At 48.6% G+C, this 41,557-nt stretch carries 43 protein-coding genes and 2 tRNA genes; 1 reads left to right on the top strand and 44 read right to left on the bottom strand.

The features are described from left to right. Positions 1-352: 352 nt before the first annotated feature. The 35 genes from lysS to metG form a co-directional block, all read right to left on the bottom strand. Positions 353-1,834: a lysine--tRNA ligase gene (gene lysS, locus KNQ11_RS16460; protein ID WP_214772669.1), complete on the bottom strand. Its 1,482-nt coding sequence runs from the start codon at positions 1,832-1,834 to the stop codon at positions 353-355. 162 nt (positions 1,835-1,996) lie between these two features. Continuing rightward, complete coding sequence (dusB, locus tag KNQ11_RS16455) at positions 1,997-2,989, bottom strand: tRNA dihydrouridine synthase DusB (protein WP_214772665.1); 993 nt, start codon at positions 2,987-2,989, stop codon at positions 1,997-1,999. Further along, positions 2,989-3,504, bottom strand: coding sequence for a 2-amino-4-hydroxy-6-hydroxymethyldihydropteridine diphosphokinase (folK, locus tag KNQ11_RS16450; RefSeq protein WP_214772662.1), 516 nt, complete (start codon positions 3,502-3,504; stop codon positions 2,989-2,991). The genes dusB and folK overlap by 1 nt, the downstream gene beginning before the upstream one ends. Next, complete coding sequence (folB, locus tag KNQ11_RS16445; protein ID WP_023466572.1) at positions 3,501-3,872, bottom strand: dihydroneopterin aldolase; 372 nt, start codon at positions 3,870-3,872, stop codon at positions 3,501-3,503. Before folB ends, folK begins: the two co-directional genes overlap by 4 nt. A gap of 2 nt (positions 3,873-3,874) precedes the next feature. Further along, positions 3,875-4,660, bottom strand: coding sequence for a dihydropteroate synthase (gene folP / locus KNQ11_RS16440; protein ID WP_064301055.1), 786 nt, complete (start codon positions 4,658-4,660; stop codon positions 3,875-3,877). Then, positions 4,657-5,496 (bottom strand): aminotransferase class IV, encoded by an 840-nt coding sequence (locus KNQ11_RS16435; protein WP_214772661.1) that lies wholly within the window; start codon positions 5,494-5,496, stop codon positions 4,657-4,659. The genes folP and KNQ11_RS16435 overlap by 4 nt, the downstream gene beginning before the upstream one ends. Continuing rightward, entirely contained in the window at positions 5,480-6,061 is a 582-nt protein-coding gene (locus tag KNQ11_RS16430) for an anthranilate synthase component II (RefSeq protein ID WP_029343065.1), read from the bottom strand. The genes KNQ11_RS16435 and KNQ11_RS16430 overlap by 17 nt, the downstream gene beginning before the upstream one ends. Beyond that, positions 6,058-7,443: an anthranilate synthase component I family protein gene (locus tag KNQ11_RS16425; RefSeq protein WP_214772659.1), complete on the bottom strand. Its 1,386-nt coding sequence runs from the start codon at positions 7,441-7,443 to the stop codon at positions 6,058-6,060. Before KNQ11_RS16425 ends, KNQ11_RS16430 begins: the two co-directional genes overlap by 4 nt. 87 nt (positions 7,444-7,530) lie before the next feature. Next, positions 7,531-8,475, bottom strand: coding sequence for a cysteine synthase A (gene cysK / locus KNQ11_RS16420; protein ID WP_023466565.1), 945 nt, complete (start codon positions 8,473-8,475; stop codon positions 7,531-7,533). 80 nt (positions 8,476-8,555) lie between these two features. Continuing rightward, the gene (locus KNQ11_RS16415) at positions 8,556-8,867 is read right to left on the bottom strand and encodes a SurA N-terminal domain-containing protein (protein WP_023466564.1); all 312 of its coding nucleotides are present in this window, start codon (positions 8,865-8,867) and stop codon (positions 8,556-8,558) included. 12 nt (positions 8,868-8,879) lie between these two features. Next, on the bottom strand, positions 8,880-9,803 hold the full coding sequence (gene hslO / locus KNQ11_RS16410; protein ID WP_023466563.1) for an Hsp33 family molecular chaperone HslO: 924 nt from the start codon (positions 9,801-9,803) through the stop codon (positions 8,880-8,882). 10 nt (positions 9,804-9,813) lie between these two features. Then, on the bottom strand, positions 9,814-10,575 hold the full coding sequence (locus tag KNQ11_RS16405; RefSeq protein WP_214772667.1) for a type III pantothenate kinase: 762 nt from the start codon (positions 10,573-10,575) through the stop codon (positions 9,814-9,816). 178 nt (positions 10,576-10,753) lie between these two features. Beyond that, positions 10,754-12,757: an ATP-dependent zinc metalloprotease FtsH gene (gene ftsH, locus KNQ11_RS16400; protein ID WP_050677371.1), complete on the bottom strand. Its 2,004-nt coding sequence runs from the start codon at positions 12,755-12,757 to the stop codon at positions 10,754-10,756. Positions 12,758-12,877: 120 nt separating this feature from the next. Further along, positions 12,878-13,423 (bottom strand): hypoxanthine phosphoribosyltransferase, encoded by a 546-nt coding sequence (gene hpt / locus KNQ11_RS16395; RefSeq protein WP_023466560.1) that lies wholly within the window; start codon positions 13,421-13,423, stop codon positions 12,878-12,880. Positions 13,424-13,456: 33 nt separating this feature from the next. After that, on the bottom strand, positions 13,457-14,689 hold the full coding sequence (gene tilS, locus KNQ11_RS16390; RefSeq protein ID WP_214772657.1) for a tRNA lysidine(34) synthetase TilS: 1,233 nt from the start codon (positions 14,687-14,689) through the stop codon (positions 13,457-13,459). Between the two features lie 70 nt (positions 14,690-14,759). Further along, positions 14,760-14,831 (bottom strand) — tRNA-Glu (locus KNQ11_RS16385). 8 nt (positions 14,832-14,839) lie between these two features. Continuing rightward, positions 14,840-14,916 (bottom strand) — tRNA-Met (locus tag KNQ11_RS16380). 153 nt (positions 14,917-15,069) lie between these two features. Continuing rightward, positions 15,070-15,585 carry a S1 domain-containing RNA-binding protein gene (locus tag KNQ11_RS16375; protein WP_023466558.1) on the bottom strand — a complete coding sequence of 172 codons (516 nt, stop codon included), beginning with the start codon at positions 15,583-15,585 and terminating at the stop codon, positions 15,070-15,072. Between the two features lie 83 nt (positions 15,586-15,668). Continuing rightward, entirely contained in the window at positions 15,669-16,046 is a 378-nt protein-coding gene (locus tag KNQ11_RS16370; protein WP_023466557.1) for an FtsB family cell division protein, read from the bottom strand. A gap of 66 nt (positions 16,047-16,112) precedes the next feature. After that, the gene (locus tag KNQ11_RS16365) at positions 16,113-16,385 is read right to left on the bottom strand and encodes an RNA-binding S4 domain-containing protein (protein WP_023466556.1); all 273 of its coding nucleotides are present in this window, start codon (positions 16,383-16,385) and stop codon (positions 16,113-16,115) included. After that, the gene (gene yabN / locus KNQ11_RS16360) at positions 16,382-17,812 is read right to left on the bottom strand and encodes a bifunctional methyltransferase/pyrophosphohydrolase YabN (protein ID WP_214772650.1); all 1,431 of its coding nucleotides are present in this window, start codon (positions 17,810-17,812) and stop codon (positions 16,382-16,384) included. The genes KNQ11_RS16365 and yabN overlap by 4 nt, the downstream gene beginning before the upstream one ends. After that, positions 17,809-19,356 (bottom strand): putative polysaccharide biosynthesis protein, encoded by a 1,548-nt coding sequence (locus KNQ11_RS16355; protein WP_214772649.1) that lies wholly within the window; start codon positions 19,354-19,356, stop codon positions 17,809-17,811. The genes yabN and KNQ11_RS16355 overlap by 4 nt, the downstream gene beginning before the upstream one ends. Next, complete coding sequence (gene mfd / locus KNQ11_RS16350; RefSeq protein ID WP_214772648.1) at positions 19,353-22,868, bottom strand: transcription-repair coupling factor; 3,516 nt, start codon at positions 22,866-22,868, stop codon at positions 19,353-19,355. Before mfd ends, KNQ11_RS16355 begins: the two co-directional genes overlap by 4 nt. A gap of 56 nt (positions 22,869-22,924) precedes the next feature. Further along, positions 22,925-23,482, bottom strand: coding sequence for an aminoacyl-tRNA hydrolase (gene pth, locus KNQ11_RS16345; RefSeq protein ID WP_023466549.1), 558 nt, complete (start codon positions 23,480-23,482; stop codon positions 22,925-22,927). 88 nt (positions 23,483-23,570) lie between these two features. Further along, positions 23,571-24,527 (bottom strand): ribose-phosphate diphosphokinase, encoded by a 957-nt coding sequence (locus KNQ11_RS16340; protein WP_012368955.1) that lies wholly within the window; start codon positions 24,525-24,527, stop codon positions 23,571-23,573. A gap of 55 nt (positions 24,528-24,582) precedes the next feature. After that, entirely contained in the window at positions 24,583-25,932 is a 1,350-nt protein-coding gene (gene glmU / locus KNQ11_RS16335) for a bifunctional UDP-N-acetylglucosamine diphosphorylase/glucosamine-1-phosphate N-acetyltransferase GlmU (protein ID WP_214772646.1), read from the bottom strand. Between the two features lie 167 nt (positions 25,933-26,099). After that, a complete protein-coding gene (gene spoVG, locus KNQ11_RS16330) occupies positions 26,100-26,411 on the bottom strand; it encodes a septation regulator SpoVG (protein WP_064301046.1) in 312 nt (103 codons plus the stop codon). A gap of 158 nt (positions 26,412-26,569) precedes the next feature. After that, positions 26,570-27,409 carry a pur operon repressor gene (gene purR, locus KNQ11_RS16325; RefSeq protein WP_023466544.1) on the bottom strand — a complete coding sequence of 280 codons (840 nt, stop codon included), beginning with the start codon at positions 27,407-27,409 and terminating at the stop codon, positions 26,570-26,572. 69 nt (positions 27,410-27,478) lie between these two features. Beyond that, positions 27,479-28,339 carry a 4-(cytidine 5'-diphospho)-2-C-methyl-D-erythritol kinase gene (gene ispE / locus KNQ11_RS16320; RefSeq protein ID WP_023466542.1) on the bottom strand — a complete coding sequence of 287 codons (861 nt, stop codon included), beginning with the start codon at positions 28,337-28,339 and terminating at the stop codon, positions 27,479-27,481. 95 nt (positions 28,340-28,434) lie between these two features. Further along, complete coding sequence (locus KNQ11_RS16315; RefSeq protein ID WP_012368950.1) at positions 28,435-28,674, bottom strand: Veg family protein; 240 nt, start codon at positions 28,672-28,674, stop codon at positions 28,435-28,437. 84 nt (positions 28,675-28,758) lie between these two features. Beyond that, on the bottom strand, positions 28,759-29,637 hold the full coding sequence (gene rsmA, locus KNQ11_RS16310; RefSeq protein ID WP_023466540.1) for a 16S rRNA (adenine(1518)-N(6)/adenine(1519)-N(6))-dimethyltransferase RsmA: 879 nt from the start codon (positions 29,635-29,637) through the stop codon (positions 28,759-28,761). Further along, on the bottom strand, positions 29,634-30,191 hold the full coding sequence (rnmV, locus tag KNQ11_RS16305; RefSeq protein WP_064301045.1) for a ribonuclease M5: 558 nt from the start codon (positions 30,189-30,191) through the stop codon (positions 29,634-29,636). The genes rsmA and rnmV overlap by 4 nt, the downstream gene beginning before the upstream one ends. A gap of 66 nt (positions 30,192-30,257) precedes the next feature. Then, positions 30,258-31,529 (bottom strand): 3D domain-containing protein, encoded by a 1,272-nt coding sequence (locus KNQ11_RS16945; protein ID WP_214772644.1) that lies wholly within the window; start codon positions 31,527-31,529, stop codon positions 30,258-30,260. After that, positions 31,526-32,293: a TatD family hydrolase gene (locus KNQ11_RS16295; RefSeq protein ID WP_023466535.1), complete on the bottom strand. Its 768-nt coding sequence runs from the start codon at positions 32,291-32,293 to the stop codon at positions 31,526-31,528. The genes KNQ11_RS16945 and KNQ11_RS16295 overlap by 4 nt, the downstream gene beginning before the upstream one ends. Positions 32,294-32,352: 59 nt before the next feature. Beyond that, the gene (gene metG, locus KNQ11_RS16290; protein ID WP_214772638.1) at positions 32,353-34,299 is read right to left on the bottom strand and encodes a methionine--tRNA ligase; all 1,947 of its coding nucleotides are present in this window, start codon (positions 34,297-34,299) and stop codon (positions 32,353-32,355) included. Positions 34,300-34,650: 351 nt separating this feature from the next. Here metG and KNQ11_RS16285 point away from each other — a divergent pair, with 351 nt between their 5' ends. After that, positions 34,651-34,947: a transition state genes transcriptional regulator AbrB gene (locus tag KNQ11_RS16285; protein WP_023466531.1), complete on the top strand. Its 297-nt coding sequence runs from the start codon at positions 34,651-34,653 to the stop codon at positions 34,945-34,947. Positions 34,948-34,982: 35 nt separating this feature from the next. On the opposite strand, the gene rsmI is transcribed toward KNQ11_RS16285, so the two are convergent. From rsmI to KNQ11_RS16240, 9 genes are read right to left on the bottom strand one after another with little or no spacing between them, the layout of a single operon-like run. Continuing rightward, entirely contained in the window at positions 34,983-35,840 is an 858-nt protein-coding gene (gene rsmI, locus KNQ11_RS16280) for a 16S rRNA (cytidine(1402)-2'-O)-methyltransferase (RefSeq protein WP_195866262.1), read from the bottom strand. Continuing rightward, the gene (locus KNQ11_RS16275) at positions 35,837-36,091 is read right to left on the bottom strand and encodes a GIY-YIG nuclease family protein (protein WP_023466528.1); all 255 of its coding nucleotides are present in this window, start codon (positions 36,089-36,091) and stop codon (positions 35,837-35,839) included. The genes rsmI and KNQ11_RS16275 overlap by 4 nt, the downstream gene beginning before the upstream one ends. Then, positions 36,084-36,821 carry a tRNA1(Val) (adenine(37)-N6)-methyltransferase gene (locus KNQ11_RS16270; protein ID WP_214725615.1) on the bottom strand — a complete coding sequence of 246 codons (738 nt, stop codon included), beginning with the start codon at positions 36,819-36,821 and terminating at the stop codon, positions 36,084-36,086. Before KNQ11_RS16270 ends, KNQ11_RS16275 begins: the two co-directional genes overlap by 8 nt. A 51-nt stretch (positions 36,822-36,872) precedes the next feature. Next, positions 36,873-37,223: a DNA replication initiation control protein YabA gene (gene yabA, locus KNQ11_RS16265; protein WP_119182633.1), complete on the bottom strand. Its 351-nt coding sequence runs from the start codon at positions 37,221-37,223 to the stop codon at positions 36,873-36,875. 8 nt (positions 37,224-37,231) lie between these two features. Further along, positions 37,232-38,062: a PSP1 domain-containing protein gene (locus KNQ11_RS16260; protein WP_029343044.1), complete on the bottom strand. Its 831-nt coding sequence runs from the start codon at positions 38,060-38,062 to the stop codon at positions 37,232-37,234. Between the two features lie 6 nt (positions 38,063-38,068). Beyond that, on the bottom strand, positions 38,069-39,061 hold the full coding sequence (locus KNQ11_RS16255; protein ID WP_050677360.1) for a DNA polymerase: 993 nt from the start codon (positions 39,059-39,061) through the stop codon (positions 38,069-38,071). Further along, positions 39,061-39,390, bottom strand: a complete 330-nt coding sequence (locus KNQ11_RS16250) for a cyclic-di-AMP receptor (RefSeq protein WP_023466519.1) — start codon at positions 39,388-39,390, stop codon at positions 39,061-39,063. The genes KNQ11_RS16255 and KNQ11_RS16250 overlap by 1 nt, the downstream gene beginning before the upstream one ends. Beyond that, positions 39,387-40,025 carry a dTMP kinase gene (gene tmk, locus KNQ11_RS16245; protein WP_214772636.1) on the bottom strand — a complete coding sequence of 213 codons (639 nt, stop codon included), beginning with the start codon at positions 40,023-40,025 and terminating at the stop codon, positions 39,387-39,389. Before tmk ends, KNQ11_RS16250 begins: the two co-directional genes overlap by 4 nt. Next, a complete protein-coding gene (locus tag KNQ11_RS16240; RefSeq protein ID WP_214772634.1) occupies positions 40,022-41,440 on the bottom strand; it encodes an aminotransferase class I/II-fold pyridoxal phosphate-dependent enzyme in 1,419 nt (472 codons plus the stop codon). The genes tmk and KNQ11_RS16240 overlap by 4 nt, the downstream gene beginning before the upstream one ends. Positions 41,441-41,557: the final 117 nt, after the last annotated feature.

Below are 41,557 nucleotides of genomic sequence, written 5' to 3'. Positions count from 1 at the left end.
AGTCACGATTGACGAAGCTTGCGCTTCATTCGTTTTTGTATTCCGTAGAATACGATTTTTGCCTCATCGTTCAGTTTTCAAAGTTCGTCGTGTCGTTTTCAGCGACTTTAATATCTTAACAAGTTATCAACCCGATTGTCAACAACTTTTTTGATATTTATTTTTGTGTGTCACGACCATTCGCGGCACAAGAAGTAATATACCATGGCTTTTTGAATCCTACAAGCATTTTATTAGAAAAACATTTAAAAACTTTTATTTACCCATTTTTCGACTCGTTTATCCCTGTGTTGACTTCAAAAAGAATGCTCCATTCCTTCTATACAGTATAGAAAGAACGGAGCTCCACTCATTAATTTTGTTGGTGACGCATCGTTGGGAAGAGTAATACATCACGAATCGATGGCGCATTCGTCAACAACATGACGAGACGATCGATCCCGATCCCAAGACCACCCGTTGGCGGCATACCGTACTCGAGTGCTTCAATGAAGTCTGTATCCATTTCATGTGCTTCATCGTTTCCTGCTTCTTTTTCGACGAGTTGCGCTTCGAAGCGTTCACGTTGATCGATTGGATCGTTCAATTCCGTGAAGGCATTCGCATGCTCACGACGAACGATGAATAATTCAAAGCGATCCGTAAAGCGTGGATCCTCTGGATTTTTCTTCGCAAGCGGTGACACTTCAACAGGATGACCATAGACGAATGTTGGTTGAACGAGTGTTTCTTCTACTTTTTGTTCGAAGAACTCATTCAAGATATGTCCCGTCGTCATGTGTGACTGAACTTCAACACCGTGTTCATGTGCTAGTTCGAGGGCACGTTCGTTTGAAATCTGTTCAAAGAAGTCGACACCTGTCGCTTCTTTAACGAGATCGACCATGTGTGCTCGTTTCCAACCGACAGATAGATCGATGACGTCTTCTCCGTAAGTGACTTGTGTCGTACCGAGTACTTCTTGTGCGACGTGAGCGATCAGGTTCTCTGTTAAGTTCATGATGTCTTTATAATCCGCATACGCTTCATAGAGTTCGATCATCGTAAACTCTGGGTTATGGCGTGTTGAGATTCCTTCATTACGGAACACGCGACCAATTTCGTAGACTTTCTCAAGTCCACCGACGATCAAACGTTTCAAATGGAGCTCGATTGCAATCCGCATGTAAAGCGTCATGTCGAGTGCATTATGATGCGTGATGAACGGACGAGCCGATGCTCCACCCGCAATCGTGTGCAACATTGGTGTTTCAACTTCCAAGTATCCGAGGTTATCGAGATATTGACGAATTCCACGAATGACTTTACTCCGCGCGATGAATGTCTCACGTGATTCTTGGTTCGTAATGAGGTCGAGGTAACGCTGACGGTAGCGTTGCTCGATATCTTTTAATCCGTGATATTTATCCGGAAGCGGACGTAATGCTTTCGTTAATAACGTAAATGCTGTGACGTGAACAGAGAGTTCACCAACATTCGTCTTGAACACATATCCTTGAATTCCGACGATGTCGCCTAAGTCACATGTCTTATAGATCTCATACGCCTCTTCGCCGACGTCATCTTTACGGACATACAACTGAATTTGACCTTGTACATCCTGAACATTCGTAAAGCCAACCTTCCCTTTACGACGTGTCGTCATGACACGCCCCGCGATGGCAACTTCCGGTTTCAGTTCAGCCAATTCTTCTTTTGTATGTTCACCAAATGATGCACGAATGCTCTCAGTATCCGTCGAACGTTCAAAACGTGCGCCGAATGGATCGAGACCTTGTTCACGCATGGCGTTCATCTTACCGAGACGCACCTGCATTTGATCGTTCATTTCCATATCCTGACTCACTGTCTTCACTCCTTTTAATAATGGTTCACGACGATTCTCTCGAATAAAAAGCTGTCGGAATGACCGACAGCCCTTTTAGAAAACCGATACGCTCATCTTCAATGCAACTAGCGTACCACAAAACGACTCTGTCCGACTATACTTTACCTGTTAGGCATATGCTACGTTTTCTTCGAGTGTCTGCAAGTACTGCTGTAACAGTTCGACGAGTCCTGCGTGTGTGTCAATATTGAATAACGCATTGCGAACGCGACCGTTCCCCTTCATTCCTTTCAAATACCAGGCGACGTGTGTCCGCATTTCGCGTACGGCGAGTTCTTCTCCCTTTAGCGCGACTAGTCGTGTGGCGTGTAAGAGACAGATATCAATCTTCTCACGCGCCGTCGGTTCTGCCGGAAGCGTTCCTGATTCGAGATACTGGATCGTCTGATACAACATCCACGGGTTCCCGAGAGCTGCCCGTCCGATCATGACACCGTCGACGCCGATCTCATCAATCATCCGTTTTGCATCTTGCGGCGTCTGAACATCTCCATTTCCGATGATCGGAATGTTGACCGCTTTTTTCGCTTCGCCAATGATGTTCCAGTCTGCGACCCCTTCATACTTTTGCGAACGTGTTCGCCCGTGGATGGCAACGGCTTTCGCACCACCCGCTTCTGCCGCTTTGACATTATCAACACAATAGATGTGATGACTGTCCCAGCCGGTCCGCATCTTAACAGTAACGGGTTTATCGATCGCTTGCGTCACCGCATGGACCATCTCATATACCTTATCCGGATCAAGCAACCATTTCGCTCCAGCATCACTTTTCGTGACTTTCGGGACCGGACAGCCCATGTTGATGTCAATGATATCGGCATTCGTGTTCGCTTCGACATATCGTGCCGCTTGAACGAGTGTCTCTTTTGAACCGCCATAGATTTGAAGGCTGAGCGGTTTTTCCCGCTCATCCACGTACAGCATCTGTAGCGTCCGTTCATTCTCGTACAAGATCCCTTTATCGCTGACCATCTCCGCACAGACGAGTCCCGCACCGAATTCCTTTGCAATTAACCGAAACGCCGGATTACAGACGCCTGCCATCGGTGCCAAGATGACTTGATTCTTCAGTTTGACATCACCAATGTTAAATTCCATTATTGTTCCTCCGCTTCTAAAAGCCCACCTAACCGTCGTACACCGTTTCGTTCTGTCTCTGGTAACTGCTGATACAACTGCTCGACGCTTTGTCCAAGACCGGGTATGACGCATGTTGCTGCGAGTTCACGTAATGGTGCGAGGACGAATGCCCGCTCTTGCATCCGCGGATGCGGAACGGTTAATCCTTCGAGATCAATGCGTTCTTCCTCATATAGCAAAATATCTAAGTCAAGCGTTCGTGGTCCATTTTTGAACAGACGCTCGCGTCCTTCTAGCTGTTCAATTTCCTGCAGTCGTCTAAGTAAGACAGATGCCTCATCCGTCGTTTGAATTGCGACGACCATATTATAGAATAAATCCTGCTCGAGATATCCGACAGGTACCGTCTCATAAATGGAAGAGGCCTTCACATCATGAACAGACGGTAACGCTCTCAGGCGAGTAATCGCTTCTCTTAAGTGAGCCGCCTTATCGCCGATGTTCGAGCCGAGTGCAATGTAAGCTTCCTTCATGCATAGTCCTCCCGAAGGCGATTGATCTCGACCGCCACATGTTCATAATGACCGGCAATCGGCGGATCCGGTTTGATGACCTTGATCGACGCTTCTTGAATTCGTTCGTCTAACGCAAATACTGCTTTTGCAATACGGTCCGCCAAGGCTTCGACGAGTTGGAGCGGTTCTCCTTCGACGACACGTTTCGTCGCTTCATACAATTCGGCGTAATTGACACTTTTCGTCAAATCATCCGTCCGACCGGCTTCTGCCAATGCAAGTCCGATCGATAAGTCGACATTGAAGCGTTGACCGAGTTTTGTCTCTTCTGCGAATACACCGTGGTACCCATAAAAACGCATTCCTGTTACATGAATTCGATCCACCGTTATTCCCCCTTCGTCGCAGCCAACATGATGTCCATCATCTGCGCTGCCCGTTTGACTTCTTTGACGTCATGCACACGCATCCAGTCACATCCTTGTTGAATCCCATAGCAAACCGTCGCAATCGTTCCTTCGAGTCGTTCTTCTGTCGGTAATCCAAGCGCGAGACCAATCATCGATTTACGGGATGTCCCGAGTAAAACCGGATACCCGAAGTCCGTTACGATCGATAGATGACGCATCAGGTACAAGTTCTCTTCATGCGTCTTCATGAATCCAATCCCCGGGTCGAGCCAAATGTGCTCTTCCGCCACGCCTGCCTGTTTTGCTAACCGAATTGATTCCTCAAGGTCAGCTCGAACTTCTGCCAGCATATCTGTCCCATGCGCCGTCTCCCGGTTATGCATCAAAATGATGGGTACTTTATACTGCGCAGCAACGTTGACCATCGAACGATCGCCCCACTTCGAGCCCCAAACATCGTTGATGATGTCCGCTCCCGCTTGAATAGCAGCCTCTGCGACGACAGGTTTGTACGTATCGATCGACACCAGTACGTTCAGCTCTCGTTTGATGCGCTTGATGATCGGTAAAACACGGGCGAGTTCTTCTTCGACTGATACGAACGCTGCACCCGGCCGTGTCGACTCTCCACCGACATCGATCGCATCTGCTCCATCCGCGACGAGCTGACGCGCTTGCCGCATCGCTTGCTCGACATCGACATATTGTCCACCGTCCGAAAAGGAGTCCGGTGTCACGTTCAAGATACCCATGATGTAAGTCATCGTTGTTCTCTCCTTGTCGTCACATGTTCGACGGATTGATCGAACAGCGTCATGATTTGTGCATATCCTGTTCCGTTGATTCCAGGGAAAGGGCGTCCGTCAAGTGACGAAATCGCGACCGCTTCCTGAACGGAATTCGTATAGATGATCTCATCTGCTTCTTCGAGCTGCGGTAAATAAGCCAAGCGTTCTTCGACCGGTACATATTGCATGAGAAACTGACGGGTAATCCCGTTCAGTGCACCGGTCTCAAGCGGTGACGTATACCATGTACTTCCGTAACGCCAAAAGATGTTTGACGTAATGCCCTCACAGACATGACCTTCCTTCGTTAAAAACAGCCCTTCTGCTTCCGGATTGAACAATTGTCGTTTCGCCACTAGATTGTTCATGTAATGATGTGACTTCAAGCGGTAAGTCGTCTCCGGCGTACTGCGCGGTAAACGAATCGTCTCGAGTGCACGTTCCGCCCGTTTTCGCGGAGCGATTGGTTTCGCATAGATCAACACGGTCGGCGTGTCGTAAGGATCGATTGATAAACCGATCTCGCGTGGACCGGCAGAGACGTTCAACCGAATGTATAAATCGTTCGCCCCATATGCTGCATATAAATCTTGGATCGCTTGCCGCAAGGCTTCCCGGTCATATGCTAGCTGGATTCCGAGTGCGACACAACTCATCCGTAAGCGTTCAATATGATCATCGAACAAAAACGGATGTCCGTTATAGGTCCGAAACGTCTCGAATACACCCATCCCGTAGACGAATCCGTGATCGAGCGGGGAGATGCGTACTTCTTCTTCTCGTTTAATGGTTCCGTCATGCCAGAGATACATAATGCGTCAACTCCAAGAAATTTTTTAACATCTGCTTCCCGTCTCGCGTCAAAATCGCTTCCGGATGGAACTGGACACCGAGAATCGGCAACGTCCGGTGACGGAGTGCCATGATCTCTCCACCGGCTTCCGCCGTCACTTCGAGCACTTCCGGGAATGTCTCGCGTTCAACGACGAGCGAGTGGTAACGTGTCACCGGTGTCGCTTGTGGGATCCGTTCAAAGATACCTTGTCCGTCATGCGTCAGTGGCGAGACTTTTCCGTGCATCAATTCCTTCGCGCGGACGACTTTACCACCGAATACTTGCCCAATCGCTTGATGACCTAAGCAGACCCCTAGTATCGGCACCTTCCCAGCAAAATAAGCAATCGCTTCTAAACTGATCCCCGCTTCATTCGGCGTACAAGGACCCGGCGAGATGACCAGATGATCCGGTTGCAATGCTTCGATTTCCGCAAGGGTGATCGCGTCGTTGCGAAATACCCGGATGTCTTGCCCAAGTTCGCCGAAATACTGGACTAAGTTGTACGTAAAGGAATCATAGTTATCAATCAATACAATCATTGCGTTCCCTCCGCTGTTTCTTTGGTCACCCATAACGCTTTGGCTTTACTAAGTGACTCTTCGTATTCACGTGCTGCGTCCGAGTCCGTGACGACTCCAGCACCTGCTTGGACATATGCCATCCCGTCTTTTGCGACGAGTGTCCGGATCAAGATGTTGAAGATGACATCATCCGCCCAACTGATGAAGCCAAGCGATCCGGTGTAGATTCCGCGCCGGACCGGTTCCAGTTCTTCAATGATTTCCATCGTCCGGATTTTTGGTGCTCCAGTGATCGTACCACCTGGGAACATCGCAGCGAGCACCTGACTCCCCGAGTGTTCCGGAGCTACTTCCCCTCTGACGTTTGAGACGATGTGTTGTACGTGCGAGTATTTCTCGATCACCATCAGCTCATCGACATGAACCGTACCATAACGACTGACGCGCCCTAAATCATTTCGCTCTAAATCAACGAGCATCACATGCTCTGCCCGTTCTTTTTCATTATCGAGTAAGGTTTTCGCAAGTCGTAAATCCTCCGCTTCATCCTTCCCGCGCGGTCGTGTTCCGGCAATCGGACGTGTCGCTAACGCATCACCGATTTTTTCGACGAGCAACTCGGGTGAGGCGGACACGAGTGTTAAATCTTCATCCGCAAAGTAACCCATGTATGGAGAAGGATTGACTTGTCGTAATACATCATACAAATGTTCCGCTGTCGTCCCAAGCGGTTCTTGTTGGCGGACGGACAAATTAACTTGGAAAACGTCACCGTCCTCAATATAGGATTTAATTCGGTGTGCCGCTGTCATGAACGCTTCCTGCCCGAAAGCCCGTTCTCGCTCACCTGATGAACCAGTCGCTGTAAATTGAGGTGCATCCGTCTCGATGCACCAACGCGCGACTTCCGTTTCAAGAACTCGCTCTGCTTCTTCTGCCGTGTCTCGTGTCACGGCAATGAACAACTGCTTCGTTTCCTCATCAAACACGGCGACTTCATCGTACCAGTAAAATGACAGCTCGGGTGTTTGCAGATCATCCGTCGCTCGCTCCGGTAGTTTTTCTAAATAACGGACGGCATCATAACTGACGTATCCGGCAAACCCACCAAAGAATGGTGGCATTCCATCCGGTCGGATCGATTCACGGTCGACGCGGAGCTGTTCGAGTACATCAAACGGATTCGCCGTCGATGTCTCGACTTTTCCATCTGTCTCAATCGTCGTCGTTCCGTCTTTTGTCCGGACGTATCCGACAGGACGAGTCGCCGCCATCGTATACCGGCCGATTCGACCGCTTTCGAGCCAGACGTGTCCCGTTGTGCCATTCGTCTGTTCAACATATCGATTGTAGAATTGTTCTTTCGTCCATGGTACTGCTTTGTATTTCGTCTGTCGCATACGCGTCCCTCACTTCACACTATTCTGCTCTCATTATACGCAAAAAAGTACACGGAAGCCGAATGACTTCCGTGTACGTCCAGTTGATTACTTCGATTGGTCTGCTTCTTCCTCGATTTGATACAGCGGTGTACTTAAGTACCGCTCTCCATTCGAAGGAATGATCGCGAGAACGTTTTTCCCTTTACCGAGACGTTTCGCTGTCTTGAGCGCCGCTGCAATCGCAGCACCTGACGAGATACCACCTAAGACACCATTCGTCTTCGCTGCTCGGCGTGCGTGATCGAATGCTTCTTCCGTCGTGATTTGCTCAACACCATCATAAATCTCTGTATCGAGAATCGACGGCACGAACCCAGCACCGATTCCTTGCAGTTTGTGTGGTCCCGGTTTACCACCTGATAAGACCGGTGAATCCGTTGGTTCGACGGCAATGATTTCAATACCTTGGAAAGCATCGCGTAACACTTTACCAGCACCGGTGATCGTTCCACCCGTTCCAATTCCCGCGATGAACGCATCGAGTTGCATGCCTTCGAACGCTTCGACGATTTCAGGACCTGTCGTTTTTTCATGGACGACTGGATTAGCACCGTTATTGAATTGTTGCGGCATGAAGTAACCGTGTTCTTCCGCTTCCGCTGTCGCGCGAGCGATCGCACCCTTCATCCCTTCAGGACCCGGAGTCAGAATCAATTCTGCACCATAGGCGCGGAGCAACGTCCGGCGCTCCATGCTCATCGTTTCCGGCATGACGAGGATGGCGCGGTACCCTTTCGCCGAAGCGACCATCGCTAGTCCGATACCTGTGTTCCCACTTGTCGGCTCGATGATCGTGTCTCCTTCTTTAAGTTGACCCGCTTCTTCCGCTGCCTCAATCATGGATAACGCGATCCGGTCTTTTACGCTTGATCCAGGGTTCATGTACTCCAATTTCAGATACACATCTGCATCCTCAGGACCCGTTAGATGATGTAACTTGACGATCGGGGTCCGACCGACTAAATCTAATACTGAATTCGCAATACGCATGACCATTCCTCCTCATTAGTGAACCGCTTGAATTCCAAGTAATCCGATAGACTAATTATCAGCGGACTGGATGAAATCTGTCAATCAAAGCGTTTGACTTCCGGCTTTTTTCCATCCTTCGTCTGGCGTTCGACCGCTTCTTGAATCAAACGATCAATCGTCTGCTTTTCCTGTTCCGTTCGCATCGTCTGATAGACCATCGCGCGCGTGATTTTCTCATCACCGACTTCGGCGACGACATCCTCGAGCGGACCACCGATGCTGTCTTGAACGATTTTAGGAGAATCGACCTTTGGGAGCTCACCCATGAAGGCGTAAGCACCGGTCATGAAATTCGTCAACATTAAGATGAAGATCAACATCCACAAGTACTTAGGTTGTACATTCCCCATATTAGATCCCTCTTATGCTCTTTCGAGTGATTTTTCGCGAAGTTCCTCTAATTCTGGAACATCATAGTGATAATGCTCTGAACAGAAGTGACAAACGGCTTCCGCACCGCCATCTTCATCAATCATCGCTTGAATCTCATCTGGTCCAAGGGCAATGATCGCTGTCGCTAATTTGTCACGATCACACGTACATTCAAATGATACCGGAATCGTATCAAGATGTTCGTAGTCACCGAGAACGAGTTCTAACATTTCTTCTGGTGTTTTTTCCTCACCGACAAGAATCGAGATCGGTTTTAGAGCTCCAACACGTTTTTCGAGTGCTGCAATCGTCTCTTCCGATGCACCTGGCATCAATTGAACGATCAATCCACCTGCCGCAATGACCGATTCGTCTTCTGGATAGACGAGAACGCCAGCTCCAACGACCGATGGGCTTTGTTCCGATACAGCGAAGTAATACGTGAAGTCTTCGCTGATCTCACCTGTTTGAATCGGCGATTGACCACCGACGAAGTCACGCAACCCGAGGTCTTTGATGACAGAGATGTTTCCGCGACCGACCGCTTCACCGACTTTTAGTTTCGTCAGACCATCTGCATTGACATACGTATCCATCTCGACGCGGGGACGACTCACATATCCACGTACGACACCTTTTGCGTCGGCATCGACGATAATTTTCCCAATCGGTCCATCGCCTTCGACTTTTAATGTGACACGTGTATCGCCTTTTTGCATCGTACCCATCATTGCACCGATCGTCAGTGTCCGACCGAGCGCTGCTGTGACGACAGGTGTCGTCTGGTGGCGCAGTTGTGCTTCATAGACCGTCTTCGTCGAACGGATTGCAAACGCACGGACTTCTCCATTGAAGCCTAACGCCCGTACTAAATAGTCATCTTTTAATTGTGCTAATAATTCTTCACGTTTCATCTTGATTCCCTCACTTATTTCGTTCGTAGATAATCCGTAATCCATCTAACGTCAAGAATGGATCGACGACCTCAATCATCGTGGATTCCTCGCTGATTAATCGGGCTAAGCCGCCGGTCGCAATGACCTTCGCTTCTCCCATTTCTTCTTTCATCCGGTGAACGAGTCCGTCCACCTGTGCCACATATCCGAAATAGGTCCCCGACTGCATCGCATGGATCGTATTCCGTCCGATGGCTGACTGCGGTTTCGCGATTTCGATTCGCGGCAATTTTGCTGCCTTATTATAGAGTGCCTCGGTTGCAACCATCACACCTGGTGAGATGATGCCGCCGTAATACCGTTTTTGTGCATCGATGTAACAATACGTCGTCGCTGTTCCGAAATCGACGATGATCATCGGCCCCTCGTATTTCACCGTCGCCGCTACTGCGTTGACGATTCGATCGGCTCCCACTTCACGTGGATTATCGACTTTTAAATCCAGTCCTGTCTTGATTCCTGGTCCAATCAAGAACGGACGGCGTTTAAAGTAACGCACACACATATTTTCTAGTGGAAACACGACGGGGGGTACGACAGATGATAACACGATTCCCTCGATTTCTTCCACGTTTAGCTCTGCGTCACGGAACAACGCTTTGACGAGCATACCGTATTCGTCCGTCGTCCGTGTCCGGTCTGTCGCAATCCGCCAATGCTCAATCAACTCTTGTCCCTGATAGACACCTAAGACGATATTCGTATTTCCGACATCGATGACTAAAATCATTTGCTTATTTCCCCGCTTCTTCTCGATTTTCATGCTTCTATATTCCGTTGTTTCACGATCGGAATAATATACGTTGTGATTATACCATGCTCATATGGTCACACCTACCGATGTGTATTCGCTCGGTCTGCCACAAAAAAGAACGGATTCGATGCGAGATCGAATCCGTTCCATCCGTTTACACTTGATCGTCGCGACGCGGCGTGTCTGGTGTATCCGTATCTACATTTTTCCCTTCGTCAACGACTGAACCCATTTGCGTTGGAGACTGCGTCGGTTGATCAACAGTTGCATCTGTCGATTCCGGTGCTTTCTCTTCTGCTTTTGGAGTCGTTGCTTCTGGTTCATGTTTTTTGTATTCGCCCGTCTCTAGGAGATGGTGAATTTGTTTTTGATCAAGTGTTTCGACTTCAAGCAACGTCGTTGCAATCAAGTCGAGCTGATCGCGCTTCTCAGTCAGGATATCTTTCGCTTTTTGGTAACAGCGGTTGATGATCGCTTGGATTTCCGTATCGATCTCGTGTGCGATTGCATCCGAGTAGTTCTGTTCGTTTTGGAAATCACGTCCGAGGAAGACGTTGCCACTTTGACCTGATCCGAATTGAAGTGGTCCGAGTTTTTCACTCATCCCGAACTCCATGACCATTTTCCGTGCAAGACCTGTCGCACGCTGGAAGTCATTGCTTGCCCCAGTCGAGACTTCTCCGAAGACGATATCCTCTGCGACACGACCACCGAGCAATCCAGTAATCTTATCTTCGAGTTCCGGCTTCGTCATGAAGTAACGATCTTCTTTTGGCAACATGACGACATATCCACCCGCGTTACCGCGAGGAACAATCGTTACTTTGTGTACTTCATCCGCATCGTCGAGCGTGACACCAATGATCGTATGTCCTGCTTCGTGCCATGCGACAATCTTTTTCTCTTTCGGCGAGATGATCCGGCTCTTCTTCGCTGGTCCTGCGATGACACGGTCAATCGCTTCTTCGAGATCAACGATCGAGACTTTATCACGGTCTGAACGTGCTGCAACAAGTGCTGCTTCATTCAGAAGGTTCTCAAGATCCGCACCTGAGAATCCAGGTGTCCGCTGTGCGATAGCTTTCAAATCAACCGTCGAATCGAGCGGTTTGTTCCGTGCGTGAACTTTCAAGACTGCTTCACGACCGACGACATCTGGACGATCAACCGTGATTTGACGGTCAAAACGACCTGGACGGAGTAAGGCTGGGTCAAGAATATCAGCACGGTTCGTTGCTGCGATCATGATGATACCTTCGTTTTCACTGAATCCATCCATCTCGACGAGAAGTTGGTTCAATGTCTGCTCACGCTCATCATGTCCACCACCGAGACCTGCGCCCCGTTGACGACCGACAGCATCGATTTCATCGATGAAGATGATACATGGTGCGTTTTTCTTCGCGTTTTCGAACAAGTCACGGACACGTGATGCCCCGACACCGACGAACATCTCAACGAAGTCAGAACCTGAAATCGAGAAGAATGGTACGCCAGCTTCACCAGCTGCAGCACGTGCGAGCAACGTCTTACCTGTACCTGGAGGACCTACGAGGAGGACCCCTTTCGGAATACGGGCACCGAGTTTCGCGAATTTACGCGGATCTTTCAAGAATTCAACGACTTCGACGAGTTCTTGTTTCTCTTCGTCTGCGCCGGCTACATCATCAAACGTGATCTTTTTCTTCTCTGTATCATAGAGGCGTGCCTTCGATTTCCCGAAGTTCATGACGCGACCGCCACCACCGCCACCTTGTGCTTGATTAATCAAGAAGAAGAAGAGGATGAAGATGATGATGAATGGAACGATCGTCGTCAGTAACGCGATCCAACCACCATTCGTTTCTGCTGCCTTGAAGTCCAATTTGACTCCTTGGCTTCTGAGTTGCGTATAGAGATCCGTTAGTTCCGTATCAACAGCCGGTACGACCGTCTCATACGTCGAATCTTTTTCACGCAAATCTCCTGTCACATTATACGTCTGCCCTTCATATTGGAAGGTAGCCGTCTTGATTTCACCTTTTTCAACAGACTCGACAAACTGTGTGTAATTGATTTCTTTGCTTTTGTTCACTGGACTCTGCAAGTATTGCAGAAACAAGATCAAAGCTAGAAAAATGACCCCAAACACGAGGGTATTCTTCACTGCTCGGTTCATCTTATGCCTCCTCTCCGCATCCATCTCGTTTTTCTAGTGGATGAATACGAATCCTGGCGCGACAGGGCGCGCTTTGTAATTGGTTTCATCTTATCATGGGACAGACGAGATTAAAAATAATTAGCCGCCGTAGACTGCAGGTTTCAAGACACCTACATACGGAAGGTTACGGTATTTCTCTTCGTAATCCAGACCATAACCGACGACGAATTCGTGTGGAATGACGAAGCCACTGTAATCTGCGTGCAAGTCATTCTTCCGTCCTGTTGGTTTGTCGAGCAACGTCACGATCTTAACGGACTTCGCTTTCCGGTACTTGAAGAGGTCGACGAGGTAGCCAAGCGTCAATCCGCTGTCGATGATATCTTCGACAATCAAGATGTCGCGTCCTTCTACCGATGTGTTCAAATCTTTTTCAATCTTGACTTCACCTGTTGATGTTGTCCCACCGTGATACGTTGAAACGTCCATGAAGTCCATTTCAAGGTGCATATCCATCTTTTTCACAAGATCAGACATGAAAGGCATTGCGCCTTTTAAGACACACACAAGCAACGGAAAACGATCGTGATAATCCGCTGTCAATTCGCCGGCGAGTTCGCCCACTTTATTTTGGATCTCTTCTTCTGAAATCAGTACTTTTTCCATATCGTTCATCAAGGTCATGCTAGGTATTCCTCCTCCATAATAAACACTACATTACCATTCTATCATTAAATAAGATTTTGCGAGGAGTTCAAATGACCCGAATATTGCAATTCGATGTCCAATGACGGCTAAAATCACTCCATTTGCATCGACGACGACCGGAACCTGTTCTCGGAGATAACGCGGAACCTTAGCATCAATCAGAATTCGACTGACTTTTTTCGAACCCACAGCAAGCTGAATCCGATCTCCTGGACGTGGCGGACGCACCGTCAACGGGAACGTAATCGCGTCCAGCGGGATACCTTGGTTTCCGATTGAGAAGCGAACCATTTGTTCACCATAATGATACGTTCCCAAATTCTCCCCTACTTGAAACGGTAAATCGTCATTCATTGACCGTATCACACGATCCTGCATCAAAAAGCCATATGCACGTCGCATCCTCCAGTTTCCATAATACACTTCGTCCGAGCCCTTATCCACCCGAAGCCACATGATGAAGTGACGAATCGTTTCTGAAGAAAACGTTTCTTTCGTTAGTGTCGGCAAGACAAGCCGCTGTAAATCCGTCGGTAATTCTAAAATACGTGCTATCGGAATTCCGTTTGCTTCCTTGCACCGGTCGAGATAGGTCGCGACGAATGTCGCCTGCTCACGCATGATTTGCTGTCGCGCATGTGCTGCCGCTGCTGTTGCTTGTTCAAACTCTGGCCGAATTTCTCGAAGTGGCGGCACAATCGTGTGCCGGATTTGATTACGCAAATAAGTAGTTTCTGCATTTGACGCATCTTCTCGCCACGGGACTTCATGTTGCAGCGCATACTCGAGTAATGTTTGCTTCGATTCATGTAGCAACGGGCGATGCAACCAACCGTTACCAAATGGACGAACGACGGGAATACCATCAACCTGCGCTTCTCCACGAATGAGCTGAATGAGTAGCGTCTCAATTTGATCGTCTTGATGATGAGCGAGAATCAGACGCGAACGCCCGGTCTCTTCCATGATTCGTTCAAAAAACGCATATCTCTCTTCGCGACAAGCTGCTTGAGAGCTCGTACGTCCGGTCCATTCTAAACGTGTCATGAAAAAGGATATCTTTCGGGCCGTTGCCCACTCTTTAATAAAGCGCGCTTCTTCGTCGGACGCTTCTCGTAATCCATGATGCACATGCGCAATCGCGATATCGTAGCCTTCTTTGTACAAGCGATCAACGAGGACCATCGAATCACAACCTCCCGACACACCTACTAAAAGTGGTTCGAACGGCACACCTTCCATAACGACTTCACCCCTTTCCATCAAAACCTAAAAAAAGCTATCTCTATATAATAGAGATAGCTTTTGAGAATGACCCGTACGGGATTCGAACCCGTGTTACCGCCGTGAAAGGGCGGTGTCTTAACCGCTTGACCAACGGGCCAAAAAATATGGTAGCGGCGGAGGGAGTCGAACCCACGACCTCACGGGTATGAACCGTACGCTCTAGCCAGCTGAGCTACACCGCCATATTTTTAACTCGTGCGTCTTAAGCACATTTTCTATAATACGGGCAGGTCAAATGAAAGTCAACGCTTTTTCTAAAAATAATTTCAAAAAAATAAAAGATGGAATGAACGGCGTCATTCCATCTCTATTCTTATAAAGAACAGGTCAGCAAGTTATTGACGTTTTGCGCCGCGTCCGCCACGTTTTGAATCCGTTTGACGTTTCAATGTAGCAAGACGATCTTCACTATCTTTCAGGAAACTAGACATCAGCGTATCGAACGATTGTTCTTTGCGCGGTGGTGGTGTACCACGGCCGCCTTTGTTGAAGCCTCCACGGTTACCGCCTCCACGTGGTCCTTTGTTATCGAACGAACGTGGTCCACGATCTTGTCCTGCTGGACGTGGTCCACGGTCGAACTGACGTGCAGGACGAGGACGTTCGCCTTCTGGACGATCGACGGCTTTTTTGATGGAAAGACCGATCTTACCATCGTTTTCAACACTTAAGACTTTGACGGTGATTTCTTGACCAACCGTCAACACATCATTGATGTCTTTAACGTAAGAATCTGCCACTTCACTGATGTGAACAAGACCAGTTTTCCCTGTTGGTAACTCAACGAACGCTCCGAAATTCGTGATGCCTGTTACTTTCCCTTGCACTTTGCTGCCTACTTCAATCGACATAAATTGTATTGCTCCTTTTTAGTTGATTCGTTTCTTATTATACGAGTGATTCATTCTTTTTTCAATCAATCGGCAACCTTCAATTAGTCTTCCGGTGAAAAGTAGAAGATCGTTTCCCCTTTTTTCGAATAGAGCAACTCGCTCCGAGCTAAGTTCGCTACATACTCTTTATCATTGAGACGATTGATTTCTTCCTTCAGACGGGCGGTCTCTTTTTTCGCTTTCGTCTGCTCTTGTTCAGCGACTTGAAACGACTGCTTTTGTTCAGCGATCAATTGCCGTTTTTCCATGTATGACCACCCCATGAGGGAAAAGATGAGCAAAAAGACGGTCAGACACAGGAAAAAGCGATTTTTGAGGCGTCGACGGTTTTCGATGGCATTCTGACTCAACTGCTTCTTACGGTCATTGAGCGGCTTGATCTTTGGCGCTGGACGCCCTGATTCGAGCGGTGTTGGCATATCATCCCTCCTCTTTCTGAGTGGTCATCCCTGACACTCTTTAGTATACTTCCTTTTTCAGGTAAATTACATCGATTCTTCGGAATTCACCTTTTCTTCACGGATGATCTCATACATATCAGACGCTTCTTCTTTTTTGGCATGTTCTTTAATGCTCGAAATCGCAACTGTGACGATCTTGTTTCCGAACCGGATCGTCATCTCATCACCTGCTGCTACCGTGCTACTTGCTTTCGCCACATTACCATTGATCGTGATGCGACCTTGATCGGCTACTTCTTTGGCAAGCGTCCGTCGTTTGATCAGACGCGATACTTTTAAAAATTTATCAAGTCTCATGACTGTTCCTCCTGCTTCGCTTGATGCCAGAGTGAATCTTGCTCTTCAAGCGTCATCTCAACGAGCGGTCGGTCCGCTAGTTGTTCCATTCGCGTAAAGCGACGGATGAATTTATCATTCGTCTGTTGTAGCCCCTCTTCTGCCGAGAGACCAAGGTATTTCCCGACGAGTGTCATCGAAAACAGAACGTCTCCGAATTCACCTAGTCGTTCTTCTGGTGTGGCTTCCTTCAATTCACGTAACTCTTCGATTACTTTTTCAAGTGCACCCTCGACGTCACTCCATTCAAAACCGACTTTCGCCACTTTCTTTTGAATGTCTTCTGCGCGCATCAAGGCAGGTGCTCCTTTCGTCACGCCATCGAGCAAGGAAGTCCGCTCCGGTTTTTCTTGTGCTTTGATGTCTTGCCAGTTCGAAACGACGTCTGCTGAAGAATCGACAGTCGCTTCCCCGAAGACATGTGGATGGCGACGAATCATCTTATCACTGACACTTCCGATGACGTCTCGAATATCAAAATACCCTTCATCTAGACCAATTTGTGCGTGGAGCATGACCTGTAAGAGGACGTCTCCTAGCTCTTCTATCATTAAGTTATCGTCCTGAAGGTCGATTGCTTCCAGTAATTCGTAAGATTCTTCGATTAAATGACGTTTTAAGGACTCATGCGTCTGCTCTTGATCCCACGGACAACCACCTTCACCGCGTAATCGCGCGATGATTTCTTTTAATGTCGCGAAATCACGGTTCAACGTCTGCTCATCCGTGACAGGCGGAACATAAACTGTCGTCAAGTTACTAAGCGTCGTCACATGATCGAGTTCGTATAACGGTACGCTTTGGACGGTTTGTTTGCTTGTCCCCGCTGCCGTGACAAGAGTGACCAAATGTTCGTCCGGATAACGTTCCATCAGCTGAACCTTTAAATCACCGGCGACGAGCGCATCATAGACTTGTCCAATCAGCAGATGTTGACGGATCTGTGCTTCATCGACGGCAAACGCCGTCGCATCAAGCAACTGGAATCCTTCAATTGGATCCACGCCAAGCGCCGCGAACATCGGATCAAGAAAACTTTGTCCGCCTACAACGTCGATCGCGTCTGTCCGCTCTAATAACTGTTGGACGGTGCTCTCAGCGACCAGCGGATGACCTGGGACGGCATAGATGATGTCCGTCGTCTTTGAGAGACGAAGCAATTCCTCAACGATTTCTGTGTATACGTCTTCAAACCGACTATGTCGTTCGTAAACCGAGTCAAATGATGTAAAGTTCATTCCCTCTGCTGCGAGTTCTGAAACGACTGGATGATCCATTGTCCGTAAATAGATGGGTTGTGTCGTGTTTTTTAATAATCGATAGATGCCAAACGGCAATTGTTCGAGTTCGCCGACGCCAAGGCCGACGATCGTAATTCGGTGTGTCATATGCTCCTCCTACGTTGGTACATCTGATATAACTTATCTCCTAAAGGCAATAGCGCCCACTCTTGTTCTGTTAATGCACGGACGCGTAATGCCATACTGCCATAAATGATGGCACCACCGACGACAAGGACGCCGACTTCGAGTGCCGCACCGATTCGTGTCTCAAGCTCAAACAGCTGGAAGAACGTTTCGATCAGATACAGAAACACACCCATGGCGAGCACAGGTAAGACCAGTCGTCGGTAGAACGTGTTTCCTGCCGATACGCGACCGAACTTTCGGTTTAATAAAGTCCATTGTGCTGCCGCCATGACGGCAAAGCCGCCAAATGTCGCCATACCCGCCCCGATCATACCATATCGGGGAATGAAATAGAGATTCAGAGCGAGCTTCGCCCCTAATCCGACAAGAACACCAACGAGCGCATATTTTTCAGCATCGACCGACTGGAGACAAGAGATGATCATCATCGCAATCGAAGCAGCAAATGCCGTCGCCGCGAGCCAAATCAACCCTGCTGTTCCCTGGTCATCTTGATATAACGCAATATTGAGCGGACGCATCACACCCATTAGTCCGATCGTCGCTGCAGCGGCAATCAACAGACCGGAACGGAGTAATGTCTCGAGTTGTTGACGCATCAACTGTGGATCGTGTTTACGGTATGCGGTCGATAAGGACGGAACGCTCGCAAGACTCATCGATGTCGCAAACAGAATCGCGAATTGGAGTAACGGATACCCACGGTCGAGCACCCCTTTTTCAATTTTTGTCTCCGTCGTATTGCCAAGTAGGTTAACGAACGTCAATCCATCGATCAATTGCATCAGCAATAAAGCAAGTGAGGCGATACTGACCGCCACCCCGCTTGTCACGAGCACTTTCCCGACTCGTCGTACGTGAATACTTGAAAACACAGGGCGACCGATCTTTCCTTTCGCAAAACGTAACAGGACGAATAACGAAACGATGCTGCCACCGATTGCTGTCAGATGGGCACTTGCACCAATCCAGTAGGGGTCAGCCTGCATCGAGACGCCGATATACGTCACGAGCAACAAAAGTCCGACACGGACGGCATTTTCAGAGACTTGGGATACAGCTGTTGGTCGCATCTCAAGATCCGCTTGAAACATGCCTCGCAGAACAGCAATCACGGGTAGTAAATAAAACGTACACGTCACCGCACGCAGGGGCACGACCAGTTTTGCATCGCCGAACCACCCCGCCAGTGTCGGAGCAATCCACCATCCGAGCAGACCAAAGAAAACCGTCATCGCAAGCAAGACATAAAAAATCGACCACAAAACTTCCCGTTTTTCATCTGGATGATGTAGCGTCAACTTCGCCACGATGACGGGCAGCGCATAAATCCCAAGCGCTGCCGCTATCGCGAATAAGGGATAGACCGTCTGATAGACATACAATCCGAAATCACCAGCAAGGTTCTGATACGGAATCCGGTAAAAGAAGCTGAGCAGTTTCGAGATATAACTAGAGATCGCAAGCAGTGCTGCGCCTTGCGCAATCGTTCGTCTATTCATCGTGCGACGAGCCGACGATCAAGCTCTGCTAGCAACTGTTCTGCCTGCATCGTCATCTGTTGCGTCGACTGCTTGTTGCGGTTCAGGGTCAAGACGAGTTTCTGTTCTTGTTGTCCCATCCCTAGACCACGCCCAAGCGGAACGGTCCATTTAACGAAGTCCGCCACGTCAAGCTGCTGTGTTGCTTGAAGCGACAAGACGATCTCGATTTTCGGATCGGTTTGTTTGACGCGTTCGACACGCGCCCGCTCGGCAAAAATCCGCATCCGTGTCAATTGGATCAAACGCGCAACCTCATCAGGGAACTCACCGAATCGTTCAAGCATCTCTGTTTCAAGTTGTTCGAGACTATCGACGGTATCGACATATTTCAAGCGTTTATAGAACTCGATTTTCAGCTCGGAGTCCGTCATGTAGTGTGATGGAATATACGCATCAAGACTGAACGTGAACTCGGGTACGAATTTCTGGACGCGTTTTTTACCTTTCATCCGTTCTTTGCGTTCTTCAACCGCTTCTGCGAGCATCTGCGAATAAAGATCGAAACCAACGGAGTCGATGAAGCCCGATTGTTGGGAACCGAGTAAGTTCCCGGCACCACGAATCGATAAGTCGCGCATCGCGATCTTAAAGCCGCTACCGAGCTCCGTGAATTCCTTGATCGCCTGTAGACGACTTTCTGCTACTTCCGTCAATCGTTTTTGCGGACGGTACGTAAAGTACGAATAAGCAACGCGACTTGATCGACCAACACGACCGCGCAATTGATACAGCTGCGATAAGCCCATTTGATCCGCGTCATGAACGATCAACGTATTGACGTTCGGAATGTCGATTCCTGTCTCGATGATCGTCGTACTGACAAGAACATCCGCGTCCCCTTCGAAGAACGCGATCAACTGACTCTCGAGTTCGGTTTCCGTCATCCGACCGTGCGCCGTGACAATCCGTGCTTCCGGTACGAGCGCGCGAATCTCTTCTGCCTTTCGCTCGATGCCTTCGACCCGGTTATACAGGAAGAACGCTTGTCCACCCCGGCCAAGTTCTCGTTCAAGTGCTTCTCGCATGACGATTCCGTCGTATTCCATGACATACGTCTGGACCGGATAACGGTTTTCAGGTGGGGTCTCAAGGACCGAGAGATCGCGGATCCCAATCATCGACATGTGCAATGTCCGTGGAATCGGTGTCGCCGTCAACGTCAAGACGTCAACGTTCGTCTTCAACTGTTTCAGACGCTCTTTGTGTTTCACGCCGAATCGTTGCTCTTCATCAATGATCAACAATCCGATATCAGCGAACTGAACGTCTTTCGACAGCACACGGTGTGTCCCGACGACGACATCGATCGTTCCCTCTTTCAATCCTTGTTTCGTCGCCTTTAATTCTGCTGGCGAACGGAACCGGCTCATGACCGACACACGAATCGGCCATTCACTGAATCGCTCAAGCATCGTTTCGTAGTGTTGTTGCGCAAGGACGGTCGTCGGTACGAGTAACGCGACTTGTTTTCCAGACATGACCGCTTTGAACGCCGCTCGAATCGCAACTTCCGTTTTCCCATACCCGACGTCGCCACATAATAGACGATCCATCGGACGCGGACGTTCCATATCCTTCTTGATTTCAGCAATCGATCGCAATTGATCGACCGTTTCCTCATACGGGAACGAAGCCTCGAATGCTTGCATGTTATCGTCGTCCTCTGGGAACGCAAAACCGACGGCAGCTTCACGAGCCGCATAGAGCTTGATCAACTCATCAGCAATATCCTCGACCGATTTCTGGACCTTCGCTTTGACCTTTTTCCATTCCGTTCCACCGAGTTTATAGATCTTCGGCTCTTTTCCTTCAGCGCCGACATACTTTTGAATCAAGTCGATTTGATCGACAGGAACATACAACGAGTCCTCTCCCGCGTAAACGAGATGGAGATAATCCTGATGATTACCGGCTACATCAATCGTCTTGATGCCGTGGTATCGTCCAATCCCATGATGAATATGAACGACGTAATCGCCTGTCTTCAATTCTTGGTAGCTCTTGATCCGTTCAGCGTTCGTCAGCTTCGTCGTTTGCTTCCGGCGACGCGCCGGTTGCTTGAAGACTTCTTCTTCCGTGATGACGACGAGGCGCGCATTCGTCATCTCGAATCCACCATGGATTCCGCCAATCAGAATCGCGGGTTGACCACGAGTGATGCCTTCTTTTGTTACGATCGACGCTTCGACCCCATAGTCGGACAACGTCTGACGCATCCGCTCGGCACGTTCTCGGTTACTCGCTAAGAAGACCATCCACATGTCCGCGCGACGATATCGCTCGACTTCTTGCTTCAGGCGTTCCATCTGACCATGGAACGGTGCAATCGGTTTGATGCTGAAATGGATTGCCGCACTTTCCGGTACTCCACTCCGGCGAGTCGGTAAGAGCGATAGGTACAACAAGGGCTGTCCTTCAAAGACATGTGCCATCGGAACGGACAGGACGTAATCACTGACACTTTGTCCGCGTTCAATGAGAGACGCCATCCATTCTGCTTCCTCTGCATCCTGGACTTCCGCCGCTTCTTCGACCCGTGCGACTTCATCGACGATCAAGACGCTTCCCCTCACGTCTTGACGTAGCGTCGACGTGTAGAGAATCGGTGCATACTTCGCGAACTGTTTCGGACGATCGCCGTTTTCTAACAACTCGACGTCATAGGCGATTCCCTCTTCAAGTGCCGCGAGGACCTCCGTACTTTGGACGCGCTCTTTCGTCGCCTCATAAAGACGACGGACTTTTTCACCCGCGTCCTTCAACTGATCCTTCGTCGCGAAGTGTTCCGCTGCTGGCATCAAACATGCTTCTGCGACGACACCGAGCGAACGTTGGGTCTCCGCATCGAATGTATAGATCGAGTCGACTTCCTCGTCGAATAGATCGAGCCGGTACGGGCGTTCGACCGTGAGCGGATAAATATCGATGATACTTCCGCGAACAGCAAACTCACCGGGCGTCGTCACGGTCGCTGTCCGTTCGTACCCCGCATCGACTAAATCTTGGATAAAGTCCGGAATCGATAAGATGTCGCCCGGCTTCACTTGTTTGACGTGTGACAGGAATGTCTGTGCATCCGGAACATATCGACGTAAACCGACGAGCGGAATGATCAAAATTCCGTCATCCGTCGTCAGTAAACGATGACGGGTCTCGATCCGCGTCGCCCGCAGTTCTGGACTTGCGCCATAAGAAAGTTCTGCTGCTAACGTCTCATCGACCGGATAGAGCATGACGTCTTCTTCCGGTACGAGTTCAATCAAATCATCGTACAGTTTTTGTGCTTGGAACATGTTATGTGTCACGAGTACGAACCGACGTTTCGTCTCCTGATAAATCCCGGCTACGAACAATGCTTTCCCACTGTTCATCAGACCGGTGATCAACTGAGCGTTGACACCGTCCCGGAAACGTTCCCGAACCGTCTTGATTTCAGGAATCGCTAGTAAGAGTTCTTGTAATTGTTTCATCTTCTTCCTCCTAAAACACGACAGCAAAAACGCTTTGGAACCCCAAAGCGTTGCGTTCAGTTATACCGATTCATCAAAGCGAGAAACGGTGTGTCTATGAAGTCCGTCGCTACATCGACAGACGCATTGAGTACGTGTTGCAGACTTCCTTGCTCCGCCTTCGAAAAATTCATCAACACCCAGTCAATGACTTGGATGGGTGCCGGTGGTCGACCGACGCCGAGCTTAAGGCGCTTGATCTCCTGCGTACCGAGGTGCTGGATCAAGGACTTGACGCCGTTATGACCGCCTGCACTACCTTTTGAACGCAACCGTAGTTTCTCAAGCGGCAAGTCCAGATCGTCATAGATGACGAGCACATCTTCGACCGCGATTTTATAGAAATCAAGTAACGGCCGCACCGCTTCACCTGATAAGTTCATATACGTCAATGGCTTGACGAGCACGACACGTTCTCCGTTTATCATTCCCGTTCCGAAGAGGGCTTTAAACTTCGATTCTGAAAGCTTGATCCCGTGCTTCTCCGCTAAGGCATCAATCGCAAGAAAACCGATGTTGTGGCGCGTGTTCGCATACTTCGCTCCAGGATTCCCTAATCCGACGATACATTTCATATCGATTCCTCATTTCTATTTAAAAAAGTAAACGAACAAGGGTCCGATTTCAATAAACCGGACCACGTCGTTCGTATGCATCAAGCAATCAGCTGAAGAGCGGGCTGATTGATTTCTGTTCGTGTACACGGATGATTGCTTCTGCAAGCAAGCGTGCCACAGAGATTTGTTTGATTTTGCTTGCACATTCGCGTTGTGTCAAGTCGATCGTGTTCAAGACGACGAGTTCTTCGATCGCTGAGTTCTCGATTCGCTCCATTGCTGGACCCGAAAGAACAGGGTGTGTACAACATGCATAGACTTGTTTCGCTCCGTTTTCGATCAAAGCGTTCGCTGCAAGTGTGATCGTACCCGCTGTATCGATGATGTCATCGATGATGATGGCAATCTTGCCATCGACTTGACCGACGATGTTCATGACTTCTGCGACGTTCGGTTTCGGACGGCGTTTGTCGATGATCGCGATCGGTGCTTTTAGTTGTTCTGCTAATTTACGTGCCCGTGTGACACCGCCATGGTCTGGAGAAACGATGACGAGTTCGTTTGGATCGATGTTCTTTTTCTCGAAGTATGAAGCGAGAAGCGGTACACCCATCAATTGATCTACTGGAATATCGAAGAACCCTTGGATTTGTGCTGCATGGAGATCCATCGTCACGACGCGTGTCGCCCCTGCTACTTCAAGCAAGTTCGCAACGAGTTTCGCCGTGATTGGCTCACGTGAACGTGCTTTGCGGTCTTGACGCGCATAACCGTAATATGGAATGACGACGTTGATTGTCCGTGCAGACGCCCGTTTCAGTGCATCGATCATGATGAGAAGTTCCATCAGGTTTTCGTTGACTGGTTGGCTTGTCGATTGAATGATGTAAATATCATCCCCTCGGACACTTTCTTCGATGTTCATCGAAATTTCGCCATCACTGAAGTGTTTGACTGAACTTTCGCTCACCGGGATTCCGATGACTTTAGCGATTTCCTCTGCCAGTGGTTTGTTCGAGTTGAGTGCGAAAATACGAATTTCATGTTCTAAGACAGTAGACATGTGTAGGTGGCCTCCATTTGTTTGGGTTTAGACGAGTAGAGCGACAAGTAATGAATTAACGATAATCAGGTTTCGTCGTTTGACGTTCCCGTGCGATCGCGAGACCGTTTTCCGGCACATCATCCGTGACGGTTGATCCGGCAGCAACAAGGGCGTTCTTGCCGACCGTGACCGGTGCAATCAAGTTGACGTTACAGCCGATGAAGGCATCGTCCTCAATGATCGTCTGGAATTTATTTTTTCCATCGTAGTTGACCGTGATTGATCCACAACCGAGATTGACGTTCTCTCCGATCGTCGCATCTCCGACATAGCTCAGGTGTGCTGATTTGCTACCTTCGCCAAATGTTGATTTCTTGATCTCAACAAAGTTTCCGACGCGTGTGTTCGCACCGAGAACCGCTTGCTGACGTAAATGCGCGAATGGACCGACTTGTGCCGCTGGACCAATCTTGCTATCCGTGACGACGGATTGACGAACAATGGCACCATCTGCCACTTCACTATTGCGGATATCCGAGTTCGGACCAATCGTACATTCTGAACCAATGACCGTGTGACCGAGTAATTGCGTTCCCGGATAAAGAACAGTATCTGAACCAATCGTGACGTCCGGTCCGATATACGTCGAAGACGGGTCAACGAATGTGACACCCTGACGCATCCAGTACTCGTTCGTCCGCTTACGCATCGATGTTTCCGCTTGCGCAAGTGCGACGCGATCGTTGACACCGATTGTCTCTTCGAACGTAGGTGCCGCGTACGCTGCGATTGTTTCGCCTGCTGCTTTTGCAATCTCAATCACATCTGGTAAGTAATACTCACCTTGTGCGTTATCGTTCTTGACCTGCTTCAGCGTCGCGAACAACATCTCGTTATCAAATACATACGTACCGGTATTGATTTCCCGAAGTGCAAGCTCTTCTGCATTCGCATCCTTATGCTCAACGATTTTCGAGACGTTTCCATCTTCGCCACGCACGATTCGTCCGTAACCTGTCGGATCGTCAGCGAGCGCCGTCAAGACAGTCACTTTTGCGTTCGTCTCCGTATGATGTTGTAACAACGAAGCTAGTGTGTCGCTCGTCAAGAGTGGTGTATCGCCACAGACGACGAGTGTTGCTCCCTGTTCGTTCCCGAGTACGGGTTCTGCCATTTGAACAGCATGACCTGTGCCAAGCTGCTCACTTTGAAGTGCGTATTCCACCGATGTGCCAAGCACTTCTTTGACGGATTCCGCACCGTGACCGACGATGACGACCTGTCGCTTGACGCCGAGCGTCGCTAATTGATCGACGACGTGCTGTACCATAGGTTTCCCAGCGACTGGGTGAAGTACTTTGTAAAGCTTCGATTTCATCCGAGTTCCTTTACCCGCTGCTAGAATTACCGCGAAATGATTCATCCTTGTCGCTCCTCCACGTAAATTAGTGTTGATTTCGTTCTGAAATAGTACACTCGTTCCAACTATAACGAAAATGGCATCGTTATTCAATGATGGGACGAAGCGGAATCGAGGAAAAAACGAGAAAAAAGACAGGTTTTCCCAAGAAGAGAAAACCTGTCTTTTTCTTATGCTTGATCTGTCGTTTGGGCAGAAGAGACTTCGTAACCGAGGCCTTCTTCTTGATCCTCACGTGCCGCATAGGCTTCGAGTACTGAATCTTCGACCTTTTTTCGCATTAATGCATTGATTGGATGAGCGACATCCCGGAAGATACCTTCTTGCGTTCGTTTGCTTGGCATGGCGACGAAGAGACCACTGTTCCCTTCGATCACACGCAAATCATGTACCACGAATTCGTGGTCGAGCGTAATAGAGGCAAGTGCTTTCATTCGACCCTCTGCCACGACGCGACGAATTTTAACGTCCGTAACGTTCATTTTGTCCGCACCCCTTTAACCGTTATCACAACTCTTCGTTGTCTACTTCTACTTACGGCTTAAAACAAACAAAGGTTTAGTCTTTCCCAATCTTTTTACGCATAATTTCCAAAAGTTTGATAATTACAGTATAGTTACAATCCATGCGGCTGTCAATTTCAGGTAGTCTCTGCTTCCGAGAAATAGTGATCGACGTTTCCACGCTTGACTTGAATTTGACCAAGATCGACGTCGACGTCCGCTAATTTCATTAAGCTGACGTATTCGTTGACCATCTTCTTCTCGGCACCCTCTGCCTCGATCAAGACACCCACACCTGCGACCTTTGCTTCGAACTCGCTCAAGAGACTCATCATTCCGCGAATCGTTCCGCCGGCTTTCATGAAGTCATCGATCAATAAGACGTTCGCCCCGCGTGGTAAACTCCGACGCGCAAGTGCCATCGTTCGGATCGCTTTTGAAGACCCTGAGACATAGTTGATACTGACCGTTGATCCTTCTGTGACACGACTATCCGAACGCACGATGACGAACGGCACACCAAGTTGCTCAGCGACCGCATAAGCAAGTGGAATCCCTTTCGTCGCGATTGTCATGACGACATCGACTTTCTTTTGGCTAAAGACAGATGCAAACACTTGCCCCATTTGTTTGACCATCTTCGGATCCCCGAGTAAGTCCGTCAAATAAAGGTATCCCCCTGGCAACAGTCGATCTGGACGTGCGACACGTTCACATAGATCGTCGATGAACGGTAACGCCTTCTTACTGCTCCACGTTGGGATGAACATGACGCCACCCGCAGCACCTGGTACCGTGACGAGACGACCCGTTCCCTCATGTTCTAACATCTCGCTGACGATATCTAAATCCTCACTGATCGACGATTTCGCCGATTTATAGCGTTCTGCAAAAATCGTCAATGAGACGAGATGATGGGGATGGTCAAGCAAGTACCGCGTCATGTCGACCAATCGACCACTTCTCCGAATTTTCATTTGTTTTGTTCCACCTCTCCGTAATTCCGAATATTCAATAGTGAATATATCATTTTCATACGGATATTATCAATGGTTTTCGCCTAAAAGACGAACGACGTAGACTTCGTTACAAAAGCCGCGTAATCCATTATAGAGACGTTGTGCCCGATTCTCGTGTTCCGTCAACGCAAAGACCGTCGGACCACTTCCGCTCATCAAGACGCCTTCTGCGCCACAACTCGCCATGAATTCCTTGATCTGCTCGACTTCCGGGTGCATCGGCAACGTGACCGATTCGAGAACATTACCGAGTGACTGGCAAATGCCTTGGAAATCTTGCGCCTTCACCGCATCGATCATCGCTTCGACGTTCGGACGTTTTGCCGTGTTCAAGTCAAGAGCACCATAGACGTCAGCCGTCGAGACACCAATCGTCGGTTTAGCAAGAACAACCCAGCATGGGGGTGGTGAGACAAGTTTTTCTAGCTTCTCTCCGCGACCCGTTGCAATCGCCGTTCCTCCCATGACACAAAATGGGACGTCAGAGCCAACCGCTGCCCCGACTTCCGCCAACTCTTCCAGCGTCAAGCCAAGTTGCCATAACTCGTTCAAACCACGTAATGTCGCTGCCGCGTCACTAGAACCACCTGCAAGTCCCGCTGCGACCGGGATGTGTTTTTCTAAGAAGATTTCGACCCCTGTCTTGACGTCGTATTTTTCTTTTAAGATTGCTGCTGCTTTATACGCAAGATTACGTTCGTCGTTCGGAACGTAAGCATGCTGGGCATTCATTCGAATTTCTCCTGACGGCAGCTCCGTCAATTCTAGACGGTCTGCCAAATCGACTGTCGTCATCACCATATGTACATCGTGATAGCCGTCCGGGCGCTTTGCCGTCGCATCCAGGACTAGGTTGATCTTGGCCGGAGCCTTTACAATAATCGTCATCGTGCCGTTCCTCCTCTAGTTCGTTTCCTGTAGGAATTGTATCAACCTTTCCACAAAAAAAGAAGCGAACATTTTGTCCGCTTCGGAAGGTAAGTTTACGAATTCGCAAATTCGATTTGTACGGAGTCTGTTAGCACGTCGGCGTAGCTATAAGAAACTCGCTCGACATTGTGGCGCTCTGCGTCTAGCTTGACTACAAACACCGAAGGATACGTCTCAACGAGCGTTCCGATTCGGGTTACGACCTTTTTACGACCGCCGCTTGCTTTTAGCGTCAGTCTTTCACCAACATGTGTTTCGAAAACATGTCTGATTTCGTTCAACGTCTTTGGCATACGCTTCACCTCACTAATATTTATTATAGCATATTAAATAAAAATTAGAAAGGGGAAATATTATATCTGTTCTAATCGTATCCGTCAACGTTTTTTAATTGGCAAAAGTGCATCCGCTAACTGTGCGAATTCCTGCAGGCTGAGCGTTTCTCCGCGACGACGTGGTTCGATTCCAGCTTCTAACAATGCCGCTTCGACCGCCGCCTTTTCCGTCTTCCCGAAGTGTGTCGTCAAGTTGTTCAAAATCGTTTTCCGACGTTGTGCAAAACTTGCTCGGACGATTTCGAAGAAGAGGGCCTCATCCTGTGTCTGTACCGCTGGCTCTTTTCGAATGTTCAAACGGATGACAGCTGAATCAACGTTTGGTGCTGGGATGAAGACTTGTTTTGGAACCGTGAAGCAGACTTCAGCTTCTGCATAATATTGAATCGCGATCGATAGAGAACCATATGCTTTCGTGCCCGGTTTTGCACCGATTCGTTCAGCGACTTCCTTTTGAATCATCATGACGAGCGTCCGAAACGGTGCTTTCGCTTCGAGAATCCGCATGATGATCGGTGTCGTGACGTAATATGGGAGGTTCGCGACGACAGCAATGTCAGTGATGCCTTCTTGCGTGAACTCTTCTGCGACGATCGTCGAAAGATCCAGTTCAAGGGCATCGCCGTGAATGACCTTCGTGTGAGGATACGGTGAAAGTGTATCGTCAAGAATCGGTAGCAACCGTTGATCGATTTCAAGAGCGACGACTTTTTTCGCCTGTTTCGCTGATTGTTCTGTCAGTGAGCCGATTCCTGGTCCGATCTCGAGTACGCCGCTTTCAGGTGTTAATCCAGCTGCCCCGACGATGTTTCCTAATACGTTTAAATCGATTAAAAAGTTTTGTCCCAACGATTTTTTAAACGAAAAGCCATGTTTCGCTAAAATTTCCTTCGTCCGGTGCAATGTAGCAATGTCTTTCAAACTTCTTCCTCCTCTAATTGTTTCAACGCCGCTTCCCATTCCGCCCGCGTGATCCGGATCGATGCGACGCGTTTGACGAGTTGTTTTGCATTTGGTTCACCAATCGCAAGAATCTGACCGAGACGACGACGACGGATCGAGGCTGCTGGTCCACCAATCAAATCGGCTGCTAGAATCATTTCACGTGTCACTTCAGCAATCGGTGCTTCTTCCGTCTCATAGACAGCAGCGAGCGCCTCTTCGATTGCGGCAGGTGAGGCATGTTCTACACCGATTTTTCCTCGTTTATCTTTTGCTTGGGCACGCGGAAGATAGGCATGTTTACAGCCTGGTACGCGCTCATTGATTCGGGCACGGATACGATCTCCTGGAAAATCAGGATCCGTGAAAATGATGACACCGCGTCGTTCCAGTGCCTTCTCGATGCGTTGCATCGTTTGTTCATTAACGGCTGAGCCGTTCGTTTCAATTGTATCGACATCAAAGACTTCTTGTAATCGTGTCGTATCATCTCGTCCTTCGACGACGATGACTTCTTTTAAGCGTTTCCGCATGATCTCTCCACCTTCTTCAAACACTCTCGTAATTGTACCTGTTTCCACGAAAAAAACAAGGAAGCGTCACGTGTCCGCTTCCGTTGCACTAGGAATGACCCAGACTTGCAGTTGTTTTCGACCGAACGTCTTCGCTGTTTGTTCTCCGTCGACCAAGACATCGATCTTATTGCCTTTGATGGCGCCACCGGTATCGAGAGCGATCGCAAGCCCCACTCCTTCGACGTAGACTTTCGTTCCGAGCGGAATGACTTTCGGATCAACCGCGATGATCGGCATCCCTTGATAGGTGATCGTATCCGTCACGTCATACCCGGTCGCGGTCAAGGCACGTCCGTTGTACAAACGACTGCCGTTCGAAGCTGGGTCGTTCGTGTACGCCGTCGCTTCGACCATCAAGCTCTTCGCACTTGAAAAATCAAGATCTGCATCAGCTTTCGGTGTTTCAGCTAGTGGATTCGTCGCCTGTTCTTCGTTGAAGACTGGTGCTTCAACAGGTGTCTCAACCGGCTTGGTTCCAACTTTGACGACTTGTTTGATCGGTTTTTGCGTCACTTGATCACCAATCAGTTTTTTCTCTTTACTGAGACCGTCAGCGAGCGTCAATTGATACTTTTTCGTTCGGACACCCGGACGACCTGATGCCGTCACGAGTTGTTCGCCTTCCGGTAGAGTTGGATCCTCGACTTCTTCAATCTCAAACGGCACGAGCTGTTCTTGCGTCAACGTCGCACGACGTGTCGTGTTGACCGTGATCAACGTTCCTTCCGTCACGCGGGTATCGGGATCCGGAGCGACCCGGTCTTCCTTTTGCAGACGGACTCCTTCCCGTGCTAACAATTCCCGAACTGACGTCTCATACGTGTAGATTTGTCGGGCTTTTCCACCAACGACGAGATCAACGGGAAAAGCTTCCCGGTACCGAACGGTCATTCCGTTCGTCAACACAGCGTCAGACGACGGATAAATATCATCCGTCTCCGCTTTTTTGATGCCGCGTTCTGCAAGCAAATCCTTCACTTGGCGTGCCTGCGTCCGAACCCGACGGGACTCACCGTAGCCCATGATCAGCGTGATTTCTTTCGCCCGCTGAATGACGATTAATCGTTTTTTCGGCAGGTCAGCACTGAGCGCCGGTTCAATCACATCATTGTCACGCGTCGTAATACCGGCTTCTTCAAGTGCTCCATAGACAGAGTCAGCTGTCGTTTCAATTTGCTGTTCTTGACCATCAATCAAGACAGTCACGGTTTGTGGATGATCCATCATCCCATAGACGAGCGCAGCCGCAAGTAGCAGGCTGCACCCGATCGTAATGAACGTCAACGAACGCATCATGGCAAACGGAAGACCCGTTTTGCATTTTCCGTCGTCGCTGCTTCGACGTCAGCATACATCATGCCACGGAGCTGCGCGATCTCTTCGGCGACGAATCGGACGTAAGCCGGTTCGTTGCGTTTACCGCGGTGCGGTGTTGGTGTCAGGTACGGACAATCCGTCTCAACGAGTAGACGATCGAGCGGAACTTCCTGCGCGACACGTTTCGGCATCTTCGCATTCTTGAACGTAACGGGACCTCCGAGTGAAATATAGAAGTTCATCGCCAGGCATCGTGGTAATAATTCAGCACTCATGCTGTAGCTATGCAGAATCCCTCCGACTTCTTTTGCATCCTCTTCTTCAAGGATCCGTAACGTATCTTCTGTCGCTTCCCGGTTATGGATGACGATCGGTTTCTTTTTCTGCTTCGCGAGCCGGATCTGTTTGCGGAAAGCTTCCTGCTGCACATCTTTCGGTGACGTATCCCAGTGATAGTCGAGCCCGATTTCTCCGAGCGCGACGACTTTTTCGTGATCCATCAACCGTTCGACCTTTTGGTACGCTTCCTCGTCAAAATCAATCGAGTCGACGGGATGCCAGCCGATGACCGCATAAAGATCATCGTACGCTTCGACGAGTTCCATCGCACGATCAATCGTCTTATGATCAAATCCGACGACGATCATAGGTGAGACACCGTTCGCGCGTGCCCGCTCGATCGTCTCGTGGACGTCGTCCGCAAATTGGTCTGCATTCAAGTGAGTGTGTGTATCGATTAACATAGCTGTTCGACTCCTTCTTTAAAAAAATGCCTGTGACATGAAGTCCACAGGCATCGGTTTTATTTTACGCTTGCGCCGTTCGCCATCGTTGACGGGACCGTCGCTAGTTCAAGTTTTCCTGCTTTTTCAGCAGCAAGGACCATTCCTTGTGAGAGTTCGCCACGTAACGTGACCGGTTTTAAGTTCGCCACGACAATGACTTTTCGTCCGACTAAATCTTCCGGCTCATACCACTGAGCGATACCAGAGACGATTTGGCGTGTTTCTTTGCCCATATCGACTTGTAGCTTCAATAGTTTTTTCGCTTTTTTGATCTTTTCAGCCGTCACGACTTCACCGACACGTAATTCGATCTGGTCAAAGACATCGATTGTCGTTTCTGGACGAATATCTTCGTCTTCTTCTTCAACTTCCTCAACACGTGCTGCAGAAGCTTGACGCATCATGTCGACGATTGCTTCGACTTCTTCTTTGACGTCGAGACGTGGGAAGATTGGTGTCGCTGTACCGACTTTCGTTCCTGGTGCGATGTCTGCGAATTTCTCGAGCGCTGCCCAGTCCATCGCTTGTCCAGAGAGACCCAGTTGCGCGAAGATCTCTTTTGGTGAACGCGTCATGAACGGTTGTAACATGATCGCCACGTGACGCAAGACGCCGACGAGATGCACCATGACAGAACCGAGTTCCGCCGTTTTGGATTCGTCTTTTGCAAGCACCCACGGTTGTGTCTCATCAATGTATTTATTGGCACGGCTGATCAATTGCCAAATATTCGACAGTACGACAGAGAATTCCATGTGTTCCATCGATGCTTCGACTTTCGTGACCGTTTCTTTTGCAAGATCCGACAGAGTCGCATCAAACGGTGTCACGTTACCTGTATAGGCTGGGATCTCACCATCAAAGTATTTCGTGACCATCGCGATCGTCCGGTTAAGTAAGTTCCCGAGATCGTTCGCTAAATCATAGTTCATCCGCTCAACGAATGCTTCAGGTGTGAACATACCGTCCGAACCGAATGGCACTTCCCGTAAGAGGTAGTAACGAAGAGCGTCGAGACCGTAGCGATCCGTCAATGGAATCGGATCGACGACGTTCCCTTTTGATTTCGACATTTTTCCGTCTTTCATCAACAACCAACCATGTGCGAAGACTTTCTTCGGTAATGGGAGGTCAAGCGCCATCAAGAGTGCGGGCCAGATGATCGTGTGGAAACGAACGATTTCTTTTCCGACGAGATGGACATCTGCTGGCCAGTACTTATCGAAGTTACCGTGATCGTCTGTACCATAACCAAGTGACGAGATGTAGTTCGTCAACGCATCGATCCAGACGTAGACGACGTGTTTTGGATTCGACGGGACTTGTACACCCCAGTTGAATGTCGTCCGTGAGACCGCTAAGTCTTGAAGACCTGGTTTAATGAAGTTATTGATCATTTCGTGTTTACGTGATTCTGGCAAGATGAATGACGGATTCGCTTCAAAGTACTCCAGCAGACGGTCCGCGTACTTACTGATCCGGAAGAAGTAACATTCTTCGCGAACGAGTTCGACCGGGTGTCCACTGTCAGGGCTCTTCCCGTCGACGAGTTGTGATTCCGTATAGTACGTCTCATCCGGAATCGAATACCAACCTTCGTATTCACCTAAATAGATATCGCCCGATTCAAGAAGTGTCTCGAACACTTTTTCGACGACTTTCTTGTGACGTGGTTCTGTCGTCCGGATATAATCATCGTACGAAATGTCGAGACGATCCCATAAGACTTTAATCTGTTCGACGACACCGTCGACGAATGCCTGTTCCGAAATCCCTGCTTCTGCTGCTTTTTCCTGGATCTTTTGACCGTGCTCATCGCTACCTGTCAAATACCGGACGTCGAATCCTTGAAGTCGTTTGTACCGTGCCATCGCATCTCCAGCCACCGTCGTGTACGCGTGACCGATATGTAGTTTTGCACTTGGATAATAAATCGGGGTCGTGATATAAAATGTCTTTGCCATGTTATTCCTCCGTTCTCTGATTTCCATCTTCATTATAGGCTATTATACGCTGTTACGGGACTGATGTCGAAACTCACTTTTTGTCGAATCGAAACATTTTTTGACATCAGACATCAAATTACAAAAAAACACACTCTATAGTTTCATTTCCTTTAAAAAGGGAAAATGCATTAATAAATCGTTTCAAATATGGTGTTTTTGAGAAATAAATGACATTTTGATTTCAAGCTATTCAGATTGGTTGACTACTTTTGGAAAGTCTAGTATTCTACATTCTATAGAAACGATGTCGAATTTTGACGATTTTTCAAAAGAAAAAGAGATCCATGACATCAAAGGAGGAACAACAAAATGAAATCAACAGGTATTGTACGTAAAGTAGACGAGCTCGGTCGTGTCGTAATTCCAATCGAATTACGCCGTACACTTCAAATTGCAGAAAAGGATGCCCTCGAGATTTATGTCGACAACGAACAGATCATCCTTAAAAAATATAAACCAAACATGACTTGCCAAGTAACAGGAGAAGTATCAGAAGATAACTTCAAATTGGCTGATGGTAAATTGATTCTTTCACCAGATGGCGCACAACGCGTTCTCGTTGAATTAAAAGATTTCCTCGATCGTCATTACGCAAGCAACGAATAAACACAAAAGGAAGCTCCTGACGGGGCTTCCTTTTTTTAATCTGCTTCGTGAAACGCAAGGTATAGTTCCTGACGATCCAGTCCCCGTTCCTTTGCGACACGCTTCAACGCCGCGTTCGGCTTTTCGCCTTCTTCGATATACCGACGGATTTGCTCGAGTGGATCACTGTCTTGAATGACCGCATCAGGTCGTTCTTCATTTGACCCTTCGACAAGAACGACGAACTCACCTCGAACGTCTTCTGCTGCCCAAGCACGTAATTCACTCACGCTTCCCCGAATGTACTCCTCGTACCGTTTTGTTAATTCCCGGGCTAACGTCACCTGGCGATCACCGAGTACTTCCTCGATCCCTTGTAACATCTCTTTCAATCGATGTGGTGCTTCATAAAAGACGAGCGTTCCGGTTTCGTATTTCAATTGCTCCAACGCTTCGCGACGTTCTTTTTTCTTCCGTGGCAAAAAGCCGTAATATAAAAAGCGTTCTGTCGACAGACCAGACGCGACAAGAGCGGTCAACGCAGCGTTTGCACCCGGAAGAACGATGACAGGAATGTCTGCTGCAATCGCTTGGCGGATCAAGTCGCTTCCCGGGTCCGAGATACCGGGCATACCGGCATCGGAGACGAGGGCGATTTGCTTTCCTGCTTCTAAATCAGCGAGGAGTCGTTCCCCGCTTGTTTGTTTATTGTGTTCATGATAACTGACAAGCTTCGTCTCAATCGAAAAATGTCGAAACAGTTTCATCGTCTGCCGGGTATCTTCTGCTGCGACGATATCGGATTCCTGTAAGATCCGTACTGCCCGATATGTCATGTCTTCTAAATTGCCGATTGGTGTCGGGACGATATAGAGACCGGCTCCTTGCTGTTGATAGCTACTCGTCGCTTTCATGAGGTTCCTCCTTGAATCAACCGTTCTTTTTGTGAACGGGTTAATTGTTTAATCGCATATTCCCGCTTCATTGCCTCTGACTTCGTCGCAAAAACTTCCTGATGAACGAGGACGACCGGTAGACGGGCACGTGTATACTTCGCACCCTTACCTGCGTTATGTGTCGCGATGCGTTGCGTGACGTCTACCGCGTAACCCGTATAATACGTATCATCTTGGCAACGAACGATATAGACTGCATGCTCAGACATCGAACAGTTCCTTCATCTGAGCCGCATACGAGTTGTCCGCCTCATAGACGATGAATGGGGGGAGCACCTTCAGTCCAGGTTTTGCATCCTTGATCCCCTCGATCAACAGCATGTTTGCTTCCTTCCCTGCTTTAGGATAAATCAGCTGCATCCGTTTCGGTTCCAAGCGATACGTCCGCATCAAGGTAACGATATCGAGCAGTCGTTCCGGTCGATGAACGAACGCTGCCTTTCCGCCTTGTTTCAACAAATCAGATGCACCTCGAATGCAGTCTTCAAGGGTACAGAGGACTTCATGTCTTGCAATCGTATAATGTTCACTTTGGTTTTGGTTCGATGTCTCGTTTGCTAAAAAATAAGGTGGATTGCAGGTGACAGCATCATAGATGCCGTATCCAAGACGCGTACCCGCCTCTTTGACGTCCCCTTCAATCATCTCAATCCGGTCGTTCAGTTCATTCAAGGTGACGCTCCGTCGTGCCATCTCCGCTAGTCGCGGCTGGATTTCAAGACCCGTGATCTGCCCTTTCGTCCGGTAAGATAAAAAGAGTGGAATTGCACCGTTTCCTGAACAGAGATCGGCAATCCGTCCTTGTTGAATCGGGACCCACGCAAATCGTGCGAGCAGTGCCGCGTCGAGTGAATACGAGAAGACGGATGGACTTTGAATGATTTTCCCTTCCTGTCCTAAGAGATAATCAAGTCGTTCGTCTGGTAATAGTTCAAACATGTCGTGCCTTCCTTTCCGAAAAAAAGACTGACTCATGTAGAAGTCAGCCTCTCAATGTTTCGTTAACATGGATAAGCAAAAGAGACAATCGCCGTCTTTTCTTACTTGTCCATAATGCAAGTTACAGATGTGGAACCCTTCCTGGTACAATCGTCCGAGATTATCGTAGCCCGCACCGACGCCCGCTTCCGCTTCTTCCGCTTCCGTGACCGGCTGTTGTTCATCGCGTTCGACTTTTTCCCGAAGATGATGATTCTCCAGATACAGATGTTGGTTCTCTTCCATCATGTAAGCCAGCTGATCCTTTAACACGCTCAGATGCTCAGTCAGCAAATGAATCTGTTGCTCAATCGCATCGACACGCGTAATGATTTCTTTTTTATCGACTCTCTCCACGCGTATGCACCCCGTTATTCTTTTGGTCGTTTTGGTTTTACGGCACCAACGGATAATAGTTCTTCCATCGAATACGTCAAGACGCGGGAACGATCCTTCAGTTCGATTTGAACGACTTGATCGAGGATGTTCAAGCCAACGACGCGTCCTTCGCCTTCAGGTACCGTCAAACGTTTTCCGTAGTCCGGCAAATCACGGCGCATCTCTTCATACGTATCGTTCTCATATTTCAAGCAGCACATCAAACGACCACATACTCCTGAAATCTTCGTCGGATTCAACGACAGGTTTTGATCTTTTGCCATCTTGATCGAGACCGGTTCGAACTCACCAAGGAAAGATGAACAACATAAGACACGACCACACGGACCGATGCCTCCAAGTAACTTCGCTTCATCCCGAACACCGATTTGACGGAGTTCGATGCGTGTCCGGAAGACAGCCGCTAAATCTTTGACGAGCTCACGGAAATCGACACGTCCTTCTGCCGTGAAGTAGAAGATGACCTTATTGCGGTCAAACGTGTACTCGACATCGACCAATTTCATATCGAGTTTATGTTCACGGATTTTTTCGACACATACCGCATGCGCATCAAGCGCTGCGACTTTATTTTCGCGGACGATCATTGCATCCTTATCGTCAGCAATTCGAAGAATGGATTTCAGTGGCAACACCACATCTTCTTCGTCCATTTGTTTATCGGCGATGACCACTTCGCCATATTCAATGCCCCGTACCGTCTCAACGATGACTGCTTGTCCTCGTGATAATGACTCTTGTCCAGGTGCAAAATAATAAATTTTGCCCGCTTCTTTAAAGCGAACGCCTACTACTTCTAGCATGTCGCTCTACCCTTTCTGTAAGTCAAACATGAGACGCTCAACTGTTAATTGGGGATTAACATTCGCTTCGACCCGTCTTACTGCGGCAAGCACAGCTTGCAACCAGCGGGTGATCGTCGTCTGGCTCTTGGACCCCATCTGTTCAAGTTGGGGTTTACTATTCGTATAGGTCATACCTTCCCACGCCGGATTCAGTTTCAGACGTAAGACATCCTCAAAGAAACAGGTGACGAGTTCAAGACCGATTCGGACATCCTGACGGTTCTTGAATTGTCCCATCCATTTCTCTTGTACGAACAGCGGTAAATCAGCCGGACGATTCGCTAATTCCTCCATCAATTGTAACACTGACGCTCGCGCATTTACAAACCAGTCTTCGAGTAATGCTTCTTCTGCATCCTCGACTTTTGGATAGACACGCGCTGCCAATTGCGTCAACTCGTGGTCCCGTCCCGTTTTTTCAGATAAAACCTCGCCAATCATTTGACGATCCGCCGGACGAAAACTTAATAACTGTCCCCGCGATCGAATCGTCGGTAAAAGGAGCTGGGGTTGATTCGTCAACAATAAGGCCACTTTTCCTTCTCCCGGTTCCTCAAAGAACTTCAGCAAACTGTTCGCTGCCTGAGGAGTCATCTTATGGGACTGGGTAATGACATAAATCTGACGATCGCCTTCGAGTCCTCGGAGTGAGAGATCATGCATCAATTGTTGAATCTGTTCTTTTTTGATGGTCGCGCCATCTGGTTCGATTTCATAATAATCGACCAAGTTGCCACTTTCCATCCGCCGACAGCTACGACAGACACCACACGGTTCTACATCGACCGGTGCCTCACAAAAAAGGCTTTTCGCGAACAAGTGAGCCGCTTCAAGTAGAAGCGGCTCATAGTCTCCGGTGAAGATATAAGCGTGATTGATTCGATCGTTCCGTAACGAATTTTGAAGAATCGTCGAAATGACCGATTGTGTCTGTTCCAGTTCATGAAACGTCTGCATCAGAATTGATGAAACCCTTCGATTGGCAAGACGAAGACCGTTGCCCCGCCTACCTGGACTTCAACGGGATACGGGATATAAGAATCGGCATGACCACCCATTGGTGAGATTGGAGAGACCATCTGTTCGCGGCTCGAACAGTTCTTTTTGATCAATCGTAACAAATCATCGAGACGCTCACTCTGTACACCAATCATGAACGTCGTGTTCCCTTCTTTAAGAAAACCACCTGTCGTTGCCAGTTTCGTTGCTCGGAAATCATGCTCGACAAGTGCTTCCGCTAAACGTAAGCTATCTTTATCTTGAACGATCGTAATGACCATTTTCATGAGAATCTCTCCTTTTCTTCTAAATACGTAATGACATCTTCCACTAAGTCCTGATGAATCGCTTCAATCGATCGATTGGCTTGTACGATTTGCACCCGTTCCGGATCCGATACTGCAATCTGTTGGAAACCTTCATAGACGCGGGCACGAAACGCATCATCTCGCTGCTCGATTCGATCAAGTGCTCCCCGGTCCATCATTCGTTTTTTAGAATCCGTTACCGTTAAATCAAATAAATACGTTCGGTCTGGCGCTAATCCACCTGTTGCAGAATCATTGATTTGACGCACGAGATCAATCGGATGTCCAAGACCATACCCTTGATACGCAAGTGACGCATCAACGAATCGGTCACATAAAACGATTGTGCCTGCCTCTAACGCTGGTCGAATCAATTCTTCGACATGCTGGGCACGAGACGCTGCATACAACAGAATTTCTGTCATCTCTTTCATCTCTTCAAAATCAGGATTCAAAATCAACGAACGAATTTCGTTCCCAACGCGTGTGCCACCTGGCTCACGGGTCATCATGACGTTATAGCCTTTTTCTTTTAACACATCACTAAGCAATTGTAGTTGTGTCGTTTTACCGGCACCATCTGGTCCTTCGACAGTAATGAACGTACCTTTCATCCTTCAAACCCTTCCTCTATGACGCGTAACGCTCCTCGTTGCAATTGTTCGCCCCCTTGCAAATGAACGGCTACGGTTTGATAATGTCGTAAACGTAGTACCTGTTCCGCCGTAATGCGTTCGCCTCTGACAATCAACGGAATGCCTGGCGGGTACGGAATAATCGTTTCGAGTGAAACATGACCGATACACTCATCCAGCTGACGGAACGTACCTGTTGCTTGTTCTAACTGTTCATAAGAACAAGCTAAAGCAGATACCTGTATTTTACCCATAATTGGTTGCTCGATATACCTTTTCAAAGGAATTCCTTCTGATTTCATCATTTGAATGGCTCGTTCGACACGGTGGACCCAGTCAGCCTGCTCAGACTTAGCTAGCAGACGAAGTGGCAAAATACAGACGACGTGATCTCCTAAAGCAAATTCCGCATCGAGTTGAACAGCTCGTAACGCGTGCAGCAACGCATCTCCTGAATATCCCTCATACGTTAATGTCATCCGCGACCAATCATCGAAGCGAAGAACCGTCATATGATCAAACCGTTGAAGTGCTTCGATGAATGCATCATGACTAGCTTGAACCTCTGACATACCCTTAACTGTCCATTGTTCACGATAGGAACGGGCGTAGTCTAATGAAGCCAGTAGTAAATATGAAGGACTCGAGGTCTGAAACGCTTGAAGTGCTCGCTGTAATTTCCTTCTCATCTTTTCCGAAAATCGCTCATGCATCCATGCTCCCATCGTCAGTGCTGGAAGTGTTTTATGGGCAGACTGGACAACAGCAGTTGCTCCTAATTCAAATGCAGAGCGTACACCAAATGCTTCACCGAAGTGTGCACCATGTGCTTCATCCACTAATAAAGGGAGCCCGTGCGACGCTGTGAGCTGAACGAGTGACGTGATATCAGCTGCTTCCCCGTAATAGGTCGGTGAAGTGATAAACACGCCGACTCCTCCTGGGTATTTCGTAAACGCTTCCTTTAATGTTTCACGTGAAACATGTCCACTGATTCCCGTTTCCTCATGGATGTCTGGTTCAAGAAAGATCGGTTCGATCCCCAGCCATTCTAACGCATTGAACACCGATTTATGGGAATTACGCTGTACATAAACACGCTCTCCTCTTGTTGCTGTAGCGGCAAGCATCGCCCAGTTCCCAACGGTCGAACCATTCACAAGGAAATGACTCGCTTTTGCACCGTAGACTTTTTGCAGCAAAGCTATCGCGTCTGCAATGGCCTCTTCCGGATGATGAAAATCATCTAGACCAGGTAATTCTGTGACGTCCCATTTAAAGAAGTCAGGAAGAGGTGTCAATGTTCCATTCTTATGACCAGGAACATGCCATGAGATGGGCGTTCGATCTAAGTGACGTTGAAGTGCATGTACAATAGGAAGTTCGTGTTTCATGAAAAAACTCCTTTTCCTCTAAAATGATTACACAAAAAGACCGACCTGCAATCTGCAGATCGGTCAAGTGCCTGGCAACGTCCTATCCTCACAGGGGGAAGCCCCCAACTACTTTCG

It is taken from the genome of Exiguobacterium sp. s39 (genome assembly GCF_018618925.1).
Classification (GTDB): domain Bacteria; phylum Bacillota; class Bacilli; order Exiguobacteriales; family Exiguobacteriaceae; genus Exiguobacterium_A; species Exiguobacterium_A abrahamii.
This window is presented reverse-complemented; position numbering and strand designations above follow the sequence as displayed.

Bases quoted from the DNA above. Each gene is read 5' to 3' on its own strand.
- KNQ11_RS16315 (WP_012368950.1), bottom strand. From the start codon at position 28,674: ATGCCAAAGACGTTGAACGAAATCAGACATGTTTTCGAAACACATGTT.
- KNQ11_RS16250 (WP_023466519.1), bottom strand. From the start codon at position 39,390: ATGAAAATGGTCATTACGATCGTTCAAGATAAAGATAGCTTACGTTTA.
- rsmI (WP_195866262.1), bottom strand. From the start codon at position 35,840: ATGAAAGCGACGAGTAGCTATCAACAGCAAGGAGCCGGTCTCTATATC.
- tilS (WP_214772657.1), bottom strand. From the start codon at position 14,689: ATGGAAGGTGTGCCGTTCGAACCACTTTTAGTAGGTGTGTCGGGAGGT.
- hslO (WP_023466563.1), bottom strand. From the start codon at position 9,803: ATGAAACGTGAAGAATTATTAGCACAATTAAAAGATGACTATTTAGTA.
- KNQ11_RS16430 (WP_029343065.1), bottom strand. From the start codon at position 6,061: ATGATTGTATTGATTGATAACTATGATTCCTTTACGTACAACTTAGTC.
- hpt (WP_023466560.1), bottom strand. From the start codon at position 13,423: ATGACCTTGATGAACGATATGGAAAAAGTACTGATTTCAGAAGAAGAG.
- cysK (WP_023466565.1), bottom strand. From the start codon at position 8,475: ATGCGTATTGCGAATTCAGTATTAGATTTAGTCGGTCGGACCCCGATC.
- rnmV (WP_064301045.1), bottom strand. From the start codon at position 30,191: ATGCGGAAACGCTTAAAAGAAGTCATCGTCGTCGAAGGACGAGATGAT.
- KNQ11_RS16340 (WP_012368955.1), bottom strand. From the start codon at position 24,527: ATGTCTACTGTCTTAGAACATGAAATTCGTATTTTCGCACTCAACTCG.
- KNQ11_RS16355 (WP_214772649.1), bottom strand. From the start codon at position 19,356: ATGAATAGACGAACGATTGCGCAAGGCGCAGCACTGCTTGCGATCTCT.
- ftsH (WP_050677371.1), bottom strand. From the start codon at position 12,757: ATGAACCGAGCAGTGAAGAATACCCTCGTGTTTGGGGTCATTTTTCTA.
- lysS (WP_214772669.1), bottom strand. From the start codon at position 1,834: ATGGAAATGAACGATCAAATGCAGGTGCGTCTCGGTAAGATGAACGCC.
- tmk (WP_214772636.1), bottom strand. From the start codon at position 40,025: ATGAAAGGTACGTTCATTACTGTCGAAGGACCAGATGGTGCCGGTAAA.
- KNQ11_RS16945 (WP_214772644.1), bottom strand. From the start codon at position 31,529: ATGATGCGTTCGTTGACGTTCATTACGATCGGGTGCAGCCTGCTACTT.
- folP (WP_064301055.1), bottom strand. From the start codon at position 4,660: ATGACTTACATCATGGGTATCTTGAACGTGACACCGGACTCCTTTTCG.
- glmU (WP_214772646.1), bottom strand. From the start codon at position 25,932: ATGAATCATTTCGCGGTAATTCTAGCAGCGGGTAAAGGAACTCGGATG.
- spoVG (WP_064301046.1), bottom strand. From the start codon at position 26,411: ATGAACGTTACGGACGTTAAAATTCGTCGCGTCGTGGCAGAGGGTCGA.
- KNQ11_RS16240 (WP_214772634.1), bottom strand. From the start codon at position 41,440: ATGAAACACGAACTTCCTATTGTACATGCACTTCAACGTCACTTAGAT.
- KNQ11_RS16370 (WP_023466557.1), bottom strand. From the start codon at position 16,046: ATGCCAACACCGCTCGAATCAGGGCGTCCAGCGCCAAAGATCAAGCCG.
- dusB (WP_214772665.1), bottom strand. From the start codon at position 2,989: ATGGAATTTAACATTGGTGATGTCAAACTGAAGAATCAAGTCATCTTG.
- folK (WP_214772662.1), bottom strand. From the start codon at position 3,504: ATGAAGGAAGCTTACATTGCACTCGGCTCGAACATCGGCGATAAGGCG.
- KNQ11_RS16375 (WP_023466558.1), bottom strand. From the start codon at position 15,585: ATGTCGATTGAAGTAGGCAGCAAAGTGCAAGGGAAAGTAACAGGCATC.
- KNQ11_RS16270 (WP_214725615.1), bottom strand. From the start codon at position 36,821: ATGTTTGAACTATTACCAGACGAACGACTTGATTATCTCTTAGGACAG.
- KNQ11_RS16425 (WP_214772659.1), bottom strand. From the start codon at position 7,443: ATGCGACAGACGAAATACAAAGCAGTACCATGGACGAAAGAACAATTC.
- pth (WP_023466549.1), bottom strand. From the start codon at position 23,482: ATGAAATGTATCGTCGGATTAGGGAATCCTGGAGCGAAGTATGCGAAC.
- metG (WP_214772638.1), bottom strand. From the start codon at position 34,299: ATGGCAAAGACATTTTATATCACGACCCCGATTTATTATCCAAGTGCA.
- ispE (WP_023466542.1), bottom strand. From the start codon at position 28,339: ATGACGATTATTGTAAAGGCTCCGGCCAAGATCAACCTAGTCCTGGAT.
- KNQ11_RS16275 (WP_023466528.1), bottom strand. From the start codon at position 36,091: ATGTCTGAGCATGCAGTCTATATCGTTCGTTGCCAAGATGATACGTAT.
- KNQ11_RS16295 (WP_023466535.1), bottom strand. From the start codon at position 32,293: ATGTTAATCGATACACACACTCACTTGAATGCAGACCAATTTGCGGAC.
- mfd (WP_214772648.1), bottom strand. From the start codon at position 22,868: ATGAAACAATTACAAGAACTCTTACTAGCGATTCCTGAAATCAAGACG.
- purR (WP_023466544.1), bottom strand. From the start codon at position 27,409: ATGAAAATTCGGAGAAGTGGTCGATTGGTCGACATGACGCGGTACTTG.
- KNQ11_RS16255 (WP_050677360.1), bottom strand. From the start codon at position 39,061: ATGCAGACGTTTCATGAACTGGAACAGACACAATCGGTCATTTCGACG.
- KNQ11_RS16415 (WP_023466564.1), bottom strand. From the start codon at position 8,867: ATGGGGAATGTACAACCTAAGTACTTGTGGATGTTGATCTTCATCTTA.
- yabN (WP_214772650.1), bottom strand. From the start codon at position 17,812: ATGACACACCGAATTACGATCGTCGGCCTTGGCGTCGGCGAACTCGAA.
- KNQ11_RS16435 (WP_214772661.1), bottom strand. From the start codon at position 5,496: ATGTATCTCTGGCATGACGGAACCATTAAACGAGAAGAAGAAGTACGC.
- KNQ11_RS16405 (WP_214772667.1), bottom strand. From the start codon at position 10,575: ATGATTTTAGTCATCGATGTCGGAAATACGAATATCGTCTTAGGTGTC.
- KNQ11_RS16260 (WP_029343044.1), bottom strand. From the start codon at position 38,062: ATGCTAGAAGTAGTAGGCGTTCGCTTTAAAGAAGCGGGCAAAATTTAT.
- KNQ11_RS16285 (WP_023466531.1), top strand. From the start codon at position 34,651: ATGAAATCAACAGGTATTGTACGTAAAGTAGACGAGCTCGGTCGTGTC.
- KNQ11_RS16365 (WP_023466556.1), bottom strand. From the start codon at position 16,385: ATGAGACTTGATAAATTTTTAAAAGTATCGCGTCTGATCAAACGACGG.